The 54,411-nt window shown below is 72.6% G+C and carries 57 protein-coding genes (1 of these 57 only partly in view); 32 read left to right on the forward strand and 25 right to left on the reverse strand.

Annotated elements, in window-relative coordinates; all coding sequences use genetic code 11:
- On the forward strand, positions 1-465 hold a 465-nt coding region (locus ACQKQD_RS13615), incomplete at its 5' end, for a DNA translocase FtsK (protein WP_427508611.1).
- A gap of 267 nt (positions 466-732) precedes the next feature.
- The gene (locus tag ACQKQD_RS13620; RefSeq protein ID WP_427508612.1) at positions 733-1,641 is read left to right on the forward strand and encodes a LolA family protein; all 909 of its coding nucleotides are present in this window, start codon (positions 733-735) and stop codon (positions 1,639-1,641) included.
- A 13-nt stretch (positions 1,642-1,654) separates the two neighbouring features.
- On the opposite strand, the gene ACQKQD_RS13625 is transcribed toward ACQKQD_RS13620, so the two are convergent.
- Positions 1,655-2,389, reverse strand: coding sequence for a lysophospholipid acyltransferase family protein (locus ACQKQD_RS13625; RefSeq protein ID WP_056525732.1), 735 nt, complete (start codon positions 2,387-2,389; stop codon positions 1,655-1,657).
- A 159-nt stretch (positions 2,390-2,548) separates the two neighbouring features.
- Between ACQKQD_RS13625 and xth the strand changes: the two genes are divergently transcribed.
- From xth to ACQKQD_RS13660, 7 genes are all read left to right on the forward strand, one after another.
- Positions 2,549-3,358, forward strand: a complete 810-nt coding sequence (gene xth / locus ACQKQD_RS13630; RefSeq protein ID WP_091679731.1) for an exodeoxyribonuclease III — start codon at positions 2,549-2,551, stop codon at positions 3,356-3,358.
- A 268-nt stretch (positions 3,359-3,626) separates the two neighbouring features.
- Positions 3,627-4,505 (forward strand): SDR family oxidoreductase, encoded by an 879-nt coding sequence (locus ACQKQD_RS13635; protein ID WP_427508613.1) that lies wholly within the window; start codon positions 3,627-3,629, stop codon positions 4,503-4,505.
- Between the two features lie 315 nt (positions 4,506-4,820).
- Positions 4,821-5,603 (forward strand): SDR family NAD(P)-dependent oxidoreductase, encoded by a 783-nt coding sequence (locus ACQKQD_RS13640; protein ID WP_091679793.1) that lies wholly within the window; start codon positions 4,821-4,823, stop codon positions 5,601-5,603.
- Between the two features lie 116 nt (positions 5,604-5,719).
- The gene (locus ACQKQD_RS13645) at positions 5,720-5,986 is read left to right on the forward strand and encodes a hypothetical protein (RefSeq protein ID WP_427508614.1); all 267 of its coding nucleotides are present in this window, start codon (positions 5,720-5,722) and stop codon (positions 5,984-5,986) included.
- A gap of 101 nt (positions 5,987-6,087) precedes the next feature.
- Positions 6,088-6,402 carry a hypothetical protein gene (locus ACQKQD_RS13650; RefSeq protein WP_056525743.1) on the forward strand — a complete coding sequence of 105 codons (315 nt, stop codon included), beginning with the start codon at positions 6,088-6,090 and terminating at the stop codon, positions 6,400-6,402.
- A 135-nt stretch (positions 6,403-6,537) separates the two neighbouring features.
- Positions 6,538-6,849, forward strand: coding sequence for a GCG_CRPN prefix-to-repeats domain-containing protein (locus ACQKQD_RS13655; protein WP_132367129.1), 312 nt, complete (start codon positions 6,538-6,540; stop codon positions 6,847-6,849).
- A gap of 201 nt (positions 6,850-7,050) precedes the next feature.
- Complete coding sequence (locus ACQKQD_RS13660; protein WP_091679723.1) at positions 7,051-7,518, forward strand: hypothetical protein; 468 nt, start codon at positions 7,051-7,053, stop codon at positions 7,516-7,518.
- Positions 7,519-7,711: 193 nt separating this feature from the next.
- On the opposite strand, the gene ssb is transcribed toward ACQKQD_RS13660, so the two are convergent.
- Both ssb and ACQKQD_RS13670 read right to left on the reverse strand, forming a co-directional pair.
- Positions 7,712-8,281 (reverse strand): single-stranded DNA-binding protein, encoded by a 570-nt coding sequence (gene ssb / locus ACQKQD_RS13665; protein WP_020092725.1) that lies wholly within the window; start codon positions 8,279-8,281, stop codon positions 7,712-7,714.
- A gap of 168 nt (positions 8,282-8,449) precedes the next feature.
- Positions 8,450-9,469 carry an NADP-dependent oxidoreductase gene (locus tag ACQKQD_RS13670; protein ID WP_100251347.1) on the reverse strand — a complete coding sequence of 340 codons (1,020 nt, stop codon included), beginning with the start codon at positions 9,467-9,469 and terminating at the stop codon, positions 8,450-8,452.
- A 122-nt stretch (positions 9,470-9,591) separates the two neighbouring features.
- Here ACQKQD_RS13670 and ACQKQD_RS13675 point away from each other — a divergent pair, with 122 nt between their 5' ends.
- A complete protein-coding gene (locus tag ACQKQD_RS13675) occupies positions 9,592-9,990 on the forward strand; it encodes a DUF4174 domain-containing protein (RefSeq protein ID WP_056525756.1) in 399 nt (132 codons plus the stop codon).
- A 137-nt stretch (positions 9,991-10,127) separates the two neighbouring features.
- Positions 10,128-10,304: a hypothetical protein gene (locus ACQKQD_RS13680; RefSeq protein WP_012320668.1), complete on the forward strand. Its 177-nt coding sequence runs from the start codon at positions 10,128-10,130 to the stop codon at positions 10,302-10,304.
- A gap of 14 nt (positions 10,305-10,318) precedes the next feature.
- Here the strand turns inward: ACQKQD_RS13680 and ACQKQD_RS13685 are convergent, their stop codons facing one another.
- From ACQKQD_RS13685 to ACQKQD_RS13695, 3 genes are all read right to left on the reverse strand, one after another.
- Complete coding sequence (locus ACQKQD_RS13685) at positions 10,319-10,717, reverse strand: hypothetical protein (RefSeq protein WP_427508615.1); 399 nt, start codon at positions 10,715-10,717, stop codon at positions 10,319-10,321.
- A 110-nt stretch (positions 10,718-10,827) separates the two neighbouring features.
- Positions 10,828-11,217 (reverse strand): hypothetical protein, encoded by a 390-nt coding sequence (locus ACQKQD_RS13690; RefSeq protein ID WP_427508616.1) that lies wholly within the window; start codon positions 11,215-11,217, stop codon positions 10,828-10,830.
- A 68-nt stretch (positions 11,218-11,285) separates the two neighbouring features.
- Positions 11,286-12,227: a sulfite oxidase heme-binding subunit YedZ gene (locus ACQKQD_RS13695; protein WP_427508617.1), complete on the reverse strand. Its 942-nt coding sequence runs from the start codon at positions 12,225-12,227 to the stop codon at positions 11,286-11,288.
- Between the two features lie 207 nt (positions 12,228-12,434).
- Between ACQKQD_RS13695 and ACQKQD_RS13700 the strand changes: the two genes are divergently transcribed.
- The 12 genes from ACQKQD_RS13700 to gmk all read left to right on the forward strand — a co-directional run bounded on the left by ACQKQD_RS13700 (position 12,435) and on the right by gmk (position 28,080).
- Positions 12,435-13,445, forward strand: coding sequence for an aldo/keto reductase (locus ACQKQD_RS13700; protein ID WP_427508618.1), 1,011 nt, complete (start codon positions 12,435-12,437; stop codon positions 13,443-13,445).
- Between the two features lie 298 nt (positions 13,446-13,743).
- Positions 13,744-14,505 (forward strand): ribosome maturation factor RimP, encoded by a 762-nt coding sequence (gene rimP, locus ACQKQD_RS13705; RefSeq protein ID WP_091679719.1) that lies wholly within the window; start codon positions 13,744-13,746, stop codon positions 14,503-14,505.
- 64 nt (positions 14,506-14,569) lie between these two features.
- Positions 14,570-16,195: a transcription termination factor NusA gene (gene nusA, locus ACQKQD_RS13710; protein WP_091679718.1), complete on the forward strand. Its 1,626-nt coding sequence runs from the start codon at positions 14,570-14,572 to the stop codon at positions 16,193-16,195.
- Positions 16,196-16,220: 25 nt separating this feature from the next.
- Positions 16,221-16,943, forward strand: a complete 723-nt coding sequence (locus tag ACQKQD_RS13715) for an RNA-binding protein (protein ID WP_427508619.1) — start codon at positions 16,221-16,223, stop codon at positions 16,941-16,943.
- Between the two features lie 76 nt (positions 16,944-17,019).
- Complete coding sequence (gene infB / locus ACQKQD_RS13720) at positions 17,020-19,944, forward strand: translation initiation factor IF-2 (RefSeq protein ID WP_427508620.1); 2,925 nt, start codon at positions 17,020-17,022, stop codon at positions 19,942-19,944.
- A 104-nt stretch (positions 19,945-20,048) separates the two neighbouring features.
- Positions 20,049-20,477, forward strand: a complete 429-nt coding sequence (rbfA, locus tag ACQKQD_RS13725; protein ID WP_020092715.1) for a 30S ribosome-binding factor RbfA — start codon at positions 20,049-20,051, stop codon at positions 20,475-20,477.
- 66 nt (positions 20,478-20,543) lie between these two features.
- Positions 20,544-21,560 (forward strand): tRNA pseudouridine(55) synthase TruB, encoded by a 1,017-nt coding sequence (gene truB, locus ACQKQD_RS13730; RefSeq protein WP_056525771.1) that lies wholly within the window; start codon positions 20,544-20,546, stop codon positions 21,558-21,560.
- A 128-nt stretch (positions 21,561-21,688) separates the two neighbouring features.
- Entirely contained in the window at positions 21,689-23,074 is a 1,386-nt protein-coding gene (locus ACQKQD_RS13735; protein WP_100251471.1) for a dihydrolipoyl dehydrogenase, read from the forward strand.
- 84 nt (positions 23,075-23,158) lie between these two features.
- Positions 23,159-25,771, forward strand: a complete 2,613-nt coding sequence (locus tag ACQKQD_RS13740) for a histidine kinase dimerization/phosphoacceptor domain -containing protein (RefSeq protein WP_091679711.1) — start codon at positions 23,159-23,161, stop codon at positions 25,769-25,771.
- A complete protein-coding gene (locus ACQKQD_RS13745; protein WP_056525777.1) occupies positions 25,768-26,361 on the forward strand; it encodes a biliverdin-producing heme oxygenase in 594 nt (197 codons plus the stop codon). The genes ACQKQD_RS13740 and ACQKQD_RS13745 overlap by 4 nt, the downstream gene beginning before the upstream one ends.
- Positions 26,362-26,483: 122 nt before the next feature.
- Positions 26,484-27,341, forward strand: a complete 858-nt coding sequence (locus ACQKQD_RS13750; RefSeq protein ID WP_056526155.1) for a YicC/YloC family endoribonuclease — start codon at positions 26,484-26,486, stop codon at positions 27,339-27,341.
- A gap of 76 nt (positions 27,342-27,417) precedes the next feature.
- Positions 27,418-28,080, forward strand: coding sequence for a guanylate kinase (gene gmk, locus ACQKQD_RS13755; protein ID WP_056525786.1), 663 nt, complete (start codon positions 27,418-27,420; stop codon positions 28,078-28,080).
- A 109-nt stretch (positions 28,081-28,189) separates the two neighbouring features.
- On the opposite strand, the gene ACQKQD_RS13760 is transcribed toward gmk, so the two are convergent.
- Positions 28,190-28,636: a DMT family transporter gene (locus tag ACQKQD_RS13760; RefSeq protein WP_020092709.1), complete on the reverse strand. Its 447-nt coding sequence runs from the start codon at positions 28,634-28,636 to the stop codon at positions 28,190-28,192.
- Between the two features lie 100 nt (positions 28,637-28,736).
- On the opposite strand from ACQKQD_RS13760, the gene ACQKQD_RS13765 reads away from it, so the two are divergent.
- Both ACQKQD_RS13765 and ACQKQD_RS13770 read left to right on the forward strand, forming a co-directional pair.
- On the forward strand, positions 28,737-29,618 hold the full coding sequence (locus ACQKQD_RS13765; RefSeq protein ID WP_427508621.1) for a LysR family transcriptional regulator: 882 nt from the start codon (positions 28,737-28,739) through the stop codon (positions 29,616-29,618).
- A 236-nt stretch (positions 29,619-29,854) separates the two neighbouring features.
- A complete protein-coding gene (locus ACQKQD_RS13770; protein WP_244526920.1) occupies positions 29,855-30,490 on the forward strand; it encodes a PAS domain-containing protein in 636 nt (211 codons plus the stop codon).
- Positions 30,491-30,539: 49 nt separating this feature from the next.
- On the opposite strand, the gene mltG is transcribed toward ACQKQD_RS13770, so the two are convergent.
- From mltG to ACQKQD_RS13795, 5 genes are all read right to left on the reverse strand, one after another.
- Positions 30,540-31,955, reverse strand: coding sequence for an endolytic transglycosylase MltG (gene mltG / locus ACQKQD_RS13775; protein WP_427508622.1), 1,416 nt, complete (start codon positions 31,953-31,955; stop codon positions 30,540-30,542).
- A 150-nt stretch (positions 31,956-32,105) separates the two neighbouring features.
- Entirely contained in the window at positions 32,106-32,996 is an 891-nt protein-coding gene (mutM, locus tag ACQKQD_RS13780; protein ID WP_427508623.1) for a bifunctional DNA-formamidopyrimidine glycosylase/DNA-(apurinic or apyrimidinic site) lyase, read from the reverse strand.
- Between the two features lie 122 nt (positions 32,997-33,118).
- Complete coding sequence (locus tag ACQKQD_RS13785) at positions 33,119-33,751, reverse strand: Smr/MutS family protein (protein ID WP_056525804.1); 633 nt, start codon at positions 33,749-33,751, stop codon at positions 33,119-33,121.
- Positions 33,748-34,932 (reverse strand): murein transglycosylase A, encoded by a 1,185-nt coding sequence (gene mltA / locus ACQKQD_RS13790; RefSeq protein ID WP_427508624.1) that lies wholly within the window; start codon positions 34,930-34,932, stop codon positions 33,748-33,750. The genes ACQKQD_RS13785 and mltA overlap by 4 nt, the downstream gene beginning before the upstream one ends.
- Positions 34,933-34,964: 32 nt before the next feature.
- Positions 34,965-35,678 carry a Tim44/TimA family putative adaptor protein gene (locus tag ACQKQD_RS13795; protein ID WP_020092701.1) on the reverse strand — a complete coding sequence of 238 codons (714 nt, stop codon included), beginning with the start codon at positions 35,676-35,678 and terminating at the stop codon, positions 34,965-34,967.
- 346 nt (positions 35,679-36,024) lie between these two features.
- Between ACQKQD_RS13795 and secB the strand changes: the two genes are divergently transcribed.
- Complete coding sequence (gene secB, locus ACQKQD_RS13800) at positions 36,025-36,525, forward strand: protein-export chaperone SecB (RefSeq protein ID WP_026604852.1); 501 nt, start codon at positions 36,025-36,027, stop codon at positions 36,523-36,525.
- Between the two features lie 22 nt (positions 36,526-36,547).
- Here the strand turns inward: secB and ACQKQD_RS13805 are convergent, their stop codons facing one another.
- Complete coding sequence (locus ACQKQD_RS13805) at positions 36,548-37,426, reverse strand: LysR family transcriptional regulator (RefSeq protein WP_020092699.1); 879 nt, start codon at positions 37,424-37,426, stop codon at positions 36,548-36,550.
- Positions 37,427-37,513: 87 nt separating this feature from the next.
- Here ACQKQD_RS13805 and ACQKQD_RS13810 point away from each other — a divergent pair, with 87 nt between their 5' ends.
- The 3 genes from ACQKQD_RS13810 to ACQKQD_RS13820 all read left to right on the forward strand — a co-directional run bounded on the left by ACQKQD_RS13810 (position 37,514) and on the right by ACQKQD_RS13820 (position 39,840).
- Positions 37,514-38,074, forward strand: coding sequence for a DUF4865 family protein (locus ACQKQD_RS13810; protein ID WP_091926104.1), 561 nt, complete (start codon positions 37,514-37,516; stop codon positions 38,072-38,074).
- A 26-nt stretch (positions 38,075-38,100) separates the two neighbouring features.
- A complete protein-coding gene (locus tag ACQKQD_RS13815; protein WP_427508625.1) occupies positions 38,101-38,493 on the forward strand; it encodes a tautomerase family protein in 393 nt (130 codons plus the stop codon).
- Between the two features lie 114 nt (positions 38,494-38,607).
- The gene (locus tag ACQKQD_RS13820) at positions 38,608-39,840 is read left to right on the forward strand and encodes an MFS transporter (protein ID WP_427508626.1); all 1,233 of its coding nucleotides are present in this window, start codon (positions 38,608-38,610) and stop codon (positions 39,838-39,840) included.
- A gap of 153 nt (positions 39,841-39,993) precedes the next feature.
- Here the strand turns inward: ACQKQD_RS13820 and ACQKQD_RS13825 are convergent, their stop codons facing one another.
- The 8 genes from ACQKQD_RS13825 to ACQKQD_RS13860 form a co-directional block, all read right to left on the reverse strand.
- Complete coding sequence (locus ACQKQD_RS13825; protein ID WP_012320644.1) at positions 39,994-40,869, reverse strand: RNA polymerase factor sigma-32; 876 nt, start codon at positions 40,867-40,869, stop codon at positions 39,994-39,996.
- A 315-nt stretch (positions 40,870-41,184) separates the two neighbouring features.
- Positions 41,185-41,790, reverse strand: coding sequence for a CarD family transcriptional regulator (locus tag ACQKQD_RS13830; RefSeq protein ID WP_020092694.1), 606 nt, complete (start codon positions 41,788-41,790; stop codon positions 41,185-41,187).
- 503 nt (positions 41,791-42,293) lie between these two features.
- The gene (fdxA, locus tag ACQKQD_RS13835; protein WP_020092693.1) at positions 42,294-42,632 is read right to left on the reverse strand and encodes a ferredoxin FdxA; all 339 of its coding nucleotides are present in this window, start codon (positions 42,630-42,632) and stop codon (positions 42,294-42,296) included.
- Between the two features lie 217 nt (positions 42,633-42,849).
- Entirely contained in the window at positions 42,850-43,158 is a 309-nt protein-coding gene (locus tag ACQKQD_RS13840) for an RNA-binding S4 domain-containing protein (protein WP_427508627.1), read from the reverse strand.
- Positions 43,159-43,168: 10 nt separating this feature from the next.
- A complete protein-coding gene (locus ACQKQD_RS13845) occupies positions 43,169-46,522 on the reverse strand; it encodes a helicase-related protein (protein WP_427508726.1) in 3,354 nt (1,117 codons plus the stop codon).
- A 101-nt stretch (positions 46,523-46,623) separates the two neighbouring features.
- Positions 46,624-46,932 (reverse strand): hypothetical protein, encoded by a 309-nt coding sequence (locus ACQKQD_RS13850; protein WP_331297813.1) that lies wholly within the window; start codon positions 46,930-46,932, stop codon positions 46,624-46,626.
- A gap of 200 nt (positions 46,933-47,132) precedes the next feature.
- Positions 47,133-47,423: a DUF1330 domain-containing protein gene (locus tag ACQKQD_RS13855; protein WP_020092689.1), complete on the reverse strand. Its 291-nt coding sequence runs from the start codon at positions 47,421-47,423 to the stop codon at positions 47,133-47,135.
- Positions 47,424-47,517: 94 nt separating this feature from the next.
- Positions 47,518-48,435, reverse strand: a complete 918-nt coding sequence (locus ACQKQD_RS13860; protein WP_427508727.1) for a DUF3108 domain-containing protein — start codon at positions 48,433-48,435, stop codon at positions 47,518-47,520.
- 378 nt (positions 48,436-48,813) lie between these two features.
- On the opposite strand from ACQKQD_RS13860, the gene rpmB reads away from it, so the two are divergent.
- A complete protein-coding gene (rpmB, locus tag ACQKQD_RS13865; RefSeq protein ID WP_012320636.1) occupies positions 48,814-49,116 on the forward strand; it encodes a 50S ribosomal protein L28 in 303 nt (100 codons plus the stop codon).
- A 349-nt stretch (positions 49,117-49,465) separates the two neighbouring features.
- On the opposite strand, the gene cobT is transcribed toward rpmB, so the two are convergent.
- From cobT to ACQKQD_RS13885, 4 genes are all read right to left on the reverse strand, one after another.
- Positions 49,466-51,370, reverse strand: a complete 1,905-nt coding sequence (gene cobT, locus ACQKQD_RS13870) for a cobaltochelatase subunit CobT (RefSeq protein WP_020092686.1) — start codon at positions 51,368-51,370, stop codon at positions 49,466-49,468.
- Positions 51,371-51,375: 5 nt separating this feature from the next.
- Complete coding sequence (locus ACQKQD_RS13875; protein ID WP_427508628.1) at positions 51,376-51,882, reverse strand: DUF29 domain-containing protein; 507 nt, start codon at positions 51,880-51,882, stop codon at positions 51,376-51,378.
- A 5-nt stretch (positions 51,883-51,887) separates the two neighbouring features.
- Entirely contained in the window at positions 51,888-52,871 is a 984-nt protein-coding gene (gene cobS / locus ACQKQD_RS13880) for a cobaltochelatase subunit CobS (RefSeq protein WP_012320633.1), read from the reverse strand.
- A gap of 208 nt (positions 52,872-53,079) precedes the next feature.
- Positions 53,080-53,706, reverse strand: coding sequence for a J domain-containing protein (locus ACQKQD_RS13885; RefSeq protein WP_020092684.1), 627 nt, complete (start codon positions 53,704-53,706; stop codon positions 53,080-53,082).
- Positions 53,707-53,814: 108 nt separating this feature from the next.
- Between ACQKQD_RS13885 and ACQKQD_RS13890 the strand changes: the two genes are divergently transcribed.
- Complete coding sequence (locus ACQKQD_RS13890) at positions 53,815-54,111, forward strand: BolA family protein (RefSeq protein WP_020092683.1); 297 nt, start codon at positions 53,815-53,817, stop codon at positions 54,109-54,111.
- A 168-nt stretch (positions 54,112-54,279) separates the two neighbouring features.
- Positions 54,280-54,411, forward strand: the 5' end (the start) of a protein-coding gene (gene arfB, locus ACQKQD_RS13895) for an alternative ribosome rescue aminoacyl-tRNA hydrolase ArfB (protein ID WP_091926121.1). 300 nt of this gene lie beyond the right edge of the window; the window shows 132 of its 432 coding nt (coding positions 1-132); the start codon lies at positions 54,280-54,282; its stop codon lies beyond the right edge, outside the window.

The raw sequence follows: 54,411 nt of genomic DNA on the forward strand, positions 1-54,411 counted from the left end.
GGGCCGTTCTGCTCGGACAGCGAGGTCGAGAGCGTGGTCGCCCACCTCAAGCGCCAGGGCCGCCCCAGCTACCTCGACGCCGTCACCGCCGACGATTCGCCCGAGGAGCCCGCCAAGGAGGGCGGCCGGTCCGGCCGGGGCAAGGCGGCCGCGGCCGACAAGGCCGAGCGGTCCGACGAGCCCGAGGAGGAGGCCCCCGTCTTCGACATCGGCGCCTTCGCGGCGGCGAGCGGCGGCGACTCCGACGACCTCTACAAGCAGGCGATCGAGGTGGTGCTGCGCGACCAGAAGGCGTCGACGAGCTACATCCAGCGCCGCCTGCAGATCGGCTACAACCGCGCCGCCTCCATCATGGAGCGGATGGAGATCGAGGGCATCGTCGGCCCGGCCAACCACGCCGGCAAGCGCGAGATCCTGGTCGCCGGGGCGACGCACAGCTCGGCCGGGATATACGACGACGAGTGAGACGCTGTCCGGGCCGCCTCGCCACGGGGCGGCCCGGACGTCGCATCTTCGCCACAGGGCGAGGTTCTAAAAGGGGGCTGCGAAACCCGCCCCGTCTCTGCGAGCGGAGCCAAGCAACCCAGAGTAGCGCGACCTCCGGTATCGTGGTGCACCTGGATTGCCTCGCTCCGATCGCGAAGACGAGGGGACGGCAAGGCGTCCGCAGCGGCCCGCCCACCTCTGTTTCGCCGCCGGAGCTTGCCCGCGGCTCCTCAGGAGACTCTGCCGATGATCGGCCGCCGCACCCGCACAGCCGGCTCCGTGATCGCCGCCGGGCTGTGGCTCGCGACAGCCAACCCGGCCCACGCGCAGGTCGGCGCCTTCATCGACAGCCTGTTCGGCCACAAGGAGGAGCCCGCCCCGCAGCCGGAGGCCGCCCCGGCGGCCCCTGCGCCGGCCAAGAAGGCCGCGCCCAAGGCCAAGGAGGCGAGCAAGGAGACGAAGCCCGGCACGGCCAAGTCCGGCAAGGGCGGCGACAAGGCCGCCGACAAGGCCGACCACAGGGCGCCCGAGCCGAAGGTCGCGGCGGTGGGCGCGCCGACGGCGATCGTCACCGCCGACTCGGCCGATCCCGCCGCGCTGCTGGCGCAGGCTAACGCCTACTTCAACGGCATCAACACCCTGACGGGCAATTTCGTGCAGATCGGCGCCGACGGCCGCCGGATCGGCGGCAAGCTGACGCTCGTCAAGCCCGGCCGCCTGCGCTTCGACTACGACCAGCCCTCGCCGCTGGAGGTGGTCGCCGACGGGACCTCGGTGGCGGTGCGCGACCGCAAGCTGAACACCCAGGACCTTTACTTCATCGCCCAGACGCCGCTGAAATTCCTCCTGCGCGAGAAGATCGACCTCGCCCGCGACCTCACCGTCACCGACGTGGCGAGCGATCCGGGCAGCGTCCGCATCAGCCTGGAGGACCGCGCCACCCTCGGCGGCACCTCGAAGATCCAGCTGTTCTTCGACGCCGAGATGAAGACCCTGTCGCAGTGGCGGATCACCGACCCGCAGGGCTACGTCACCACGGTGACGCTCTCGAACCTGCAGAAGGGCAAGAGCGTCGACGGCAGCCTGTTCTTCATCAATTACGGACGGTCCGAGGACAAGGCGATGCAGCAGCAGATCCAGCAATCGCAGAAGTGACGGGGTCGCCCCGTCAGGGGGCGCCGAGCCCGGCCGCGTCGCCGGGCCGCCACCGGTTCAACTCCTGATCGATCGCGCCCTCCGTCCCGTGCAGGAACTCCGCGGTCGACAGGCCGGGGGCCAGGGCCGCGAGGTAGCTCACCACCACCGTGCCGGACCGGGTCGCCGCGCCCCCGGGCCAGAACAGGCCGGAATTGAGCGCCACCGGCACCACCGGCAAGCCGAGACGGCCGTAGAGCAACTCGACGCCGCGCTTGAAGCGGAGCGGCTCGCCGATCGCGCCGCGGGTGCCCTCGGGGAAGATCAGGACCGACCGCCCCGCCGCGACCGCCTCCCGACCGCCGTCGATCATGGTGCGCAGGGCCTGGGTGCCCTTGGCCCGGTCGATGACGATCATCGGCGAGCGTCGGAGGAACCAGCCGACCACCGGGATCGCCAGCAGCTCCCGCTTCGCGACGATCGCCACGTCCGGCACCAGGACCAGGAAGGCCAGCGTCTCCCAGGTCGACTGGTGGTTGGCGACGATCAGGCAGGGCTCGTCCGGCAGGTGCTGGCGGCCCTCCTCGACGTAGCGCAGCCCCACGATGCGCCTGAGCCCGCCCAGGATCCCGCGCGCCCAGAGCCGCGTCGCCCTGCGGATCGGCCGCTGGGGCGATCCGGACAGGAGGAAGATCGCCAGCGGCGCGAGGAACAGGGTCGTCCAGGCGGCCCAGTAGACGGCGAACAGGAGCGAGCGGGCGTGCGCCATGACGGGCCTCGACGAGGGGCCCGGGACAGGGCAGGGCCCGGACATAGCGCCTGCCGGCCGGGCGCGCACGGCCTTTCGCCGGGCGGGCGGTGAGCGGACTGTCGCGGGCCGCGAAATCGGCTATCGGAGCGCAACGCCGTCAGAACCCCAGCGCCGCCCGTGCAATTCACCGTCACCACCTGGAACATCAACTCGGTGCGCCTGCGCATCGACCTCGTGCTGCGCTTCCTCGCCGAGCACAGACCGGACGTGCTCTGCCTCCAGGAGACCAAGTGCCCGGACGACGCCTTCCCGCTGAAGGCCCTGCGCGGTTCGGGCTACGAGCACGTGATGTTCGCCGGCCAGAAGGGCTACAACGGCGTCGCGATCCTCTCCCGCTTCCCCCTGCACACCCGCGCCGTGATGGGCTTCTGCGAGCGTCAGGACGCCCGCCACATCTCGGCGGTGCTGGGGCCGGAGGCCGGGGCGGCCTCGGGGATCGTGCTGCACGATTTCTACGTCCCGGCCGGCGGCGACGTGCCGGACCGCGACCTGAACCCGAAATTCGCCCACAAGCTCGACTTCCTGTCCGAACTGCGCGCCTGGGGCGGCAGGCGCGTCTCCGGGCCGGCGATCCTCGTGGGCGACCTCAACGTCGCGCCCCTGGAGCACGACGTCTGGTCGCACAAGCAGCTCCTCGACGTGGTCAGCCACACGCCGGTGGAGACCGAGGCCCTGGAGGTGCTGCGCGGGGAGGCGGGCTGGATCGACGCGGCGCGCCACCTCACCCCGGAGCCGGAGAAGATCTACACGTGGTGGAGCTACCGCTCCCCCGACTGGTCGGCCGCCAACAAGGGGCGGCGTCTCGACCACGCCTGGGTGTCGCCCGACCTCGCCGGGACCGTCCGCAAGGTCGAGGTGCTGCGCGAGGCCCGCGCCTGGGAGCGCCCCTCCGACCACGCCCCGGTGACCCTCACGCTGGAGCTGTGACCGGGCGCGGAACTGCGGCGCGGTCCGAGCATTGCCCGCTCACGAACCCGTGACGTGAGCGAGCCCCGATGCGCAAGATCCTGATCGCTTTCCTGCTTCCCAAGGTCGTGTCCTACCTGCGCCGCCGCTACGGCGGCCCGCACGCCAACCGCAACCGGGCCTTCTGAGACGGCCCGGTCGCGGCCACCGCCTGTGACCCCCGGGCGCAGGCGGTGGCCGCGGCGACGGCCCTAGATCCTGCGGGTCCCAAGCCGAGGAGCCGCACCCGATGACCCAGGACCCGCGCGAGGCTGGCCCCCGGCCGCCCTTCCCCGGCGACCAGCAGCAGACCCGCCCGGGCCTCACCACGAAGATGACGCCGCGCCCCGACCACGGCGAGGAGAGCTACGTCGGCAAAGGCCTGCTCACGGGTCAGGCGGCGCTGATCACCGGCGGCGATTCCGGCATCGGCCGGGCGGTGGCCATCGCCTACGCCCGCGAGGGCGCCGACGTGGCGATCTCCTATCTCGAAGCCGAGCAGGAGGATGCCGAGGACACGAAGGCCTGGGTCGAGAAGGCCGGCCGCCGCTGCCTGCTTCTCCCCGGCGACATCCGCGACGAGGCCCGGTGCCAGGATCTCGTGGCGCGCACCGTCGCGGCCTTCGGGCGCCTCGACATCCTCGTGAACAACGCCGCCGCCCAGGTGGTGAACGAGGGCCTCGACGATCTGGCGGCGTCCGACATCGAGGGCTCGTTCCGCGCCAACGTCTTCGCCATGTACTACCTCGCCCAGGCGGCGGTGCCGCACATGAAGCCGGGCGGCGCGATCGTGAACAGCACCAGCGTGCAGGCCAAGGTCGCCGGGCCGAACATGCTGATCTACGCCGCCACCAAGGGCGCGATCGCGAGCCTGACCATCGGCCTGTCGAACCTGCTGGCGCCGCAGGGCATCCGGGTGAACTGCGTCGCCCCCGGGCCGGTCTGGACGCCGATCCAGCCGATCGTGAAGAGCCCGGAGCAGATGGAGCAGCTCGGTGCGCAGACGCCGCTCGGCCGCGCCGGCCAGCCCGCGGAACTCGCGCCGGCCTACGTGCTGCTCGCCTCCCGCGAGGGCAGCTACATGTCCGGGGCGCTGGTCCCGGTCACCGGCGGGATGCCGATGCTCTGATCCCGCACCCGTCGCCGCTCTTTGCGGCGGCACCACGCCGTCGTCCCGAGCGCTGCGACGTGCCCCGGACCCGCGGGACATCCGCCGGGCGTGGCGCTCCCGGGCCGCTTCGCTGACGCGGGTCATCGCCGGGCGGATGTTCGGGCAGACCCTCGACGGGGCGCGCGCGATCCATCAGACGTTGAGGGCGGATCGGTTCACAACGGCGGGACGGCCCTGCAGGCCGCCCGGGTCCGGCGCGCGGTGATGGCACCGCCGCGGACCCGAACGCTGACCCGCGCCATCCGGGCGCCGCCGATCCCGACGGAGACGACCATGAGCGACGCCCAGGCCCGGACCGCGTTGGTGACGGGGGCCGCCCGCGGCATCGGCCTCGCCACCGCGACCCGCTTCCTCGCCGACGGCTGGAACGTCGCCCTTCTCGACATCGACGGCCCGGGCGCGGCGGCGGCGGCCGAGCGGCTCGGCCGTCCGGAAGCCACGCTCGCGGTGACGGCCGACGTCTCCGAGCCCGAGGCGGTGGCGGCGGCGATCCAGCAGGTCGCAGACCGGTTCGGCCGCCTCGACGCCCTGGTCAACAATGCCGGCATCGCGATCTTCAAGCCGCTGACCGAGACCACCTTCGCCGACTGGTCGCGGGTGCTCGCCGTCAACCTGTCCGGCCCGTTCCTGTGCACGCAGGCGGCCGTCCCGCTCCTGTCCGAGCGCGGCGGCGCCATCGTGAACATCACCTCGATCTCGGGCCTGCGCGCCTCGACGCTCCGCACCGCCTACGGCACCAGCAAGGCGGGCCTCGCGCAGCTCACCAAGCAGCAGGCCGCCGAGCTGGCGCAGTACGGGATCCGCGTGAACGCCGTCGCCCCCGGTCCGGTGGACACCGCGATGGCCAAGGCGGTGCACAGCCCCGAGATCCGGGCGGATTACCACGATGCCGTCCCGCTCGGCCGTTACGGGCTGGAGACGGAGCTCGCGGAGGCGATCGTGTTCCTCTGCTCGGAGCGCGCCTCCTACATCACCGGTCAGCAGCTCGCCGTCGACGGCGGCTTCGAGTCGACGGGAATCGGCCTGAAGACGCTGCGCGGCGCCCGCAACATCTGAACGCGTCGGCCCGATCCGCCGAGTTCGGACAGGGTTCGGACAGGGTTCGTTAACCCTGCCGCCGTAGCCCGGAGGCTTGGTCAACAGGCGCGGGCACCATGCCGAGACTCGGCTCCATGATCGTCGACGGTCTAGCGTTCGTCCTCGTGGCGATCGCCCTCGCGGCGGTCGTCGCCGGCTACGAGCGGAACCTGCCGGATCCGTCCGCGTCACCCGCGCTGGTCGCCGCGGGCGCCCCCGTCTGGACGGACCCCGAGACGACGGGCTCGATCGCGCCGGCCGCGGACCCGGTCGCCCGCTGGGCGGACGCGCGACCCCCGTTCGCGGCGCCGGAGTCGGATCGCGCCGCCGGCGGAACCTGGGTCAGCCCGCCCCGCCGCTGAGGCGCCGCGGGGCGGCTCACCGGGGCTCCCGCCGCGATCACAACTGATCGTTAACTATGGTTGCCGAACCTTCCACCGCACAGCGAAGCGGAGAGGCACCCATGGCGCGCGACGGCAACCGACCCCACCCGAGCGCCCTGGCGCGGTATCCGGTTCCGATCGAGCTGATCTCGGCCCTGTTCCGCGCCGACGACGCGGAGCGCGACCGGCTGCTCGCGCCGATGCCGGCCTACGGCCGCGCCCGGATCGCCGCCTACTGCGCCGAGCACGCGCGGCTCGAGGCGCTCGGCCTGAAGGTCGCGCGCTCCTGCGACGAGGCCACGCTGGTCAGGGCTGCGGGCGAAACGGTCGGCGCCGACCTCTTCGCGCGCTCGCGGGCGCCCGAACCGGCGCCGATCCAGCTCCAGGCCGCCTGACCGACCCGCCGCGCGGAGGCCCGGCCGAGAGTGTCGGCTTGATGAATGCCCGAGCCTGTCCGGGTTCACAGCGGCCGGCGCATCCTCCTGTCATCGGCCCGGCGCGTCCGGGCCGCAGGTTCAGGAGATCGTGTCATGATGCGCGCCAAGGTGATCGGCCTCGTCGCGGTGGCCGCCGCGGCTCTCGCGACCACCACGACGGCCAACGCGGCGCCGTTCGGCTACGGGCCGCCCGATGCCGGATCGGTGATCGAGCGCGTGGCCGGAGGCTGCGGTCCGGGCTTCCATCCCAATCCCTGGGGCCATTGCCGGCCGAACGATCGTGGCTGGGGCTGGGGCGGACCGCGGGGGCCCTACGGCGGCCGGCCCGGCTACGGCGGCTACGACCGCGGCTACGGCGGCTACGGCGGCTACGAGGGCCCGCGCCGGTCCTACGGCGGCTGGTGATCCGCGTCGGCGACCCGAGTTGGGGTCGCCGCGTCCAGAGCTCGGCCCGCCGCGCGCGATCCGGATCCGCGGCCGGCCGGTGCCGGGTCAGTGCTCGGCCATCGCGTTGTCCCCTGGAACGGACAAACCCATATTCACGACGGCATAGAGCCGTATTAATCTCTTTCGGGACGCAACATAGTGTCCCGGAGATTCTTCGTCATGAGTCGCTATGTATTTGCATCCCTTATGATCGCCGGCCTGGTGGCCGGCGCCGCGCCGGCCGCCGCGCTCTCCGCGAAGGATTGCTCGGTCAAGTATCAGGCCGCCAAGCAGGCCGGCACGCTCAACGGCCAGAAGTGGAACGACTTCCGCAAGGCCGAGTGCGGTGCGGCGGCCGACAACGCCCCGACGACTGCGCCGAACCCTGTCTCGCCGACCGCGACGACCGCTCCGGCCGCGCCGCCGGCCGCCCCGCGCGCCGGGACGACGTCCGCCGCCGCGGCGTCGGCCACGTTCCCCCGCGCCGTCGATCCGAAATACGCCAAGGAATCGGCCGGCAAGGCCCGGATGCACACCTGCCTCGACAGCTACAACGCCGCGAAGGCTGCCGGCACGCTGGGCGGCATGAAGTGGATCGAGAAGGGCGGCGGCTACTACTCGGCCTGCAACCGGCAGCTCAAGGGCTGAGCGGCGGCGCTCCGGGGCGCCGAAGGCGGGCGGCCCGAGATCTGCGCCGGCGGATCTGGATCCCGGGCACCGCCGCGCGGTCCCGGGATGCTGCCTTGAAACGGCTGCGCTAACGCAGCCCAGATGTCCGCGTCACCCGGGTCGGGAAGGCCGACCCGGGTGACGGTACAGGACCTCCGGATCGCGGGCGGTCCTAGAAGGGGATGTCGTCGTCGAGGTCGTAGCCGCCGCGGCTGCCACCGCCACCGCCGCCACCCGAGGAGGCCGGGGCCGGACGCCGCTCGCCGCCCTGGGCGCGACCGCCGCCGAAATCACCGCCGCGATCACCACCCCGGCCACCGCCGAAGTCGCCGCCGCGGCTGATCTGGCCGCCGCCCTCGTCCTCGCCGGCGAAGTCGCCGCCCCCGCCGCCGCGCCCGTCGAGGATCGTCATCTCGCCGCGGAAGCGCTGGAGCACCACCTCGGTCGTGTACTTCTCGACGCCGGAATTGTCGGTCCACTTCCGGGTCTGGAGCTGGCCCTCGATGTAGACCTTCGAGCCCTTGCGCAGGTACTGCTCGGCCACCCGGGCGAGGTTGTCGTTGTAGATCACGACCGAGTGCCACTCGGTCTTCTCCTTGCGCTCGCCGGTCGCCTTGTCCTTCCACGACTCCGACGTCGCGAGCCGCAGGTTGCAGACCGGGTCGCCCGAACCGAGGCGGCGCATCTCGGGATCGCGCCCGAGATTGCCCACCAGAATCACCTTGTTGACGCTGCCCGCCATCGCTCTCTCCTAGTCGTACGGATCTCACAGGGCATCTGCCCGGCGGCGCGCGAACCATGCGCCCGGGCCTCCAGAGCGGCAACCGGTGGGGCGGGCTTGTGCCCGCTTTCCGCAGCGCCGACGGATCGATTTGTTCTATATCCGTTCCGTTTGGGCAGCAAGCCGCTCTCAGGCGACGCGGACGACGAGCTTGCCGAAATTCCGACCTTTCAACAGGCCGATGAACGCGTCCGGGGCGTTCTCCAGCCCCTCGACCACGTCCTCGCGGTAGCGGACGCGCCCGTCCTGGATCCAGCCGGCGACCTCCTTGCGGAACGTGTCCGCCTGCTCGGCGAAGTCCCAGACGATGAAGCCCTGGATGTGCAGCCGGTTGGTCAGGACCGCGCGCATCAGGCCGGGCAGGCGGTCCGGGCCGGGGGGCACCTCGGTGGCGTTGTAGGCGGAGACGAGGCCGCAGACCGGGATCCGCGCGAACGGGTTGAGCAGCGGCAGCACGGCGGCGAAGACCGCGCCGCCGACATTCTCGAAGTAGACGTCGATGCCCTTCGGGCAGGCGGCCGCCAGCGCGCCCGGCAGGTCGGACCCGCGATGGTCGATCGCGGCGTCGAAGCCGAGCTCCTCGGTGAGGTAGCGGCACTTCTCGGGGCCGCCCGCGATCCCGACGGCGCGGGCGCCGTGGATCTTGGCGATCTGGCCGACCAGGGAGCCCACGGGGCCGGCGGCGGCGGCCACCACGACGGTCTCGCCGAATTTCGGCCGGCCGATGTTGAGGAGGCCGGTATAGGCGGTCATGCCCGGCATCCCGAGCACGCCCAGCGCCGTGGAGGGCGGGGCGGCGTCGGGGTCGACCTTGCGCGAGCCCTTGGCGTCGGTGACAAAGTACTCCTGCCAGCCCGCGAAGGCCGTCAGCAGGTCGCCCACGGCGTGATCCGGGTGGTTGGAGGCGACCACCTCGCCCACCGTCTCGGCGGTGATCGGCGCGCCGATCTCGACGGGCGCCGCGTAGGATTTCGCGTCGCTCATCCGGCCGCGCATGTAGGGGTCCAGCGACAGCCAGCGGGTGCGCAGGAGGACCTGGCCGGGTCCGGGCTGCGGCACCGGCACCTCCTCCAGGCGGAAATTCTCGGGCCGCGGCTCGCCGTGCGGGCGCGAGGCCAGGACGATGCGGCGGTTCATGGCGGTGGTCATTCCGGACTCCGGGACACGGGCTTCCGCCCCGATCTGGGGCGCCGGGCCCGCGAGGCAAACGCGCCGCCGCTCCGCGCTCTCGAGTCGCGCGTTGTCCCGACTCGAGAGCGCGGAGCGGTTGCATGCGGGAGACGGCACTGGGACTCGGGCTGGCAGCTATGGCGGCGGGGGCCGCCCTGGCCGGTCCCCTCGACGGCTATCGCGACCGGGCGCGGGTGCTGGTGCTGTCGGCGCCCGAGGCCGGGGACGCGCAGCTCCGGGCGCAGCGGGCGGCGCTGGCCTCGGTCCGCACCGGCGTCGCCGAGCGCGACCTCGTGGTGCTCGAAGCGGTCGGCGCGGGGGCCGAGGCGCGGGCCCTGCGCGAGCGCCTCGGCCTGCCCGCGGACAGCTTCCGCGCGGTCCTGGTCGGCAAGGACGGGGGTGCCAAGATCACCGAAGCGGCGCCGATCGCGCCGCAGAGGCTGTTCGCCACCATCGACGCGATGCCGATGCGCCGCAGCGAGATGCGCGAGCGTCGCTAGGGCCCGATCCCCTGTGAACGGCGGGGCCGCGGACACCATCGGTTAAGCCTACCGGCCTATCACCGAAACGTGTCGACGGCCGCGCACCGGCCGTCCGTTGAGGCCCGCCAGGACGCTCGGACGAGACGCTCGAATCGATGACCCGACAACAAGTCGCCACCGCCATCCGCCGCCTCGTAGACCTGCAGGTCGAGGATATCGAGCGCGCGGTCCGCGACGGCCACAAGACCATCGCGCTGAACGAGCTGGCGGACCTGAACCGCCAGCTCAAGGCCTTCGCGGCCGCCCTCAGGAAGGCGCCGGCCCGCATCTGAGCCGGATTCCCGCGCTACCAGCGCGGCCCGCCCCAGCGACGGGGCGGGATGTCCTCCGGCGGCGGGGGAGGCGGCGGCGGCCCGCGGTCGACGACCGGCTCGTCGCAGACCCGCACCCGTCGCAGCACCGGCTCCCCGTCCGGACCGAAGCGCCGCCGCACGAATTCCCGGCACGCCTCCGGGGACGCTTCTGGGGGCGCCGCTGTGAAGCGGGGACCGCGGACTTCGGATTCGGGCCGCGGTCCCGGAGGGGGCGGGGGCGGCGGTGGCCGGCGCTCCGGCTCGTCGTCCTGGGCGGGCCCGCCGTCGCCGTGCGGCGGGTAGGGGCCGTCGAAATCGGCGGCCAGGGCCGGGCCGGCGGCGAGGAGCAGGGCGCAGAAGCCGGTTCGTAAGAGGAGACGACGTGCGGGCACGGTGGCCTCGGCGTGAGCGGGCGCGCGGGGATCGCGGCCATCATCGCCGGAGGATGCGACCGGGCGCCTGAACCGCCTCCGAGCCGCGGTGTCGGCCGCCGTTCAGCCGGCTACTTCTGCATCGCGTTCACTTCGCACTGGGCGTAGTCCGCGCTCGCCTTCACGTAGGCATTGAGCTTCTGCAGGTAGGCCTCGGCGATCGGCCGGAAGGCCTGCGCCTGCAGGTTATAGGCCTTGATCGCGTCGTTGTAGCTGTAGGCCTCCCAGCCCGGGCAGCCCTCCTTGGCGTCGAGGCAGGCGGGCTTCGGCGGCAGCTCCGGCTTGGCCGGGCGCGCGGAGGCCGGCGGCGGCGCGGGCGGCGTGCAGGCCGCGGCTGCCGGCGCGGCGGCGGCGGCCGGCGGCGGCGCGGCGGGCGCCGCCTTGGCGGCCGGCTTCGCGGGCGTCGCGAAGGCGAGGGTCGGCGCGAGCAAGCCCGCGATCAGGAGAGGCGTGCCGCGCATGGCGTCTCGAAAGCTCCGCTGGGCCCGGGGCCGCCGGCGGCGGAGGACCGGGAGCGGGTTCTGCGGCATCAGGCCGACGGCGACAAGGGCTCCCTGACGGGCTCCCGGACGGGCTCCCGGATAGGCTCCCGGCGGGCCGCCTGGGCCGGTCGCCTGCCCGGTGCCGGGGCCTTCGGGCCGCGCACGAGCGCCACGAGCGGGAGCGACAGGCCGACGGCCAGCACCCACCAGGCCGGCCGGATCGGCCCGGAGAAGTCCAGGTTGGCGGCGAGGACGAGGTTGGCCGGCACACCGCTGGCGAGGCCGTACCACGCGGCCTCCAGGCCGGCGGTCGCGAGCCCGGCGACGATCGCCAGGAGGAGGAGCGACCAGGGCCGCTCCGGCCACTGGAAGCGCCGCATCACCCGCCAGCCCATCAGCAGCAGGAACAGGCCCGCCGAGAAGACCGGGTCGGTGACGTCGATCTTCGACTGCAGGAAGTAGTGGACCAGGGCCACCACGGCGATCGTGTAGGTGAGGCGGTGCAGGCGGTTCCAGTTCGGGCCGAGGTTGCGGATCGCCGCGTCCGTGGAGGTCAACCCTAAGGCGATCAGGCCGATCAGGGCCACGAAGCCGATCGTCAGGTAGAGCCGGAGCGCGATCTCGGAGATCACCTTGGTGAGGATCAGGTTCTGGTCGACGGCGTAGAGGGTCAGATGGGCCACCGCGTAGGCCATCACGGTGACGCCGAGCATGCGCCGCACGACGAGGACCTTCGGCCAGTCCGCGAGGCGGCGCAGCGGCGAGATCGCCAGCGAGAAGAGCAGGAAGCGCACGGCCCACTCGCCGGTGGCGTGGATCAGCGCGGTGATCGGCTTCGCCCCGAGGGCGTCGAGCCGGTAGGCGGCCGCGAGGTAGAGCGCGGGCGCGACGCAGCACGCGAACACCGCGAGCTTCAGCCAGGAGAGGCGGCCGGCCCGGTCGAGCCAGGGGAGGGGGATGCCGAGGGCGGCGGCCGAGCGATCGATCATGGGTCCGAACGGAAGCTTCGCGGTGGACGACGGCGCCGCGCCGATGGCCCGGGCCACCGGCGGGAACGGCTGCCCGGGCCATCGGTGCCGTCACGGGTCGGTTCGCCGCGGGCGTTCGCGGGTTACAGGGCGGCGTTGACCTGTGTTGTGGTTGACCGCGCCGTTCCCGCGGCGAGATAGCGGGACGACGGACGTTGGAGGGATCCCATGCAGTATCGCACGCTCGGCCGCTCGGGCCTCAAGGTCTCGCCGATCTGCCTCGGCACGATGATGTTCGGCGGCCCCACCGACGAGGCCACGGCCGGCCGCGTCGTCGCCAGCGCCCGGGAGGCCGGGATCAACTTCATCGACACGGCTAACGTCTACACGGAGGGCCGCTCGGAGGAGATCACCGGCCGGGCGATCCGGGCCGAGCGCGACGCCTGGGTCCTGGCCACCAAGGTCGCCAACCCGACCGGGCCGGGCGTCAACGACCGCGGCCTCTCGCGGGTCCACGTGATGAAGGCCGCCGAGGACAGCCTGCGCCGCCTCGGCACGGATTTCATCGACATCTACTACGTCCACAAGGAGGACCACGACACGCCGCTGGCCGAGACGGTCCGGGCGATCGCCGACCTCGTGCGGGCGGGCAAGATCCGCCATTTCGGCGTCTCGAATCACCGGTCCTGGCGGGTCGCCGAGATCTGCCGGCTCTGCGACGAGGCCGGGATCGACCGGCCGGTGGTGAGCCAGCCCTACTACAACGCCTTCAACCGGATGCCCGAGACCGAGCACCTGCCCGCCTGCGCGCATTTCGGGCTCGGCGTCGTGCCGTACTCGCCGCTCGCGCGCGGCGTGCTCACCGGCAAGTACGACCCCGACGCGCCGCCGCCGGCCGAGTCGCGCGCCGGCCGCCAGGACGCCCGGATGATGCAGACCGAGTGGCGCCCGGAATCCCTGCGCATCGCCCGGACCCTGAGGGAGCACGCCGAGGCCCGCGGCATCACGGCCGGCCAGTTCGCCACCGCGTGGGTGCTGAACAACCGCCTCGTCACCGGCGTCATCGCCGGGCCGCGGACGGAGGCGCAGTGGCAGGAATATCTCGGCGCCCTCGACTACGCCTTCACCCCGGAGGACGAGGCGCTGGTCGACGGGTTCGTGGCCGCGGGGCATCCGACAACGCCGGGCTACAACGATCCGGCCTATCCGCTGGAGGGGCGGGTGCCGCGCAGCGGCTGAGACGCGGCCGATCTTCGACCGATCCCCTCATCCTGAGGTGGCCGCGAAGCGCGACATCGAAGGATGAGGCGGAGCTGGGGACGAGCGGGCTCGCGCGGCGCGGCGGATCCACCTTGCGCTCCGGGCCGAGGGCCGCTATCTAGCTCCCAACAGTTCTGATGGCAGTCGAGAGGCTGCGGTTCGGGAGTGGGCCCCACCGGGTCCGCTCTTTTTTTTCGCCGCACACCCTCTCGCCGCACGAGGCCCCACGCCGCGGGCGGCCAGGCAGAACGCCGCGAAGGTTGCGCGCTGAACACCCATGTCGTCCGAGATTGAAGCGGATCTGTCCGAGAAGCGCCTCGTCCGCGAGGCCGGAGTCGCCGCGCGCGTCGCGCAGGCGATCGAGGGGCCGCTCGCGGGCCTCGGCTTCCGGCTGGTCCGGGTGCGGATGTCCAACGTCAACGGCTGCACCGTGCAGATCATGGCGGAGCGGCCGGACGGCACCTTCACGATCGACGATTGCGAGGCGGTGAGCCGCGCGATCTCGCCGATCCTCGACGTCGACGACCCGGTGGGCGGCGCCTACAACCTCGAAGTGTCCTCGCCGGGGATCGACCGGCCGCTGGTGCGGGTCTCGGACTTCGCCCGCTGGGCCGGCTACGAGGCCAAGGTCGAGCTGAGCCCGCCGCTGGACGGGCGCAAGCGCTTCCGCGGCATCCTCGGCGCGCCGGACCCGACGGGCGCGACCGTCCCGATCGACCTGCCCGACGTGAAGGAAGGGCTGCCGAGCCGCATCGACCTGCCGCTGAAGGACCTCGCCGAGGCCCATCTCGTCCTCACCGACGAGCTGATCCGCGAGTCGCTGCGCCGCGGCGGGCCGCCCGCCACGGACGAGGCCGACGAGGCCGAGGACGAGGAGGACGCCGCGGAGAGCGCGCCGCCGGCGCGCGCGCCCTTCCAGCCGAAGGGCCCCCGCAAGGCCAGCCCCGCGGCCAAGCCCCAGAAACAGGCCCGGACCGGCCCGAAGAAGCCGGTCGTGACCAAGGCGTCCCGGCTCAAGGACCGCGACTCCCTGCACTGAGACCCCCGCGCCGGCCGCCCGGCGGCCGGCCCGAAGATTTGACGGAAGAGAAGGACCGACACCGATGGCCGTCGTCAGCGCCAACAGGCTCGAACTCCTCCAGATTGCCGACGCGGTCGCCCGCGAGAAGGTGATCGACCGCTCCATCGTGATCGACGCGATGGAGGAGGCGATCGCCAAGGCCGCCCGCTCGCGCTACGGCGCCGAGACCGACGTTCACGCCGAGATCGACCCGAAGACCGGGGCGCTGCGCCTCTCGCGCCACCTCCTGGTCGTCGATCAGGTGGAGAACGACGCCCGCGAGATCACCCTCGACCAGGCCCGCCGCTACAACCCGGGCGCGCTGGTCGGCGACGTCATCTCCGACACCCTGCCGCCCTTCGATTTCGGCCGCGTGGCCGCGCAGTCGGCCAAGCAGGTCATCGTCCAGAAGGTGCGCGACGCCGAGCGCGCCCGCCAGTTCGACGAGTACAAGGACCGCATCGGCGAGATCCTCAACGGCATCGTGAAGCGGGTCGAGTACGGCAACGTCATCGTCGACCTCGGCCGCGGCGAGGGCATCGTGCGCCGGGACGAGATGATCCCGCGCGAGACCTTCCGGCCGGGCGACCGCATCCGCTCCTACCTGTTCGACGTGCGCTCGGAAGTGCGCGGCCCGCAGATCTTCCTGTCGCGCTCGCACCCGCAGTTCATGGCCAAGCTGTTCGGCCAGGAAGTGCCGGAGATCTACGACGGCATCGTCGAGGTGAAGGCGGTGGCCCGCGATCCGGGCTCGCGCGCCAAGATCGCGGTGATCTCGCGCGACGGCAGCATCGATCCCGTGGGCGCCTGCGTGGGTATGCGGGGATCTCGCGTGCAGGCCGTCGTCGGCGAGCTGCAGGGTGAGAAGATCGACATCATCCCGTGGTCCGAGGACGAGGCGACCTTCATCGTCAACGCCCTCCAGCCCGCCGAGGTGGTGAAGGTGGTGCTCGACGAGGAGGCCGACCGCATCGAGGTGGTGGTGCCGGACGACCAGCTGTCGCTGGCGATCGGCCGCCGCGGCCAGAACGTGCGCCTCGCCTCGCAGCTCACCGGCTGGGACATCGACATCCTGACCGAGGCCGAGGAATCGGAGCGCCGCCAGAAGGAGTTCGCCGAGCGGACCCAGGTGTTCATGGAGGCGCTCGACGTCGACGAGACCGTCGGCCAGCTGCTCGCCGCGGAAGGCTTCCGCAACGTCGAGGAGATCGCCTACGTCGACATCCAGGAGCTCTCCGGCATCCAGGGGCTCGACGAGGAGACCGGCACGGAGATCCAGGCCCGCGCCCAGGACCACCTCGCCCGGATCGAGCAGGCGCACGACGCCCGCCGCACCGAGCTCGGCGTCGCCGACGAGCTGCGCGAGATCGAGGGCATCACCACGCCCATGATGGTCGCCCTCGGCGAGAACGACGTGAAGACCGTCGAGGATCTGGCGGGCTGCGCCACCGACGACCTCGTCGGCTACACGGAGGGCCGCGGTCCCGAGGCCGTGCGCCACGCCGGCTACCTCGACGGGTTCGACCTGTCCCGCGCCGAGGCCGAGGCCCTGATCATGGCCGCCCGCCTGAAGGCCGGCTGGATCGAGGCCCTGCCGGAGCCGGAGGCCGAGGAGGGTGCCGAGGCGGCCGAGGGCGACGAGGCCGCCCCCGCGCAGGCCGAGGCCTGAGGCGGGCGCCGGCGGCGGAGGCGCGATGGTCGTGGTCGACACGACCCTGCCCGAGGACGGGCTGGATGCCGGGGGGCTCGATGCCGGCCCCGGCCGCCGCTCGCCCGAGCGGACCTGCATCGTCACGCGCGTCGTCCAGGCGCCGGACGCGATGATCCGGTTCGTGCGCGGGCCGGACGGCAGCGTCGTGCCCGACCTGCGCGCCAAGCTTCCGGGCCGCGGCGCCTGGATCAGCGCCCGGCGCGAGGCGGTCGCGACCGCGGTGCGGAAGAACCTGTTCTCGCGGGCGTTCAAGGGGCCGACCCCGGCCGCCCCCGACCTGCCGGACCGGATCGCCGCCGGGCTGCGGGACGACCTGCGACAGGCCATCGCCATGGCCAACAAGGCGGGCTGCGTGGTCGCGGGCTTCTCGAAGGTCGAGGCCGCGATCGGCGGGCAGCCGGGCGCCATTGCGGTAATTCATGCCGCCGAGGCGAGCCCGGACGGCCGGCGCAAGATCGCGTCGGCCTTGCACAGGCGCCACGGCGGGGCCATGTCAAGGATCCCGATCATCGATGACCTGTCCGAGGACGAATTGGACATGGCCTTAGGTCGGGATCATGTGATACACGCTGCGCTCGTCGCAGGAGCCGGAGCCGCCGGCTGCCTGTCGCGTTGGCGTCGGCTACGCTCCTTCGAGGGCGCCGCCGCGGCGACCGGGGAGCCCGATCCAGCCCGAATCGGCGGGATCGACGAAGCCTCACGTTGACGACGCAGGACTATTTTGACCGGCGCCACCGGGTGTCGGTTCACGGGACGATGGAAACCCTCAGGGTTCAGGCTGAATGAGCGATACGAACAACCCGGGCGACAAGACTCTGAACCGGACTTCCCCGAAGCCGCTCGGCCTCAAGCGGCCGATCGAGGCGGGCACCGTGCGTCAGAGCTTCTCCCATGGCCGCTCCAAGCAGGTCGTGGTCGAGACGGTGAAGCGCCGCGTCATCGGTGCGGCGCCGGCCGCCCCTGCCCGTGAACCCGCGCCGGCCCCACGCCCGGCGGCCCCCGCGCCGACGGCGCCGGCCCCGCGTCCGGCGCAGCGCGCCGCTTCGGGGGTCGTCCTGCGCACCCTGAGCGAGCAGGAGAGTGCGGCCCGCGCCGCCGCCCTCGCCGACGCGCAGCGCCGCGAGGCCGAGGCCCGCCGCAAGGTGGAGGCCGAGGCCGAGGTGCGCCGTCGCGAGGCCGAGGAGCAGGCCCGCCGCGAGCGCGAGGCCGCCGAGGCCCGCCGTCGCGAGGACGAGGAGCGCAAGGCCGCGGCTGCGGCCGCCGCTGCCGCGGCGGCTGACGCTGCCAAGGCCGCCGAAGCTCAGGCCGCCGCCCCTGCACCCGCACCCGCGGCCGATGCCCCCGCCGCGACACCGGCCCGTCCGGCCGAGGCGCCGGCCCAGCCGGCCGCTGCCCGCCCCGCCGCCGCGGCGCCGGCGCGCCCCGCGGCAGCGCCGGCCCGTCAGCCCGAGGCGGCCCGTCCGGCCGCCGCGCGCCCGACGGCCTCCGCGGCGGCTCCGGCCGCTCCGCGCCCGCCGCTGACGCCGCGCCCCTCCACGGGCGAGCCGCGCAAGACCATCACGGCCGACTCGCGCAAGCCGCGCGACCTCAACTTCATGGCCCGTCCGGCTCCGGCGCCCGAGCCCGAGAAGAGCGCGACGCCGGCGACCGCCGCGCGTCCCGCCGGCGCAGGGGCCGCGGCGCGCCCCGCCGGTCGCGGTGCCCAGACCAACGAGGACGAGTCCGAGACCAAGCGGGTGATCCGCCGTCCCGGCATGCCGCTCAAGATCATCGCGCCGCCGAAGACCCCGAAATCCCCGGGCGGCGACCGCAACCGCGGCCGCCTGACCATCGCCAACGCGACCTCGGGCGAGGACGAGCGCACGCGCTCGGTCGCCTCGTTCCGCCGCCGCCAGCAGCGCATGAGCGGCCGCGGCCACGTGGAGCAGAAGGAGAAGCTGTCCCGCGAGGTGACGATCCCCGAGACGATCACCATCCAGGAACTCGCCAACCGCATGTCGGAGCGGGCCGTGGACGTGATCCGTCTGCTGATGAAGCAGGGCCAGATCCACAAGATCACCGACGTGATCGACTCGGACACCGCCCAGCTCATCGCCGAGGAACTCGGCCACACGGTGCGCCGCGTCGCCGAGTCCGACGTCGAGGAGGGCCTCTCCTCCGACGAGCCGGATCTGGAGGAGGATCTCGATCCCCGTCCGCCGGTGGTCACCATCATGGGCCACGTCGATCACGGCAAGACGTCGCTGCTCGACGCGATCCGCAAGGAGAACGTGGTCGAGGGCGAGGCCGGCGGCATCACCCAGCACATCGGCGCCTATCAGGTCGCGTCGCCCTCCGGCGACATGATCACCTTCATCGACACCCCGGGCCACGCGGCGTTCACGTCGATGCGCGCCCGCGGCGCCAAGGTCACCGATATCGTGGTGATCGTGGTAGCGGCCGATGACGGCGTCATGCCCCAGACCATCGAGGCCATCCAGCACGCCAAGGCGGCCGGTGTCCCGATGATCATCGCGGTCAACAAGATCGACAAGCCGGACGCCAAGCCGGAGCGGGTCCGTACGGAGCTGCTGCAGCACGACATCCAGGTCGAGTCGATGGGCGGTGAGACCCTCGAGTTCGAGGTCTCGGCCAAGACCGGCGCCGGCCTGCCGCAGCTCCTGGAGGGCATCCAGATCCAGGCCGAGATCATGAACCTGCGCGCGAACGAGAAGCGCGACGGCGAGGGCACGGTCATCGAGGCCCAGCTCGACCGCGGCCGCGGCCCCGTGGCCACGGTCCTGGTCCAGCGCGGCACCCTGTTCACCGGCGACATCGTCGTCGCGGGCGCCGAGTGGGGCCGCGTGCGCGCCCTGATCGACGATCTCGGCGAGAACGTGCAGTACGCCGGGCCGTCGGTGCCGGTGGAGGTGCTGGGCTTCAACGGCACGCCGGATGCCGGCGACCGCGTGATCGTGGTGCCGAACGAGGCCCGCGCCCGCGAGGTCACCGAGTACCGCGCCCGTCAGAAGCGGGAGCGCCAGAACGCGCGGACCGGCGGTGCCAACCGCTCGCTGGTCGACATGATGCGCGACCTCAAGGAAGGCGCCGGCCGCAAGGAGCTGCCGGTCGTCATCAAGGGCGACGTGCAGGGCTCGGTCGAGGCGATCTCGGGCGCCCTGGAGAAGCTCGGCAACGACGAGGTCGCGGCCCGCATCCTCCTGGCCGGCGTCGGCGGCATCACCGAGTCGGACATCACCCTGGCGCAGGCGTCGAAGGCCGTCGTCATCGGCTTCAACGTGCGCGCCCACAAGGAGGCCCGCGAGGCCGCCGAGCGGGCGGGCATCGAGATCCGCTACTACAACATCATCTACGACCTCGTGGACGACATCAAAGCCACGCTGTCGGGGATGCTGCCGCCGACGCTCCGCGAGGAGCGCCTGGGCGAGGCGACGATCCAGGAGGTCTTCGAGGTCTCCAAGGTCGGCAAGGTCGCGGGTTGCCGCGTCACCGACGGCATCGTGGAGCGCGGCGCGCATGTCCGCCTCATCCGCGACAGCGTCGTGATCCATGAGGGCAAGCTCAAGACGCTCAAGCGCTTCAAGGACGACGCGAAGGAAGTCACCTCCGGTCAGGAGTGCGGCATGGCCTTCGAGAACTTCGAGAACATGCGCGCGGGCGACGTGATCGAGTGCTACCGGGTCGAGGAGATCCGCCGCACCCTCTGACGCTCCGGACTCATCCGGACAGGGCGGCCGCGGCACCTGCCGCGGCCGTCTTTTCTTTTTTCAGGACGTGCGCCGTCCGCTCCGGCGGGCCGGCCCGAGACAGAATGGCCCAGAAACCGACCTCCACCGGCCCCTCGCAGCGCCAGCAGCGCGTGGCCGAACTCGTGCGCCACGCGCTGGCCGAGGTGCTGCAGCGCGGCGATATCCAGGATCCGGTGCTCGGCACGCATGTCGTGACCGTGCCGGAGGTGCGGATGTCGCCGGACCTGAAGCTTGCCACGGCCTACGTGATGCCGCTCGGCGGCCTCGACGAGGCGCCGGTGATCGCCGCCCTGGAGCGCCACCGGAAGGTGCTGCGCCAGGAGGTGGCCCGGCGGGTGAACCTGAAATTCGCGCCGGAACTGCGGTTCCGGCGGGACGAGACCTTCGACGAGGCCGCGCGCATCGACCGGCTGCTGCGGGACGAGCGGGTCCAGCGGGACCTCGAGTCCGGGCCCGAGGACGACGAACCGGAGACCGGGACGGGGCATTGAGTCCCGATACCAAGCAGAAAGGGACGGGGCATCGACCCCGGGGGACACGCGGACATGACGGTTTCCATGGAAGATTTTCCGCCGGCCGAGCGCCAGGCTCCCCCGCCGAGCGCTGAGCGCCGCGGGCCGGAGGGGCGCCGTCCGCAGCGCGGGCCGCGTCCGGACCGGCCGAAGCGCCGGGACGTCTCGGGCTGGGTGATCCTCGACAAGCATGTCGGCATGACCTCGACCCACGCGGTCGCGGTGGTGAAGCGCGCCTTCAACGCCAAGAAGGCCGGCCACGCCGGCACCCTCGACCCGCTGGCCTCCGGCATCCTGCCGATCGCCCTCGGCGAGGCGACCAAGACCGTCCCGTTCGTGATGGACGGCCGCAAGGCCTACCGGTTCACCGTCCAGTGGGGCATCGAGACCGACACCGACGATGCCGAGGGGCGTCCCGTCGCGACGAGCGACGCCCGCCCGGACCGGGCGGCGGTCGAGGCGGCGCTGCCGGCCTTCGTGGGCGCGATCGAGCAGGTGCCGCCGCGCTACTCGGCCATCAAGATCCAGGGCGAGCGCGCCTACGACCTCGCCCGCGAGGGCGAGACCGTGGAGCTGGTCGCCCGGCCGGTGCAGATCGACCGACTCGCCATCGTCGAGCACGACGGCGAGCGCACCGTGATCGAAGCGGAGTGCGGCAAGGGCACCTACGTGCGGGCGCTGGCCCGCGATCTCGGCCGGATGCTCGGCTGCTACGGCCACGTGGCCGCCCTGCGCCGGACCCGCGTCGGACCCTTCTCGGAAGCCGAGGCCTGCCCGGTCTCGGCCCTGACCGACGGCAGCCCCGAGGCGGCCCTCGCCTACCTGCGACCGGTGGAGACGGCCCTCGACGCCATCCCGGAGGTCGCGGTGTCGCGCGATCTGGGCCTGCGCCTGATGCGGGGGCAGTCGGTCATCCTGCGGGGCCGCGACGCCCCGGTGGAGGGCAAGGCCTTCGCGACCTGCGCCGGGATCCTGGTCGCCGTGGGCGACGTGGAGCGCGGCGAGCTGGTCCCGCACCGGGTGTTCCATCTCGGCGGCACGGCCCCTGGCCGCAGCGCCTGACACGCCGGCTCCGCGCCGCCGGAGCGCGCGGAGCCCCGGCCGGTCCAGGCCGGGCTGAGACGAGAGCGCGCAGGCGGAACGAACCTGGGCCGTGACGCTTTGGCCCCGGCGGACGGTCCGGAATGCTGATGCGTGAACTCGACTACGACGTGGCGGTGATCGGTGCCGGGACCGCCGGAATCGCGGCCCATCGCGCCGCGACGGCGGCGGGGGCGCGGTCGGTCCTGATCGAGCGCGGGCCCGGCGGCACGACCTGCGCGCGGGTCGGCTGCATGCCCTCGAAACTCCTGATTGCCGCGGGCACCGCCGCCCACGCGGCCCGCACCGCCGGCCTGTTCGGCATCCGGGTTCCGGACGTCGCGGTGGACGGGCCCGCCGTGCTGCGGCGCCTCCGCGAAGAGCGCGACCGGTTCGTCGGCAGCGTCCTCGAAGGTCTCGACGATCTCCCCGAAGACGAGCGCCTCGGCGGCACGGCGCGGTTCGAGAGCGACCGCACCCTGCTGATCGACGACGCGATCCGGATCCGCTTCCGGGCCGCGGTCATCGCCACGGGCTCGAGCCCGATCGTCCCGGAGCCCCTGCGGGGCCTCGGCGCGGACGTCCTCACCACCGACACGCTCTTCGAGATCCCCGATCTCCCGGCCTCGCTGGCCGTTCTCGGGGCCGGTGCCGTCGGGATCGAGATCGCCCAGGCCATGGCCCGGCTCGGCGTCGCCGTCACGGTCATCGACGCGGGCGACACCGTCGCCGGCCTGACCGAGCCCGATCTCGCCCGGCAGGCCGCCGCGATCTTCGGTTCGGAGATGGATCTTCACCTCGGTGCCGAGGTTCGGGACGCCGTTGCGGACAGCGACGGCGTGCGTCTCGGCTGGGTCGACCGCCACGGTCGCGACCAGGTCACGCGGGCGGCGCGGGTGCTGGCCGCCACCGGCCGTTCTCCGAACCTGGAGCCCCTCGGGCTGGAGGCGACCGGCCTTCGAATCGGCGAGACGGGCGTGCCGGACTTCGACCGGCGCAGCCTCGTCTGCGCCGGGGCACCGATCCTGATCGCCGGCGACGTCGACGGCTGGCGACCGGTGCTGCACGAGGCGAGCCGCCAGGGCACGATCGCGGGCGCCAACGCGGCCGCCCTCGTGGCGGGTCGCCCAGTCGCGACGCCGGAGCCGTGGACGAGCCTCGCGATGGTCTTCACCCATCCCCAGGCGGCGGTGATCGGCGCGCCCTACGACCCGGAGGACGATCGACGGATCGTCGGCGCCCTGGATTTCTCCGACCAGGGGCGCGCCCGCGTGGAGGGACTGAACCGCGGCGGCATGCGGATCTGGGCCGATCGGTCCGGGCGACTGCTCGGGGGCGAGATGCTCGGGCCGGCCGTGGAACACCTCGCACACCTGCTCACGTACGCCGTCGCCGACAAGCAGACGGCCCAGGCCGTGCATGATCGCCCGGTGTACCATCCTACGGTTGAAGAAGGGCTTATCAGTATTATGTCTAAGATCATACAGAGGAGCTGAGGCGTTGATCTTGCTGACATCACTAGCATTGCGCTCGGCCATTTCGGTCGCCATACCGGTCTGAATGAGCCGGTTTCGCTCCTGATGCCGCCCAGCCAGGCCCCCGATACGGACGTCGATCTCGACGTCATCGCGCCGGACGCGCTCGACCGCCTGGACCAGGGCGTGATCGGGCTCGATGCGGCCGGCACCGTCGTGGCCTTCAGCGAGGGCGCGAGCGCGATCTCCGGGCTGTCGCGCGAGGCCGTCCTCGGGCGCGACTATTTCCGCGACGTGATGCCGGGCACCAACGTGCCGAGCTTCCGCGGCCGGTTCCTCGCGGGTGCGCGCCGCGGCGCCCTGGACGAGACCTTCGACTACGTCTTCGGCCGGCTACCGCAGCCGCTCCGGGCTCGGATCCACATGCGACACGGCCAGATCGGCGGCACGCGCCCGGTGACGTGGCTGACCATCGATCCCGTCGAGAGCCTCGGCGCCGACCTGTCGCGCGAGGCCGTGATGGCGGCGATCGGCCGGCGGGTGCGCGCCGAGCCGGTGGATGCCAGCCTCTGCGAGCGCGAGCCGATCCACATCCCGGGCTCGATCCAGCCCAACGCCGTGATGCTCGCGGCCGATGCCGGAACCCTCCTGGTCGCGGCCTACTCGGCCAATGTCGGCGAGATCATCGACCCGATCGAGCCGCCGCTGGCGGGCCGGCCCCTGGCGGACGTGCTTCCGGCGGAGGTCGTCGCGGCGATCCGCGCGCGGCTGGCGAGCGGGACTCTCGAGGATGGCGCCTCCATGCGCCGGACCCTGACCTTCCCGGATCGCGGCGCCTATCACGCCGTCGTCCACGCCCATGCCGGCCGCGTCATCGTCGAGATGGAGCTGGAGCCGGATTCGGCCGACGATTTCGCCACGGCAAGTCAGGTCGATACCGAGCTGGCCGTCGGTCGCCTGCGCGAGGCCGCGACCCTGGCCGAGGCCGCCCGGATCGCGGCTCTCGAGATCCGGGCCCTGACCGGCTTCGAGGCCGTGCTGGTCTACCGCTTCGACCCGGACTGGAACGGCGAGGCCGTGGCCGAGGACAAGGTGCCGGGCTGGTCGCGCAGCCTGCTGGGCCTGCGTTTCCCCGCCTCCGACATTCCCGCCCAGGCCCGGGCCCTCTACACCAAGGCCAAGAGCCGCTTCGTCATCGACCGTGACAGCGTCCCGGTCGGGCTGGTCTCGGCCCCTGGCGCCGGCAACGGCCCGATCGACCTGACTTTCGCCCAGCACCGCACGCTCTCGCCGATCCACCTGGAGTACCAGCGCAACCTCGGCGTGAACGGGTCCATGTCGATCTCGATCATGGTCGAGGGACGGCTGTGGGGCCTGATGATCGGCCACCACCGCCGCCCGCACTACGTCACGCCGGAGACGCGCGCGGCCGCCACGGTGCTCACGGACGCCTTCGCCATGCGGGTGCAGGAGATCGAGTCGCGCCGCCTCTGGGCCGAGCGGCAGGCGCATCTCGACGTCGAGGGGCGCCTCGTGCGCGGCCTGACGCGATCCGACGACTTCGTGGCCGCCCTGACGGCCGGGACGACGACGCTGCTCGACCTGTTCAGCGCCACCGGCGCCGGCATCGTCTCGGGCGAGCGGGTCACGCTGATCGGCCGGACGCCGCCGGCCGAGACGGTGGCGGCGATCGCCAGCTGGCTGCGGGCGCGCGTGCCGGAGGGCGAGGTCGTCTACAGCAGCGACAGCTTCGGCGCCGACTTTCCGGAGGCCGGGCCGCATCGCGAGATCGCCAGCGGCCTGCTCGCGGCCTTCGTGGACGATTCGCGCGAGAACCTGCTGGTGTGGTTCCGGCCCGAGGTGCCCAGCACGGTCACGTGGGGTGGCGACCCGCGCAAGCCCGTGCTTGCCGGAAGCGGTCCCGTGGCGGTGCTGCCCCGCCGCTCGTTCGAGCGCTGGGTCGAGGAGCGCACCGGCTTCGCCGCGCCGTTCGCGGAATGGCAGGTCCAGCTCGCCGGCTCCCTGGCCGAGGCGGTCGAGGGCGTGGTGCTGCGCCAGCGGCGCAAGATCGACGAGCTCACCGGCCTGCTCGCCGAGAAGGAGCGTCTGCTCGAGCAGAAGGACCTGCTCACGCGGGAGATCGACCACCGGGTCAAGAACTCCCTGCAGATCGTCTCGGCCTTCCTGCAGATGCAGCGGCGCCAGATCGCCGACGGCGAGGCCCGGCAGGCCTTCGCCGACACCTCCGCGCGGGTGATGAGCGTCGCGCGGGTGCACGACAGCTTGTACCAGGCGGATCGGTTCGACGAGGTCGATCTCGGCCAGACCATCGAGAGCCTGTGCAACGACCTCGCGGGGCTGGCCGGCGACGGGCACGCGGTCGACCTGTCGGCGGAGCCCGGACTGATGGTGCCCTACCGCAAGGCCGTGGCGCTCTCGCTGATCGCCACGGAACTCGTCACCAACGCCTTCAAATACGCGGCCAACCCGGCGGGCATCGGCCGCGTCGAGGTCAGAGTCTCGGCCTCCGGCCCCGGCGAGATCCAGCTGCGCGTCTGCGACGACGGGGCCGGCCTGCCCGACGACTGGGCGGACGCCAAGGCGCGGAGCAAGGGCTCCGGCCTGGGCATGAAGCTGATCCGGGCGATGCTCGACCAGATCAACGCCAAGCTCACCGTCGCCAACACTCCCGGCGCCTGCTTCACGATCACCGCGTGAGATCCCGCGAAGGCCTGCACGCGCGGCTGCGCGCCGCGACCGATCCGGCCCACCGGGCGCTGGAGGCGTCCCTCGACTGGCAGGCGCGGGTGGCGACGCTCGGCGGCTACCGGGAGCTGCTGGGACGCCTCTACGGCTTCCACGCGGTCTGGGAATCGGCCATCGGGTCCGGGCTCGCCGACGAGCCGTTCCTGGCGCCGCGCCGCCGACTCGCGCTCCTTGCGGCCGACCTCGTCCATCTCGGCCTCCAGCCCGGCGCGGTCGCGGCGCTCCCGAGACCGGCCGCTCCGGTTCTCCGCGGGCCGGCCGCCGCCACGGGCGCGCTCTACGTGCTGGAGGGATCGACCCTCGGCGGGCAGCTGATCGGCCGCCACATCGCCGGCCTGCACGGCTTCTCCGACGCGGGGCTCGCCTATTACCGGGCGCACGGGCCCGCCGCGGGGGCGATGTGGGCCGCCTTCCGCACGCGCCTGGACGCGTTCGGCGACGACCCGGCCGCGGAGGCCGCGCTCACCGGCGCGGCCGTGTCGACCTTCGCGGCGATGCGCGCGTGGCTCTGCCCGGTCCCGGAGCTGCCGGCCGCCGCCTGAGCCGGCCCGACGCGCCTCGCGACGCGGCGACGGCGGCGACCGGCCTCTTCCCACCGGAGTGATCCGTGCTACAGGCCCCGATCTTCACGGGGACGGGGGTCGGCGTGGCCCAGATCGCGAGCATGACCGGTTTCGCCCGGACGGCGGGCAGTGCCGGACCGGTGCACTGGGCCTGGGAGGTCCGCAGCGTCAACGGGCGCGGCCTCGACGTGCGCACCCGCGTGCCGGCCGGCTATGACGGGCTCGGCGAGACCGCGCGCACCGCGCTCCAGAAGACACTCACCCGCGGGCAGTGCCAGCTGACGCTGACCCTCACCAAGCCGGAGACGACCGCGCGGGTGCGGATCAACGAGACGCTCCTGGCGAGCCTCGCCCAGGCGGTGGCCCGGGTGCCGGTCCCCGAGGGCGTTGCCCCCGCCACGATGGACGGGCTGCTCGGCGTGCGCGGCGTGATCGAGGTCGAGGACGAGGCGGCCGACACCGACACCCTCGCCCGGGACCTGGCCGCGGGCGTGGTCCAGCTGGTCGCGGATCTCGTCGAGGCGCGCCGCGCCGAGGGGCGCCAGCTCGAGCAGGTCGTCACCGCCCAGGTCGACCGGATCGCCGCGCTGACCCAGGCGGCCGAGGAGAACCCGGCCCGCCAGCCCGAGGCCGTGCGGGCACGGCTGGAGGCGGCCGTCGCGGCCCTCGGCGGCAGCGGCCTCGACCCGGACCGCCTGCACCAGGAGGCGATGCTGCTCGCCGGCAAGGCAGATGTCCGCGAGGAGCTGGACCGGCTCCGCGCCCACGTGGCGAGCGCCCGGGACCTGCTGGCGGCCGGTGGCGCGATCGGCCGGCGGCTGGACTTCCTGGCCCAGGAATTCGGCCGCGAGGCCAACACCCTGTGCGCCAAGGCCAACGATATCAGCCTGTCGCGGATCGGACTCGACCTGAAGGCCGTGGTCGAGCAGTTCCGCGAGCAGGTGCAGAACATCGAATGATGCCGGGCACGATGCTGGGCACGATGCCGGATCGGGATGTGAGGATACGGATGCGAAACGTCGGGGAGCCACGCGCATGACCGAGCCGGCCGGGAGCGTCTCCGACTCGATCGCGCGGCGCGGGTTGATCCTGATCCTCTCCTCGCCCTCGGGCGCGGGGAAGACCACCCTGACGCGGGCGATCGCGCAGGATCCGAGCTGGGCGCTCGACCTGTCGATCTCGGTGACCACGCGGGGACGGCGTCCCTCGGAGATCGACGGGCGGCACTACCATTTCATCGATCGCGAGGCGTTCGACGACCTGCGCGAGCGCGACGATCTGCTCGAATGGGCCGAGGTGCACGGCAACTTCTACGGCACGCCCCGTCGGCCGGTGGAGAAGGTGCTGGGCTCCGGCCGGGACATGATCTTCGACATCGACTACCAGGGCACGCGGCAGGTGCGCTCCAAGCTCGCCCAGGACGTGGTGACGGTCTTCATCCTGCCGCCCAGCATGGCCGAGCTGCGCCAGCGCCTGGAGCGCCGGGCGGAGGATTCCGCCGAGACGATCGAGAAGCGTCTCGCCAACGCCCGGACCGAGATCCAGCGCTGGGTCGAGTACGACTACGTCATCGTCAACGACGACCTGCAGAACGCCTTCCGGGCCCTCCAGGGGATCCTGGCGGCCGAGCGCCTCCGGCGGGCGCGCCGCACCGGCCTCGCCCCCTTCGTCGAGGGCCTGCTGGCCGAGACGCCGTGATCCGGCCCTGGAGCGCTCTCCGCCGAAGTGGATACCGGTCCGGCGCAAGAGAGCGTGTCAAGACAAAGGCTTGGAGCCGTGCTCGGTTGCAGCGCGATCGCGCACGGCTCTAGCGGCGGATCAGCACGACGCCGCCGATCAGGAGCGCGATCCCCAGGAGGCGCGGCAGGTCGACGGGCCGCTGCGCGAGGCCGAGCAGGCCGGCGTGGTCGAACAGCACCGAGGCGACCATCTGGCCCGTGACGAGGAGCGCGAAGAAGGTCGCGGCGCCGAGCTTCGGGACCAGCAGGATCGCGAGGCCGATGAACACCGCGCCGAACAGGCCGCCGCTCCAGGTCCACCACGGGATGCGCTCCGCCACGCCGGCCGTCGGCACCGGGTCGCGCAGGGCGGCGGCGAGGAGCGCCATGCAGGCGAGCCCGACCGCGTAGCTGGAGACGCCGGCCCAGGACGCGGAGTCGAGGCCCGCGCGGAGATTCGCGTTCAGGATCTGCTGGAGGACGAGGCCGGCGCCCGCCAGCACGGCGAGCAGGGCGGAGAGCGCGAAGGCGAGCATTGCGGGACGGGCCTCGGGGTCGGGACGGCGGGCGGCATTGACAACCGTCCCGGCCGATGCCGTCAAATGCCGCGCTGACCCGCGTCCATGCAGTTTCGGCATGATGAATCCCGCACATCTCGACCTCTTCCGCGCCGTGATGCGCCACGGCGGCATGACGCGGGCCGCCGAGGTCCTGGGCATCGGGCAGCCCCATATCAGCCGCGCCATCGCGCAGCTGGAGGCGGCCCTCGGCTTCGCGCTGTTCGTGCGCGGGCACGGCAACGCGTTCCCGACCCCGGAGGGCGAGGCCTTCGCCCAGGAGGTCGCGCAGACCTACGCGGGCCTCGATCACCTGCAGCAGGCCGCGCGCCGGATCCGCGAGCGCGGCACCGGCGGATTGCGCGTCGCCTGCCAGCCCTCCCTGGCCGCCGGATTGCTGCCGCGCGCCATTCGCCGCCTCGACGCGGAATGCCCGGATCTGCGCATCTCGGTCCACGTCCCCAGCCCAGACACGATCTGGTCGTGGACCGCCTCGGGCCAGTGTGACCTCGGCCTGGCCCGGCCGCGCTCCGGCCATGCCGGGGTGAGCGCCGAGCCGTTCCTGCGGGTCGCGGCCGTGTGCGCGCTGCCCCGCGGGCACGCCCTGGCCCGCCGGCGCGTCGTCACGGCGGCGGATCTCGCCGGGGTGCCGCTGATCGCGGCCGGGTCGAGCCCCGTGCAGGCGGCCACCGAGGCGGCCTTCGCGAGCGCCGGCGCGACGCCGCGCTTCGCCCTGATGGCCGAGTACACGGCGGCCCGCTGCGGCCTCGTCGCCGAGGGACTCGGCGCCGCCATCGTCGATCCGGTCCCGGCACGGGCGCTCGGCGGGCTGCCCATCGTGCTGCGGCCGTTCCGGCCCGAGATTCCCATCGAGACGCTGCTGCTCCGGCCGGCGGGCCGGCCACCGGGGCGGCTCGTCGAGCGGCTGATGCTCCATCTGGCGGCGGAGCGCGCCGCCTGAGGCGCGTCGGGCGCGCCGCGCGCCCGGCCATCTCGGGCGGCGCCGTGCAGTCGAGCGGCACCCGGCACGCTGTTGGGACCGGTAGGGCCGCCCGCCCGCGACGCGGGCCCCGTCCGCCGTCGCCCGCGCGGTCGCGGTGGTCACGTTTTCACTTTCGTGTCGCGCGGCCGACGTTGCATTCCGCAGTGAAGGTGTGCTCGAAATCCCGCTCGTCTGCACATGAACTCGGATGGCGCATGCCGCGATCAGTATTGGGGAGGACCGCGCTCACGCCGTTCGGGATGTCCGCGCTGGGCGTCGGCATCTGGGAGGATGCGCCGCACACGGGATGCGTGCGCGGGGACGCGACGATGGCGCGGATCTTCGGCCTGACCGAGGCCGAGGCGGCGGACGGCATCACCTGGGAGCAGCTCTCCGCGCTCTTCCACCCGGAGGACCTCGCCCGGGACCAGAGCGAGCGCCGTCGCGTCCGCGAGGAGGGCGGTCTCTTCGCCTGGGAGCACCGCATCGTGCCCGCGCCGGGCGTCGTGCGCTGGGTCCTGGCGCGGGGTCGGTTCGAGCGCCGCGCGGACGGGCACATCTACGGTCGGGGCATCGTGATCGACATCACCGACAGCCGGGTCGACGGCCCGTACGAGCCGCCGGTCGGTTTTCTCGGGGCTCCGACCGAGCCGGGGACCGCCGTCGAGCGGATGGCCGATTACGCGATGCGCCTGTGGGAGCTGGTCGGCGATCTCGGGCCCGGCGAGGCGACGCGGGTGCAGCCGCTGCTCGAAGCGCTGCTCTACGAGCTGGGACGGCAGATCGCGGCCTCGCTGTCGGGCGAGCCGCCAGAGGCGCCGCGGCGCCCGCGGAACCCGCGGGCGCATTGAGGGTGGCCCCGACGTCGCCGAAGCCGGCGCCGCGGACCGGCGCGGCTGCCTAGCGGCGGCCGCGCGGCGCCGGTGCCGGCTCGCTCAGGGTCGGGACCGTCTTGGGCGAGCCCAGATCGTAGCTGCGGTTCTTGAGCGGATCGAGGCGAGTGCCCTCGGAGGCATCGAAGGCGCGCGTGCCCGGCGTGCCGGTATCCAGGGCGAAGGCCGCGTTGGTGTTGATCCCGTTCCCCGCGGGGGCGCCGCCCGGCGCGTAGGCCGAGGCGCGGCCCGGCGTCGCCGAGTCCGGGCCCGGCTCGACCTTGTCGACGGCGTCCGGCGGCGCCTGCCGGCTCTTCTCGACCGCCCGCCAGCGGGCGACGTTGCGCTGGTGCGCCTCGAGGGAATCGGCGAAGGCGTGGCCGCCGGTGCCATCCGCGACGAAGTACAGGTCCTTGGTCCGGGACGGGTTGGCCACCGCCTCCAGGGCGGCGCGGCCGGGATTGGCGATCGGCCCCGGCGGCAGGCCCTCGATCACGTAGGTGTTGTAGGGGGTCGGCCGGTCGATCTCGGAGCGCAGGATCCCGCGGCCGAGGGTGCCGCGCCCGCCCACGAGCCCGTAGACGATCGTGGGGTCGGATTGCAGCTTCATCCGCTTGTTGAGGCGGTTGATGAAGACGCCAGCCACCCGGGGCCGCTCGTCGGCGCGGCCGGTCTCCTTCTCGACGATGGAGGCGAGGGTCACCATCTCGGCCGGGGTCCGCACCGGCACGTCGGCGCTGCGCCGCAGCCAGATCTGGTTCAGGACCTCGCGCTGCTTGGCCTTCATCAGGTTGACGATCTGCTGCCGGGTGGCGCCGCGCTCGAACTTGTAGGTATCCGGCAGGAGCGAGCCTTCCGGGGGGATCTCGTTGATCTCGCCGGCGAGCACGTCGTTGTCGTTGAGGCGGGTGACGATCTGCTCGGAGGTCAGGCCCTCCGGGAAGGTGATGGCGTGCTGGACCTGCCGGCCCGTGGCGATCGTGTCGAGCGCGTCGGAGATGCTCGCGTGCGCCTTGAAGACGTACTCGCCCGCCCGCAGCGCCGGCCGGCCGCCGAAGCGGGCGGCGAACTCGAACAGGCCGGTATGGTCGATCACGCCCTCGCGCTTCAGGGTCTCGGCGATCTCGGCCGTTCCGCTGTGGGTCGGGATGACCACGACCTTGTCGGCCGCGAGCGGGCCCGGCTCGCGCACCTGCCGCTGGAACAGCGTGATCCCGATCATCGCCGCGATGGCGATGACGACCGCGAAGGTCAAGGCGCCGCTGATCAGGCCCACGAGGCCGCTCCGCTCGCGCTCGGGCTTCTCCGGCGGCGGGGGCGCGACGGTCGGCTTGATCGCCTCGCCGGGCGAGCGCGGCGACAGCCGCTGCGGCAGGGCGGGCTCGTCCGTCGGATCCTGCGCGGCGGTCTCGGGCGCGGGCGTCTTTGAGCGGCGGAAGAACATCGGGATCCTGTCTGGGCCCGCGCGACCCGTTACGCGTCGCGGGCCGGGATCGGCTGCCCGCAACCGGGTGCGCACGTCGAGGGGCTTAACCCTAGTCGGGTTTGTGGCGAAATTGCCGTTCCGCGGCGCGATAGGCGCCGATCGGCGCGCTCAGCCCGGGGGCTGGCAGGTGGCGCAGTAGAAGGTCGAGCGGTTCGCCTGCACGATGCGGGTGATCGCGCCGGCGCATCCGGGCCGGCTGCAGGGCAGGCCGACCCGGTCGTAGACCCGGAAGGCGTGCTGGAACGCGCCCGCGCTGCCGTCCGTGTGGACGTAGTCGCGCAGGGTCGAGCCGCCGGCCTTCACAGCCTCCTCGAGGACCTGCACGATCGCCTTGGCCAGGGCGTTGGCCTTGGGCATCGGGCGCCCGTCCGGCCGGGCGAGGCTCCCGGCCGGCGCCTCCGGATGCAGGCGCGCCCGGTGCAGCGCCTCGCACACGTAGATGTTGCCGAGGCCCGCGATCAGGCGCTGATCGAGCAGGGCGGCCTTCAGCGGCGCGATCTTGTGGCGGAAGAGCTGCGCGATCACAGCCCCGGTCAGCCCGTCGAGGGGCTCCACGCCCATCCGGGCGAAGTGGCGGCAGGCCGCGAGCTCCGCGCTCGGGACCAGATCCATGAAGCCGAAGCGGCGGGCGTCGTTGTAGGTCACCGTGGCGCCGGTGCTCATCGCCATGACCACGTGGTCGTGCCGGGGCGTGCCCTGGGCGCCTTCGAGGTAGAAGTCTCCCGGCGACAGGTTGCTGCCGTCGGGCAGGGCCACGTCGAACCGCCCGCTCATGCCGAGATGCATGACCAGCGTCTCGCCCGAGTCGAGGGCGGCGGTGAGGTACTTCGCCCGGCGCGCGAGGCCCGTGACGGTCCGCCCCTCGAGGCGGGCGGCGAAGCGCTCGGGGAACGGGAAGCGCAGGTTGGGCCGGCGCAGGGTGACGCGGCTAAACCGCGCGCCGACCAGGGCGGGCGCCAATCCCCGCCGCACGGTCTCGACCTCGGGAAGCTCCGGCATCTCTCTCGCGATTTCTGCGTCCGCGGCGCCCCGTGCGCCGCCCCGGATATCATCGGTATCGGACCTCGCCGCAACCGCGGGGATCCGGACGGGTTGCCGCGCGTCCCGCGCTCGGACCCGCCCTACCGCCGGCGCAGGCGCACGTAGAGGGCGCCGCCGCCGCCATGGTGGCGGGCGGCCTCCTCGAAGCCGAGGACGATGCCGCGCAGGTCCGGCCCCCGCAGCCAGTGCGGCACGCTGCGGCGGAGGACGCCCCGCTCGGAGAAGGCGTCCGCGTGGCCCGGGCCGCCCTTGCCGGTGACGACCAGCACGTAGGAATGCCCGGCGGCCCGGGCGCGGAGCAGGAAGCCCGTCAGCGCGGCGTGGGCCTCGGCCTGCACCATCCCGTGCAGGTCGATCCGAGCCTCGATCGCGAGCCGCCCCCGGCGCAGGCCGAGCTTGGCGTTCCGCTCCAGCCCGGCACTCGGCGCGTGCCGCTGGGGCGGCGCCTGGTAGGGAGCGGCGGTGGCCGGGCGCGCCGGCTCCGGGGCCGGCTTCGGCGGGTGCTTCGCCCGCGGCCTCTTGGCGGCCGGCGGCGCGCTGGGCTTCAGGATCGGCGCCGAGAGGGCCGGCATGGTGGCGGTCGGGCCCGGCGGCGGAGGCGTCTCGGGCACCGGGGCGGCGCGGCCCGGCAGCGGCGTGACCAGCTTGGCGATCGCGTCCCAGAGGCGGGTCTCTCCCGCGGTGAGGCGGCGCCCGCGGCGCGGGGCCCTCACGGCGCGGCTCCGGGCACCGCCGCGCGGCGCGGCAGCAGGACCACGAAGCCGATCGCGTCGCGGAGGTTGCCGGCGGCTACGCCGGCCTCCGCACCGGTACCGACGAAGAGGTCGCCGCGGGCAGGGCCCACGATCGCCGAGCCGGTATCGGCGGCGATGACGAGGCGCCCGGCCTCACCTGGAGTCGCGCCGGGGAGGGGGCCGGCGAGCCAGAACGGCAGGCCGTAGCGCCAGAGGGTCGAATCCACCGCCAGGCTGCGGCCCGGGCTGAGCGGGGCATTCGCGGCGCCCGGCGGCCCGAGGACCGGATCCGCGACCGGAGCGAGGCGGAAGAAGATGTAGGAGGCGTTGGCGCGGATCAGGCGCTTGGCGGTCTCGGGATGGGCGCGCAGCCAGCCGGTCCAGCGGGCGAGCGTCAGGCCCTCCAGGGGCAGGTGGCCCTCCTGGACAATCAGCTTGGCCACCGCCGTGTAGGGGCGGCCGTTGCGGCCGTCGTAGAGCACCCGCACCGCGCGCCCGTCCGGCAGCCGGACGCGCCCGGACCCCTGGACCTGCAGGACCAGCAGGTCGACCGCGTCGCGCAGCCACAGGATCGGCTTCGCCCGCGCGCCGAGGGCGCCGTCGTCGATCGCGGCGCGGTCGGGGTAGGGGGCGAAGCCGTCCGCGGTGGCGCGGGCGGCGCGCAGGCCCGGGTCGAGCCCCGGGCGGGTCTCGCCGGGGCCGAGGGAGATCAGGTCGTCGGGGCGGGCCAGGACAGGCGTCGGGAAGTCCGGGCCTAGTTCGAGGGAACCCGCGAGTTCCGGCTCGAAATAGCCGGTCAGGAAGCCGGGCCGGTCCGCGCCGGGCCGCGCGACGCGGAACGCCTCGAACCGCTCGTGGAAGAAGGCGGCGGCGTCGGGCACGGGGCCGGCGGCGGCCGCGCAGGCCTCGGCGAGGGCGGCCGGATCTCCCACGACGCCGTCGGGCTGGGGCAGAGCGGGCGGCGGGGCCGCGCAGACGCGGCGGAAGGCGTCGAGCGCCGCCTCAGCCCCCGCGCCGGGGAAGCCCGGCAGGTCGGCCGCGGCCACGGGGGTCAGCACCGCGCCGCCGACCGCCGTCGGCGCGGCGGACACGGCCTGACTCAGGAGGGACGCGAGGAGGGCGGCCGGGACTGCTCCGGACCGGGCGCGGGACATCGGCACGGCAAGATCGTCACGGAACGCCGGTCACGGACTCAGGCGCCGGCCTCGGTGGCCACGAGCTGCCAGTTCGGGTCCCGCGAGCCGAGCGTGCGGGCGAAGGTCCAGACATCCGGCACCTCGACCACCGTCTCGGCGCTGCCGTCCACCACCTTGCCGTCGGCGTCGCGGGTGGCGGTGATCAAGTTCGACAGGAAGCGGACGGTGACGTGCGCCACGCGGTTGCGCACCTCGACGGCGACGATCTCGGCCTTGTCGATCGACACGAAGGTGGTCTCGAGCGTCTGCCGGTTGCGCTCGCGCTCCGCGATCGCCCGCTCGAACGCCTCGCCGACCTCTTTCGAGAGGAGGCCGCGCAGGGTCTTCCGGTCGCCCTTGGCGAAGGCGATCATGATGGCTTCGTAGGCCGACTTGGCGCCCTCGATGAAGGCGCGGGGGTCGAAGCTGGGCTCCGCCTGGATGCAGGCCTCCAGGCCGCGCGCGACCTCGGATCCCGGCTCGGCGATCCCGCGCCAGTCCCGCGGGGCGGCGGCGGGCTGCGGCGCGGCCTGGACCCGGTCGGCGCCGGGCAGGCGAACGACGTTGTCGCCGTCGGAGCGCGCCTGGGGCTCAGTCCGGCTGCGGTCGACCGGCTTGAACGGCGAGCGCTCGGCCCCCGTCTTCTGACCGAGCACCGAGCGCAGACGCCAGATCACGAAGACGGCCAGCGCGAGGAAGATGATCGTCGTAACGTCGAAACTGTCCTGCATCACCGATCCGATGGTGGCCGCGGCGAGACCCTGTGCCCCTTGCTCAGGTCGCGCGCGGTGCGGCGCCGGCTAAGCGCGCAGAGGTCTGGCCGACTCATATCCGACCAACGCGTCGGGAGCGAGCCGGTTGTGTCGGCCGGACGATCGAACCCACGCGTCAATTGCGATCCGGTCGATATGGGTCGTGGGGGCCGCCGGCGCCAGCGCCGCGCCCGCTCGCTTGTCCAGGCCCGGCCCGCGTGTTAGCGGCCCTGCCGTTTGGGCAGTTCCGCGGCGTGATCCAGCCGCTCCCGCCGCGACAACAACCCGCGCCGGCCCTGCCGGTCGATCGAGAAGGATGATCCGCATGGCCGATTCCCCGGCAGCGAACGGCAACGGCGGCGGCATGCCGCAGGGCGATGCGCCGACCATCAACGCCCTGGCGCAGTACACGAAGGACCTCTCCTTCGAGAATCCGAACGCACCGCGCTCGCTCCAGCCCAAGGAGGGTCAGGGGCCGCAGATCAACATCCAGGTGAACGTCAACGCGCAGCAGCTCTCCGAGACCGATTTCGAGGTCGAGCTGAAGCTCGAGGGTGACGCCAAGATCCAGAACGAGGTGCTGTTCGCCTTCGAGGTGACCTATGCCGGCGTCTTCCGGCTTCTCAACATCCCGGCCGACCAGATCCATCCGGCTGTGATGATCGAGTGCCCGCGCCTGCTCTTCCCCTTCGCCCGCCAGATCGTGGCCGAGGCGGTGCGCAACGGCGGCTTCCCGCCCCTGTACATCGACCCGATCGACTTCGTCGGCCTCTACCGGCAGAAGGTGATGGAGCAGCAGGGCGCCCAGGGCCCGCTCGCCTCCTGAGGCAGGACGAGCCGGCGGCCGCTCAGCGGCCGCCGGGACCGCGATAGGCCGCCGCCAGGGCGCGCAGCGCCTCGGCGGGGCGCCCGGCCAGGCGGCGGGCGCGCAGCACCACGAAGGTGCGCGGCAGTTCCGGCAGCCCGAACCGGCCGCCGACCTCCACGGCACCGGCCGGGGCCGTGCTCGGCGCCAGGGCCGCCACCGCCAGCCCCGCCATCACGGCCGCCCCCACCGCCAGCACGCCGCCTCCGACGAAGACCTCGGTCCAGGGGAGCCCGGCCGCGTCGAGAACCCGCGTCGCCGCGCCCCGGACCGTGCAGGGGCCCGCGAGCCCCGCCAGACGCAGCGTCTCGCCCGGCCGGGGCGCCGGGAAATCCGGTGCGGCGAACCAGCCCAGCCGCTCCTCCGCCAGGACCGCGCCGCCGTGGCCGGCCTCGTCCTCCGTCCGGAAGATCACCGCGTCGTAGCCGCCCTCGCCGGAGGATCCGAACGCGGCCGCGAGGTCGCGCGACGGGACGATCCGCACCTCCGTGATCAGCCCGGCCCGATCCAGGCCCAGGCGCCGCAGCAGCACCGGCAGGTCGGGGCCGGCGACGTGGTCGCTGATCCCGAGGCTGAGCCGGGCGGGCTGCGCCGTCGCCGCGTCGGCCACGGCGCTGTCATGGGCGTCCAGGAGGCGCCGAGCGGCCGGCAGGAACAGGGCGCCCTGGCGCGTCAGGTCCACGTGCCGCGGGGTCCGGTCCAGGAGGCGCGTGCCGAGCCGGTCCTCGAGCCGCTTCAGCCGCAGGCTGATCGCCGCCTGCGACGTGGCGAGCGCCTCGGCGGCACGGGTGAAGCTGCCGAGATCGACCACGCGCACGAAGGCCAGGACGCCTTCGAGGTCGAGGGGACGATCGGCGACCATAACGCACTCTTATCGTAGATATCGGTGCCGATATGTCGCCGTTATCGACGCGGCGTGCAAGCCTGCGGGCCTCTTCGGGAGTGCCCCATGCTGATCACCCGCTACCGGCATCGTCTGCCGGCCGACTACGCCATGGACAGGATCCGCGCGCGCGTCGCCACCCGCGCACCGGCCTGGGACGCGGTGCCAGGCCTCGTCTTCAAGGCCTTCACGGTCGAGGACCGGGCGCGCGGGGCCGCCGCTAACGCCTACAGCTCTCTCTATCTGTGGCAGGATGCCGGCGCCGCCGCCGCGTTCCTGGCCGGGGCCGGATTCGGCGCCGTGATCGCGAGCTTCGGCCGGCCGCGCATCGAGACGTGGCTGGCGGTCGCAGCCGCGTTCGGGCCGGGCGACGCCGCGGGCGCCCTCTCGGAGGAGACGCGTCTCGTCGGGCCCGCGGAGGATCTCTCCGCCCTGCGCGACGACGAGCGGGGACGCGGGCACGACATCGCGGCCGGGCGCGACGTCCTCGCCACCGTGGCCGGGCTCGATCCCGACGGATGGCGCCTCACCCGCTTCACCCTCCGCGCCGAGCCGGCCGCCGGGCTGTCCGGAACCGCGATCGCCCACCTCGCCGCGCCCGGCCTCGCCGCGGCGCGCGGCCGCTGATCTCGGACCGATCGAGGAGTGAGACCATGCCTCTGACCCGCATCTCCCTGCGTGCCGGGACGACCGAATCCTACAGGGCCGCCCTCGTCGCGGGTGTCTACGACGCCATGCGCGAGACCTTCGCGGTGCCGGAGGGCGACCTGTTCGCCCTGGTGCACCAGCACGACGCGTCGGACTTCGTCTACGGTCCCGACTATCTCGGGATCCGGCGCAGCGACCGCCTCGTGATCGTCCAGATCACCGCCAACGCGACGCGCGGCACCGCGCAGAAGCGCGCCCTCTACGTCGCCGTGACCCGCAACCTCGCCCGCGATCCCGGCGTGGCGCCGGGGGACGTCTTCATCAACCTCGTCGAGGTCAACCCGGAGAACTGGTCATTCGGGGAGGGGCTGATGCAGTACGGCCCGCGGGAGCCGTGAGGCCGGTGCAGCGAGTCCGCCGCGGGAGCGGTGCGGCGATGATGGCGGCGATCCGGGCTTGACCGTTCCGGGGGGGGAGTACAGGTCCGGGGCCCGAAACGGCTCCAGGATCGCATGGCCCCCACCGCAAACCTCGCCCTGATCAACCTGTTCATCGGGGACATCCAGGGCGGCCTCGGACCCTTTCTCGGGACTTGGCTGGCAGAATCGGCCTCGTGGAGCCCCGCGCGGGTCGGGTTCGTCATCACGCTGGTCGGCATCGGCACGCTGTTCCTGAGCGGACCGTTCGGTGCCCTGGTCGATCGGTTCCCGCGCCCGCGCCTGCTGATCGCGCTGGCCTGCGGGGCGATCCTGGTGGGAACGCTGCTGCTCCTGCCGGCCCGCAGCTTCCCGGCGGTGCTGTGCGCGCAGCTGTTCGCGGCGGCCGGCGGCACCCTGCTGCTGCCGGCCGTCGCGGCGCTGACCCTGGGTATCGTCGGCAAGGACCGGTTCCCCGCGCAGCAGGGGCGCAACCAGGCCTTCAATCACGTCGGCATCCTGATCGCCGCGGGCGCCATCAGCCTCGGCACCGGCTATTTCGGCCCGGCGATCGCCTTCTGGGTGCTGGGCGGCATGGCGCTGGCGGCGATCGTCGCGACGGCGACGATGCCGGCCAAGGCGTGGAGCCGCCGCCGCGCCGTCGGCTGGAAGGAGGACGATTCGGACGAGCCGGAGCGCAGCGGCCTCCGCCAGGTCCTGGGGAACCGTCGCCTGCTGGTGCTGACCGTGGCGCTGACCCTGTTCAATCTCGGGAACGGCGGCATGCTCTCGCTGCTCGGCCAGAAGCTGGTCGCGACCGCGGCCGACGCCACGACCTGGACGGCCCGCTACGTCATGGTGGCCCAGCTGGTGATGGTCCCGGTGGCGCTGTTCGCCGGATCGCTCGCCGACAAGCGCGGCCGCCGCCAACTGCTGATGGTCGCCTTCGCGGTCCTGCCGGTGCGGGCGCTGCTGTCCGGCCTCATCGACGATCCGGTCTGGTTGATCGCCGCCGAGGTGCTGGACGGCGTCGCGTCCGGCATCGTCGGGGTGGCGGTGCCGGTCATCGTCGCCGACCTGACCTGGGGCTCCGGCCGGACCCAGACGGCCATCGGCAGCGTCAACGCCATCCAGGGCGTCGGCGGCGCCCTGTCGGGCTGGTACGGCGGCCTGTCCTACGGGATGTTCGGCTGGACCGGCGCCTTCCTGGCCCTCGGCCTGCCGGCGCTCATCGCCCTCGCGCTGGTGATCTGGCTCGACGCGACGCCCGAGCCCGGCCGGCGCAGTCGCCGGCGGGAGCGGCGCAGCACCGCCGCGCAGGGAGCCTGAACCGACCCCGCGACCGAAACCCGCGTCGACCCGCTATAGGACCCGATCGGGGCCGCCCCCGCGCGTTGCGGTGCCGCCGGACGCGGGGCCCTCTGAAACGCGAAAACCCGGCCTCGGGGCCGGGCTTCGCGTCGGTGTCGCTACCGTGTGGGCTCAGCCGATATGCGGGCTGCCGGTGGCGGCGGGGAAGCGGTCGGCCAGGGCGCGACGCAGCTTCTCCAGGGCCCGGTTCTCGATCTGGCGGACGCGCTCCTTGGAGATGCCGAGCCTCTGGCCCAGGGCTTCCAGGGTCGCCTGATCCTCGGCGAGGCGGCGCTCGCGCAGGATGCGCAGCTCGCGCTCCGACAGCACGGTCAGGGCCTGCTGGAGCCAGCTCAAGCGACGCTCGCCGTCGACCGTGGCGCTCACGGTCTCGTCCGGCAGGTCGGCGCCGTCGACGAGGAAGTCCATCCGCTCCGAGGAGGCGTCGCTGTCCTCGCCCACGGGGGCGTTGAGCGACATGTCGGGACCGGAGAGGCGCGCGTCCATCAGGGCGACGTCGTCCCGCGACACGCCGATGGCGCTGGCGATGCGGCGGTGGATCTCGTCGCCGACATGCTCCTCGGTGGATTGCATCAGCCGGGCGCGCAGCCGCCGCAGGTTGAAGAACAGGGCCTTCTGCGCGGAGGACGTGCCGCCGCGCACGATCGACCAGTTGCGCAGGATGTAATCCTGGATCGACGCGCGGATCCACCACGTCGCGTAGGTCGAGAAGCGGACGTCCCGCTCGGGCTCGAACCGGGCGGCGGCCTCCATCAGGCCGACATGCCCTTCCTGGACGAGATCGGCCATGGGTAGGCCGTAGTGACGAAAACGCCCCGCCAGGGCGATGACGAGGCGCATATGGGCGGAGATCAGTCGGTGGAGGGCCCGCTCGTCACGCTCGTCCTTCCAGCGGACGGCGAGGCCGCGCTCTTCTTCCCGGGCCAGGAAGGGTGCCTCCATGGCAGTCCGTATGAACTGCCGTCGAATTCCCGCGATCTCAGCCATCCGCCTGCCTCTTGTTGTCGAGTGCTGTTGCGGCGTCGAGCCGATAGCCCGACGCGCAGGCGCCACCGGGAGGCGACGCCAGGCAACCGACAACGGAAGGCAAAACGCGAAAGTTCCGTCCCGATGCCCCACAATGCGACAACCGGGCGGCCACGAAATCGTGTTCCGTCCCGATCAGATGGGATCCGGCCGCGCGCCGTCCAGCCCGGATGTCCCGAAGCGACCGGGCCGGCGCGCCGGTTCGGACCAGTCCGGGCACAAAAAACCCGGCCACAGGGGCCGGGTTCGATGTCGTCCGCGGGGGGGAAGCGCGCCTCAGGCGGCCTCCTCCTGAATGTCGTCGCCCTCGCTGTCACCGTCGGCCTCGGCCTCGGGCTCCGCCTCGTTCTTCGCCCGGCGGGGCGACTTGGCGAGGCTCTGCTCGATCAGCTTCAGGGCCTCGGTCTCGGTGATGCGGTTCACCGACGAGATCTCGCGCACGATCCGGTCCAGGGCAGCCTCGTAGAGCTGGCGCTCGGAGTAGGACTGCTCCGGCTGAGCCTCGGACCGGAAGAGGTCGCGCACGACCTCGGTGACGGCGAGCAGGTCGCCCGAGTTGATCTTGGCCTCGTATTCCTGCGCGCGGCGCGACCACATGGTGCGCTTGATCCGGGCGCGGCCGGTCAGCAGGTCGAGCGCCTTCTTGACCAGTTCCGGCTCGGCGAGCTTGCGCATGCCCACGCTGTTGGCCTTCGCGGTGGGGACGCGCAGGACCATCTTGTCCTTCTCGAACGATACGACGAACAGCTCAAGCTTGTAGCCGGCGATCTCCTGCTCCTCGATCGCGGTGATGCGACCGACGCCGTGGGCCGGATACACGACAGCCTCGCCGGTCTTGAAGCCCTGCCGGCCTGCGGTCGTCGTCTTCTTGGCTGTGGTCATGCGAGAAGGGCCTCCACTGGCGCGCAGCGTTCGGCGCCGCGCGAAACCGTGTTCTTCCGGGCGGGACACCCGGTCTGCCTCGCCGCTCCCGGACCCGGCGCCGAGCGCACGAATCCGGGCGTTCCCCGGCGCGGCCGTGCAAACGCCTGGCCCGCCCGCCGAAGTCACCTTCAGCGGTCGAGCGCGTACTACTCCTAACCCACGAAAAGCGAAGGCGTTTCAGCCGGAGGGAGCACGTCAGGCGCGAGCGACGGCAGGCGGATTGTCTACCACAATCCGGCGCGCAGATCAAAGCATCCCTGAAGACGCACGCGCGGACCAAGCGCGGCGCCAAAGAGTTTTACACTGGTGCGGCGGGACAGGAATGACCTGGCCGCGTATCAGGCCCTCGTATGACGCAGCCCCGCCGCGGGGTTCAGAGGCGGCACGGGCCCGACAGATCTTCCCGCAATCTGGGAAGCGGGCCGCGGGCCGGCGTCAGAACCTGCGGGGCCGGCGCGGGGTCAGTCGCCCGAGCCGGGGTTGGGCGAGAAATGCGCCTCGAGCTTCCCGCTCTTGCCGTCCCAATCCTTGGCGTCGGCCGGGGCTTCCTTCTTCTGCGTGATGTTGGGCCAGGACTTGGCGTAGTCGGCGTTCAGCTTCAGCCACGTGTCGAGATTCGACTCGGTGTCGGGCTTGATCGCCTCGGCGGGGCATTCCGGCTCGCAGACGCCGCAATCGATGCACTCGTCTGGATGGATGACGAGCATGTTCTCGCCTTCGTAGAAGCAGTCCACCGGACAGACCTCGACGCAGTCCGTGTACTTGCACTTGATGCAATTGTCGGTGACGACGTAGGTCATCGGATGTCTTCGTCCTAAAACTCGACTTGGCCCGGGCGGAGCCTGGGGACGGCCCGCACGCCCGGAGGGTGCTGCGAGGGGAACGCCGGTGAGACCCGACACTGGGACGGATCTCGGAGGCCCACGGCTCTAGACGCTGCCTCCCGGACTGACAAGCGTGCGGGCGCCGCAAGGGTTCGCGTCGGGTCGCTCGCGCGGCCGCTGTGGCGCGACCTCATCACTCGGACGGCCCGTCCGGACCGTCCTCGACCGACAGGGTGCCGCCCGACAGGTCGTCGTAGAGGAGCCGCGCCTCCGACGCCGGGCCGCGGCGCAGGCCGAGACCGAGGACCCGCACGGCCAGGGTCGCGTGGGGCGCCGCCACCGTGACCACGTCACCGATGCTGATGGCCTTCGCGGGGTTCTCGGCCCGGCTGCCGTTCACCCGCACGAAGCCGTCGGAAGCCAGCCGCGCCGCGAGCGACCGGGTCCGCGCGAAGCGCGCGAACCACAGCCACTTGTCGAGGCGCTGCCGGTCCTCGCGCATCCGCCGCGGATCAGCGCTTCCCGCCGTCGCCGGCCTCGAGCTGCGCCTTCAGGGCCGCGAGCTTGGCGAAGGGCGAGTCCGGATCAGGCGCCCGCTCGCGCCGCGGCGGCCGCTGGTCGGGCCGCGGGCCGGAATGGCGCTGCTCGGCGCCGCGCTGGTCGTCGCGGCGTTCCGGACGGCCGCCCTCAAAGCGGTCGCGGCGCGGGCCGCGGTCCCGGCCGGGGCGCGGGCCACCGTCGCCCTCGGCCCGGCGCTGCTCCGGCCGGCCACCGTCGGGACGCCCCTGTCCCGAATGCTGGCCCTGCTGGCCGCCGTCGCGCCCCCGACCAGCCCCGCGGGGACGGTTCTGCGGGCGCTGGTGGGCCGGGCGCTGGTGGCGCTGCAGGCGCCAGACCTCGATCTGCGGGATCTCGGCTGCGCCCTCGCCCTCGGCACCAACGGCCTCGGCCGTCTCGGCCGTCTCGGCCGCGTCGGGCTCCGCCTCGGCGGCCGCGTCGGGCGCGGTCTCCTCGGCGATGGGTTCGGCCGCCGGCGCGGCGTCCGCCTCGGCCGGCTGCTCCGCCTCGGCGTGGGGCGACTCGGTCGCAGATGTCTCGGTCGCGAGCGCCTCGGTCGCGGGCGCCTCGGTGGCCGCGTCGACCGGCGTGCCGGCCGACTCGTCCGCAGTCTCGCCCTCGGCGGGCTCCGCCTCGAGGGCGGCCGGGGCTTCCTCGGCCGCGTCAGCGTGATCGGCGGTGGTCTCGACACCCTCGGCGGCCGGGGCCTCGTCGCCGACCGGCTCGGCGGCATCAGCCTGCGCGGCGACAGCCTCCTCGGAGGACGCCTCGGCGGCGGTCGGCGCCGCCGGCGCGGTGGCGGCAGCGGGGACGAGCGGCACCGTGATGGCCGGGCCGGGGCGCGCCTCGGAATTGTAGCCGAGCGACTTCAGGATCGAGGCGAAATCCTCGCCCGAGCATCCGACCAGCGAGGTCATGCCGACGGTGGCCACGAAGCCGTCGCCGTCGGCGGTGCCGTCCGGCGGGGCGCCCGGGGTGGTACCGGGCCGGTAGGCGATCGCCGGGCGGATCAGGTCGGCGAGCCGCTCCAGGATGTCGACCCGCACCGCCCGCTCGCCGCTGACCCGGAAGCCGGCCGCGCGGTAGAGGCCCTTGGCGATCTCGCGGTCGACCTTGATCGAGGTGCGGCCGGAGCCGGCGAGATGCGCGATCTCGTCGAGGCCGCGCTGGTCGAGGCCGCCGTTGCGCAGGGCCCAGAGCTGGGCCGCGAGCGTGCGGGGCGCCGGCTTCAGCAGCGCCGGCAGGAAGATGTGGTAGGCGCCGAACCGGACGCCGTGGCGGCGCAGGGCGCCGCGGCCCTCCTGGTCGAGGCTGCGCATCTCGTGCGCCACCTTCGAGCGCTCCAGCACGCCGAGCGCCTCGACGACTTGGTAGCCGATTCCCTTGGCGAGGCCAGTCAGGTCTGCCGCGGTCTCGATCTCCATCAGCGGCCCGAGCAGCCGCACGATGTAGGCCTTCAACCACGCGTCGAGGCGCGCCTCGACCTTCTCGCGATGCGCGCCGGTCAGGCTGTCGTCCGCCAGCAGACGGATCTGCGGGGCGAACAGCTTCTCGCCGGGGGTGAGCTTGGCGACGGGCGCGCCGGTCCAGCGGATCGTGCCGTCGTGCGAGAGCACGAGGGTCGAATCGGCCGTTGCCGAAAACCGCTCGGCCCGGGACTCGATCTCCCCGGCGAGCGCCTTCTCGGCGGCGCTCCTCAGGGTTTTGGCCTCGTGCCCCTCGGCGCTGGCATCGGGAACGAACAGGAATCCGTGAAGGTGGCCGACATGCTGACCCTCGACGGTGACGTCACCGTCGGCGGTGATCTGGGCTTCGAGCATCGTGTTCTCTCTCAGGCGCCGCATCAGGACGCTTGTGCGCCGGTCGACGAAGCGGCTCGCGAGGCGTTCGTGCAGGGCGTCGGACAGCCTGTCCTCTACCCGACGCGTCTCGCCCTGCCAATGTTCTGGGTCGCGCAGCCAGTCGGGACGGTTCGCCACGAAGGTCCAGGTGCGTCCCTGGGCAATCCGGCGGGACAGCGTGTCGATGTCGCCGTCGGTCCGGTCGATCATCGCGACCTGCTCGGCGAACCACGTGTCGGGGATGCGGCCCGCCATGCCCTTCATGAGGAACCGGTAGAGCTGCGCCACGAGATCGGCGTGCACCTGCGGGTGGACCTTGCGGTAATCCGGCACGCCGCAGACGTCCCACAGGCGGCGCACCGTGGCGGCGCTCCGCGCCATGTCGCGGATGTCGTCCTCCTTCATGAGGATCTCAAGAGCCTGCTGGTCCTCCCCCATGGGCGCGCGCGTCAGGCCCGATTCGCGCGGGTGCTCGTCGAGGCTCGCCTGCAGGCCTTCGAGGCTGCCGAAGCTGAGATCCGGGTTGCGCCACTGCAGGATGCGCAGGGGATCGAAGTCGTGGCTCTCCAGCCGCTCCACCAGCTCGGCCTCGAAGGGCGGGCAGCGTCCGGTCGAGCCGAAGGTACCGTCCGCGAGGTGGCGGCCGGCGCGCCCCGCGATCTGGCCCATCTCGGCGGGGGTGAGCTTGCGGAAGCGGGTGCCGTCGTACTTCCAGTTGGCCGCGAACGCGACGTGATCGACGTCGAGGTTGAGGCCCATCCCGACCGCGTCGGTGGCCACGAGGTAGTCGACGTCGCCCGCTTGGTACATCTCGACCTGGGCGTTGCGGGTCCGCGGCGACAGGGCGCCGAGTACCACCGCGGCGCCCCCGCGCTGGCGGCGGATCAACTCGGCGATCGCGTAGACCTCCTCGGCCGAGAAGGCGACGATGGCGGTGCGCCGCGGCAGGCGCGACAGCCGCTTCTCCCCCGCGAAGGTGAGTTGCGAGAGCCGCGGCCGGGTCGTCGTGTGGACGTTGGGAATGAGGTCCTGGACCAGCGGCAGCATGGTCGAGGAACCGATCAGCAGAGTCTCCTCCCGGCCGCGGACGTAGAGCAGGCGGTCGGTGAAGACGTGGCCGCGGTCCATGTCGGCGGCGAGCTGGATCTCGTCGATGGCGACGTACGCCACGTCGAGGTCCCGGGGCATCGCCTCGATGGTGCAGATCCAGTAGCGCGGACGGTCCGGCTTGATCTTCTCCTCGCCCGTGACGAGGGCGACCTTCTCGGGGCCGACCTTCGCGACGACGCGCAGGTAGACCTCGCGGGCGAGCAGCCGCAGGGGCAGCCCGATCATGCCGGTCGGGTGGGCGAGCATCCGCTCGATGGCGAGATGCGTCTTGCCGGTGTTGGTCGGCCCGAGGACCGCGGTGACGCCGCGGGCGCGGGCCTCGCGGGACAGCGAGCGGCTGGGCGTGGGGCGGAGCAGCGCGTCGATGGTCGGCGGTTCCTTCGAGCGGGAAGGCCGTCGCGGCGCCGTCGCGGCGCGGGCGGGGAGGCGGGTTCGACCGGCCGACCGCGTCAGGGACGCTAGGGCCGGTACGGTCCTCCCCCATATGGGATGCCGCCGCCGCCAGGTCCAATCTGCGGCGTGATCATCGGGTAGACGTCGATCTGCGTCGTCGTCGCGCCCGGCTGCGGCGCGAGGTCGGCGCAGAGCGTGTCGGGTGTCGCGACGAGGGGGCCGCGGCGGGGCGGCCTGTTCTCGACGACCTCGGCCGACGAGAAGGCGTCACCGCCGCACCCCGGATCGGCGGACCCGGCACTGAGGGACTGCGCCGCGGCCGGCCCCGCGAGCGCGGCCAGGGCGAGGGCGATTCGGAGGGCAGGCGAGCACATCCGGGCATTATCGCCGGGAACGTGAAGATTCCTTCCACCCGCGCAACCGCGGACCACGCCGCGATCGCGCCCGCCGGCACGGAATGCGGGGCACCGCGGGCGCGCGACTCTGTCCGTCCCCGCGCCCTTGCCGGGTCATTTCGCGGCTTGGGCGCGGAAGACGCGGCCCGCGTCAGGTCCGGTTGTGACCGGGCCGGCGATCAGTCGACACCCTCGACGAGCACCACCTCGCCGATGCCCGCGGGCCGGCGCTTGGCTACGGCAGCCTGGTACTCGGGCGAGAAGTAGTAGGTGCGCGCCGCCTCGTAGGACTCGAATTCCAGCACGACGTTGCGCGGACGGCCCTCGCCCTCCAGCGCCTCGCAGCGGCCGCCGCGCACCAGCGGCTTGCAGCCGTACTTGCGCATCGCCTCGGAGGCCATGGCGGCGTAGTCCTTGTAGGTGTCCGGGTCGGTGACCGTCATCCGTACGATGATGTAGCCCTTGGGCACTGCTGACCTCCCCGCGCGGCTGCCGCGCCGCGCCGAGGTGCCGGGAAACCGGCCGCCGGTCAAACGCTCCCTGCGGCAGCTGCCCGCGCAGCCGCTACTGCCCGGGCAGGCTCGCCTGCACGACACTGTTGCCGGCGGCGCCGGCCGTGCCGGTGGTCGTCGGCGTGCCGCTCTGGCTCCAGCGGGTGGCCTCGATGATGTTGGTGCCGATCGTGGTGAGCACCGAGATGCGCAGCGGAATCAGGACGCGCGTCCCCTCGACGGGGGCGAGCCAGACCGACATCTCGCGGTTCTCCTCCATGAACTTGACGCCCGGCCGGTCCGGCCGGTGGCCGGCGACCGCTTGGTAGCGGGCGTTGCATACGAGGACTTGCCCCGCATAGCCGGGCTTCTGCACCGGGCGGGTCTCGGCGTAGCTCAGCACCACGTTGAAGCGGGTGGCGCCGTCGAAGACCGGCAGGGTCCGGTTGCAGTTCTCCGGGTCGAGGGGCTCGCCGCGGCCCTGGGTCGGCATCAGCAGCGCGCTCACCGGGTCGATGATGCCGCGCTTGTTGGCCGGGGTGACCGGCACGCGGTCCTGCATGTCGACGAGCGGCGGCGTGATCTCGGCCTGGACGACGTTGCCGCGCGCCAGGGCCATGCGCACCGCGATGCCGGAACTCGCCGTCTGGGTCGCGATGGCGAAGGCGCCGGGCTGCGGCGCGGCCGAGAAGCTTCCCGAGGCCCGGGCGGAGCCCTTGCCGCCGGTGATCGCGCCGACGAGGCCGGTGAGCACGGCCGACACGTCCATCATGTAGCGGTCGCGGTCGAAGGAGCCGGCCAGGCGGGCCGTGCCGATCGGGAGACCGGCGAGGTTGATGCCGTAATCGACCGCCACGGTCGCGGCGGCGGGCGCGGCCCGCTTGGCCCGCGACGTCCGCGCGCCGGCATCGGTCGGGGCCGCGAAGGCCGCGACCGCGAGGAGGCTGCCCGCGAGGCGCCCGGCAGCGTGCTTCTTCGACGGCTTGATCATTCGACGGATTGGCGTGGCGCTCATGATCCGGATCGCATCCCAGGGCGGGCGGGCCAAGACACTCGCTCGAACGCACCCTCTCGAACACACCCGCTCGCCGACGTCCTCTGCGACGCACGGAGCGGGGAGAGGCGCCTTCCTGCAGGTGGAAGAAGGCTATATCCCGGCATCGTGGTTAACAGACCGTTGGTCGTCCGGCGCGATGCTGAACCCCGCCGGCACCTTGACGCACCGCGCCTTCGTCGCCTATAGGCTCGCGCCTTCAACAGGACTCCGCCGGACCTGGAACACGCAATGGGCGCCGCCCGCTGCGACGATGATCGCGCCGGCCGCGATCGGGTCTTCACCGGGCGGAACGAGACGGGATCGTTTTTTATCATGGCGCGCCGCTGCGAACTCACCGGCAAGGCCGTTCAGGTCGGCCACCTCGTGAGCCACTCGAACCGCAAGACCAAGTGCCGGTTCCTGCCGAACCTGTGCAACGTCACCCTCCAGTCCGACGCGCTGGGCAAGCGCGTCCGCCTGCGGGTCACGGCGCACGCCCTGCGCTCGGTGGAGCACCGCGGCGGCCTCGACGCCTTCCTGATCAAGGCCGGCGAGGGTGACCTGTCGCAGACTGCCCGCCTCCTGAAGCGCGAGATCCATAAGAAGCTCGCCGAGACCCCGGCCGCCGCGGCCTGAGTCGTCGGGCTTCACGCCCCTATCGGACGGTTTGAACCGCCGTGGCCGTCGAGGCCGCGGCGGTTTCCGCTTGTTTGCGGCTGGCATGCCACTTCAAGCAATCCAGAGCTCGGCCGCAGGCTGCCGTCAATGTCCGGCCGATGCCCCTGCGCCGTCGTTGCGAGCGGAGCGAAGCAATCCAGGCGGCGCCACGTGGACAAGCCCCGCGCCGCCCTAGGTCACTTCGCTTCGCTCGTGATGACGGAGGGGGCTTCGCCGTCCAAGTTGCGAACATGAACCGTGTCGAGGTTCGGATCTGCCAGCTTCCTCGACGCGGATCGTCTGTTGCGCGCGGCAGCGCGCGGCGTGATTACCGCCGCCCGCCCGCTGCGCGCAGCATCCGCCCCGTCGGCGCCGCGCCGTCCTCCTCGAACAGCTCGGCGAGCTTCTCGGTCATCGCCCCGCCGAGCTCCTCGGCGTCGATGATCGTCACGGCGCGGCGATAGTACCGGGTCACGTCGTGGCCGATGCCGATGGCCAGCAGTTCCACCGGCGAGCGCGTCTCGATCTCCTCGATCATCCAGCGCAGGTGCCGCTCCAGGTAGTTGCCGGCATTCACCGACAGGGTCGAATCGTCCACCGGCGCGCCGTCGGAGATCACCATCAGGATCTTGCGCTGCTCCGGCCGTCCGAGCAGGCGCTTGTGCGCCCAGTCCAGGGCCTCGCCGTCGATGTTCTCCTTGAGCAGCCCCTCGCGCATCATCAGCCCGAGGTTCTTCCGCGCGCGCCGCCAGGGCGCGTCGGCCGACTTGTAGACGATGTGGCGCAGGTCGTTCAGGCGGCCGGGATTCGGCGGCTTGCCGGCGGCGAGCCACGCCTCGCGGCTCTGGCCGCCCTTCCAGGCGCGGGTGGTGAAGCCCAGGATCTCCACCTTCACGCCGCAGCGCTCCAGTGTCCGCGCCAGGATATCGGCGCAGGTCGCCGCCACGGTGATCGGCCGGCCGCGCATCGAGCCCGAATTGTCGAGGAGCAGCGTGACCACCGTGTCGCGGAAATTGGTGTCCTTCTCCTGCTTGAAGGAGAGCGGCTGGTACGGGTCGATGACCACGCGCACGAGCCGCGCCGGGTCGAGCTGCCCCTCCTCTAGGTCGAACTCCCAGGCGCGGTTCTGCTGGGCGAGGAGGCGGCGCTGGAGCCGGTTGGCGAGGCGGCCGACCACACCCTGCAGGTGCGAGAGCTGCTTGTCGAGGTAGGAGCGCAGGCGCGACAGCTCGTCGGCGTCGCACAGCTCCTCGGCGTGGATGACCTCGTCGAACCGCGGATTGAACACTTTGTACTCGGGCCCGCGCGCCTCGTTGCCCTGCCGCTGCGGCGGGCGCGAGGCCTCCGAGGCCTCCTCCGACTCCGCGTCCTCGGCCTCCTCGGGCAACTCACCAGACGGTGCGTCGGCGGATTCCTGGGCGCCCTCCTCGATCTCGTCGGAGGCCTCCTCGGAGGTCTCGATCTCGGCGCGCTCGCCCTGGCTCTTCTCCTCCGAATCGCCCTCGCTGGGGTTCTGCTCGTCGTCCTGGGCGTCGTTCTCGTCGTCGTTCTCGTCGTCCTCCGCGTCGAACGGCGTCTCGTCCGACATGTCGAGGGAGGTGAGGAGGTCGCGCACCGAGCGGGCGAACTTGCGCTGATCCTCGATCGAGCCGAGCAGCCCGTCGAGGTTCGGGCCGGCCTTGGCCTCGATATGCTCGCGCCACAGCTCGACGATCTTGGTCGCGGCCTCGGGCGGCTTCTGGCCGGTCAGGCGCTCGCGCACCATCAGGGCGACGGCATCCTCCATCGGAGCGTCGGCCCGGTCGGTGATGGACTCGTACTTGCCGCCGCGATGGTAGCGGTCCTCCAGCATCGCCGAGATGTTGCTGGCCACGCCCGCCATCCGGCGCGACCCGATCGCCTCGACCCGGGCCTGCTCGACCGCGTCGTACACGGCGCGCGCGGGTGCGTTCTCGGGGGCGAGACGGCGGTGGACGGCCACGTCGTGGCAGCCCAGCCGCAGCGCCATGGCGTCGGCGTTGCCGCGCAGCACCGCGACGTCCTGCGCCGAGAGCTTGCGCGGGGGCTCAGGGAGGCGGGCCTTGTCGCCGGTGAGCGCCGGCCGGTCGGTCGCGTAGGTGACCTCGACCTCGGAGCGCCGGGCGATGGCGCGCAGGCACCCGGCCACCGAGCGCTTCAGGGGCTCGGCCACGGGTTCGCGGCGCTCGCCGGGCTTGCGGTTGGAGATGGACATCAGCGCTACCGGTCGTCCTCGAACGCGAAGGGGCGGTTCAGGATCTCGTCCCAGCTGTAGGGACAGTCCGCGGGCAGGGTTTCGGGCGATCGCTTCATCTCGCGAGCGGCTCGGATCCGACCGACCCGGTAGCCTTCGCTGGCGGCTTCGGCGATGCGCGGCTTGAGACCTGGATTTTTGCGCACCTGCCTGTCGATCCGCACGCGCTGTTCCGCAATCGTCAGCGACCAGCTTCGGCTGCGCCGCTCGGGCTGGTGATCCCATTTGAGGGCGTGGGCGAGAAGCACCTCGATCGCGCTCTCGAGCTTATCGTACTGCTCCGAACCCACGTCGCTCAGCTCCTCGGCGATGTTGTCGAGGTCGAGCGCGTCCACCCGGCCGGCGCGGAGCAGTGCCACCTGCTCCTGAACCCAGGTGTAGAGATCGTCCGCGTGGCGGGTCCGTCCCCGCGCGTGCGCAGTCGCCGGGGCGTCCTCGCGCGTCGGGGTCGGATGCGCCATCGCGTCCTCCATGCGGGTCAGCTCAGCGCGACGTTCACCGCGCTCTCGGGCAGCTCCTTGCCGAAGGCGCGCTGGTAGAACTCGGCCACCAGCGTCCGCTCCAGCTCGTCGCACTTGTTGAGGAACGTCACCCGGAAAGCGAAGCCGATATCCTTGAAGATGTCGGCGTTCTCGGCCCAGGTGATCACCGTGCGCGGGCTCATGACGGTGGAGAGGTCGCCGTTCATGAAGGCGTTGCGGGTGAGGTCCGCCACGCGCACCATCCGGTTGACGATGTCGCGGCCCTGGTCGCCCCGGTAATGCGTCGCCTTCGACAGCACGATGTCGACCTCGCGGTCGTGCGGCAGGTAGTTCAGCGTGGTGACGATCGACCAGCGGTCCATCTGACCCTGGTTGATCTGCTGCGTGCCGTGATAGAGGCCCGACGTGTCGCCGAGGCCCACCGTGTTGGCGGTGGCGAACAGCCGGAAGGCCGGGTGCGGGCGGATCACGCGCTTCTGGTCGAGGAGCGTCAGCCGGCCCGAGAGCTCCAGCACGCGCTGGATCACGAACATCACGTCCGGGCGGCCGGCGTCATACTCGTCGAACACGAGCGCGACGTTGTTCTGCAGCGCCCAGGGCAGGATCCCGTCCTGGAAGGCGGTGACCTGCTTGCCGTCCTGCAGGACGATGGCGTCCTTGCCGACGAGGTCGATGCGCGAGACGTGGCTGTCGAGGTTGATCCGGATGCACGGCCAGTTCAGCCGGGCGGCGACCTGCTCGATATGGGTCGACTTGCCGGTGCCGTGATAGCCGGTGACCATCACGCGGCGGTTGCGGGCGAAGCCGGCCAGGATCGCGAGCGTCGTCTCCCGGTCGAAGATGTAGTCCGGGTCGACATCCGGCACGTGCTCCTCGGGCTCGGCGAAGGCCGGCACCTTGAGGTCGAGGTCGATGCCGAAGACATCGCGGACGGAGACGGTGCGGTCGGGCAGCGCGGCGGGCGTAGCGTCAGAGAGCATTCGGAACCTCGTGAGGCGCGGGCGCTCCACTTCCAAACAGTGAAGCATCCGCGCGGAAGGACGTCGAGCCGGGCCTCCGCGGCGGGGCGGAGCCATCCTTAGACGGCGGCGCGCTCGCGCGCCACCGACCGGCATGGATCCCATATAGGGCCGCCCCGCGCGGTTTGCCCTATCCTGGGTGCGAACCGGCGTGCATCGTTCGTGCCGCTCAGCAGAGACCGGCCGCGCGGAGCACGTCGTGGGCGCGGATGATGTCGCGCAGGCGCTCCTCGAAGGAGCGGTCGCCGCCGTTGGCGTCCGGGTGGAAGCGCTTCACCAGCACCTTGTACTGCGCCTTGATGGCGGCCGCGTCTGCGCCCTCCTCGAGGCCCATCACGTCGAGGGCGCGGCGCACCGTCGCCGAGTGCTTGGGCTTGCGCGGCTCCTCGGGCTGGCGGGCACGCCGGCGCGCGTCGCCGACGCCCTCGCCGCGCAGGATGCCGAGGGGATCGACGTAGGCCCAGTCCCGAACCGGCTCGTCCGCCGGCTTGGCCTCGCCGGTCCGGTTCACGCCCATCGCCCAGGTTGGGCGATGACCGATGATCGCGTCCTTCTGGTAGGCCTGAACGGCGGCGTCGTTCATGCCATCGAAGTAATTGTAGGTGGCGTTGTAGGCGCGGACATGGTCGATGCAGAAGCGCCAGTACTGGCCCTCCGCCTTCCGCCCCTTCGGCGCCCGGTACAGGCCCGGATGGGTGCAGCCGGGGCTCTCGCAGCCGGCTTCCGCGGCGGGCTTCGGCTCGTCGCAGGTCGGCTTGATCCGGATGCTGTCGAACAGGCGCGAGTTGAGATCCATGACGGGCCGATTATGAGGGGGCGGACCTGAGACACAAGGGCACCGGGCCTGATGACGCATGCGCGGGATCGGGCTTGACGGCGCCCACGGACACGACGCGAGGGCACGATGACGGACGGTGCAGGCGCGGGCGGCACCCTGCGGGACTGGATGGAGGCGCGGCTGCGGGAGCAACTCGCGCCGGCGCGGCTCGACGTAATCGACGAGTCGCATCTGCATGCCGGCCACGCCGGAGCGCGGCCGGGGGGCGAGACCCATTACCGGCTCGACATCGTCGCGTCGGCGTTCGAGGGCAAGAGCCGCGTCGAGCGGCACCGCTTGGTGAACGCGCTGCTCGACGACGCGTTCAAGCGGGGTTTGCACGCCCTCGCGCTCCGCGCCCGCACGCCGGCCGAGGCGGCCTGAATCGGGCTCCCCCTGGGGACGCGGGCGGGATCGCGCCGACGGGGTACGGGACGGGAGGCACGGGACAGATATGGTGACGGAGCCGCCGATCCGCATCCGCCCGCTCGCGGGCTGCGCACCCGACGCGGGGGCGCGGTGCGCCGTCGGCGCCCGGCCGGGGAGGGCGCCATGGCCCTGCGAGTGACACCGCGCATCGCCATCGACGAGGACGAGATCGAGCTGTCCTTCATGCGCGCCTCGGGCGCCGGCGGACAGAACGTCAACAAGGTCGAGACCGCGGTCCAGCTGCGCTGGGCGGCG

This window comes from Methylobacterium sp. NPDC080182, assembly GCF_050281105.1.
Lineage (GTDB): Bacteria > Pseudomonadota > Alphaproteobacteria > Rhizobiales > Beijerinckiaceae > Methylobacterium.

What these genes read in the sequence shown, in the direction of transcription:
- ACQKQD_RS13620 (WP_427508612.1), top strand. Translation starts at nt 733, where the DNA reads ATGATCGGCCGCCGCACCCGCACAGCCGGCTCCGTGATCGCCGCCGGG.
- ACQKQD_RS13625 (WP_056525732.1), bottom strand. Translation starts at nt 2,389, where the DNA reads ATGGCGCACGCCCGCTCGCTCCTGTTCGCCGTCTACTGGGCCGCCTGG.
- ACQKQD_RS13635 (WP_427508613.1), top strand. Translation starts at nt 3,627, where the DNA reads ATGACCCAGGACCCGCGCGAGGCTGGCCCCCGGCCGCCCTTCCCCGGC.
- ACQKQD_RS13640 (WP_091679793.1), top strand. Translation starts at nt 4,821, where the DNA reads ATGAGCGACGCCCAGGCCCGGACCGCGTTGGTGACGGGGGCCGCCCGC.
- ACQKQD_RS13645 (WP_427508614.1), top strand. Translation starts at nt 5,720, where the DNA reads ATGATCGTCGACGGTCTAGCGTTCGTCCTCGTGGCGATCGCCCTCGCG.
- ACQKQD_RS13650 (WP_056525743.1), top strand. Translation starts at nt 6,088, where the DNA reads ATGGCGCGCGACGGCAACCGACCCCACCCGAGCGCCCTGGCGCGGTAT.
- ACQKQD_RS13655 (WP_132367129.1), top strand. Translation starts at nt 6,538, where the DNA reads ATGATGCGCGCCAAGGTGATCGGCCTCGTCGCGGTGGCCGCCGCGGCT.
- ACQKQD_RS13660 (WP_091679723.1), top strand. Translation starts at nt 7,051, where the DNA reads ATGAGTCGCTATGTATTTGCATCCCTTATGATCGCCGGCCTGGTGGCC.
- ssb (WP_020092725.1), bottom strand. Translation starts at nt 8,281, where the DNA reads ATGGCGGGCAGCGTCAACAAGGTGATTCTGGTGGGCAATCTCGGGCGC.
- ACQKQD_RS13670 (WP_100251347.1), bottom strand. Translation starts at nt 9,469, where the DNA reads ATGACCACCGCCATGAACCGCCGCATCGTCCTGGCCTCGCGCCCGCAC.
- ACQKQD_RS13675 (WP_056525756.1), top strand. Translation starts at nt 9,592, where the DNA reads ATGCGGGAGACGGCACTGGGACTCGGGCTGGCAGCTATGGCGGCGGGG.
- ACQKQD_RS13680 (WP_012320668.1), top strand. Translation starts at nt 10,128, where the DNA reads ATGACCCGACAACAAGTCGCCACCGCCATCCGCCGCCTCGTAGACCTG.
- ACQKQD_RS13690 (WP_427508616.1), bottom strand. Translation starts at nt 11,217, where the DNA reads ATGCGCGGCACGCCTCTCCTGATCGCGGGCTTGCTCGCGCCGACCCTC.
- ACQKQD_RS13695 (WP_427508617.1), bottom strand. Translation starts at nt 12,227, where the DNA reads ATGATCGATCGCTCGGCCGCCGCCCTCGGCATCCCCCTCCCCTGGCTC.
- ACQKQD_RS13700 (WP_427508618.1), top strand. Translation starts at nt 12,435, where the DNA reads ATGCAGTATCGCACGCTCGGCCGCTCGGGCCTCAAGGTCTCGCCGATC.
- rimP (WP_091679719.1), top strand. Translation starts at nt 13,744, where the DNA reads ATGTCGTCCGAGATTGAAGCGGATCTGTCCGAGAAGCGCCTCGTCCGC.
- nusA (WP_091679718.1), top strand. Translation starts at nt 14,570, where the DNA reads ATGGCCGTCGTCAGCGCCAACAGGCTCGAACTCCTCCAGATTGCCGAC.
- ACQKQD_RS13715 (WP_427508619.1), top strand. Translation starts at nt 16,221, where the DNA reads ATGGTCGTGGTCGACACGACCCTGCCCGAGGACGGGCTGGATGCCGGG.
- infB (WP_427508620.1), top strand. Translation starts at nt 17,020, where the DNA reads ATGAGCGATACGAACAACCCGGGCGACAAGACTCTGAACCGGACTTCC.
- rbfA (WP_020092715.1), top strand. Translation starts at nt 20,049, where the DNA reads ATGGCCCAGAAACCGACCTCCACCGGCCCCTCGCAGCGCCAGCAGCGC.
- truB (WP_056525771.1), top strand. Translation starts at nt 20,544, where the DNA reads ATGGAAGATTTTCCGCCGGCCGAGCGCCAGGCTCCCCCGCCGAGCGCT.
- ACQKQD_RS13735 (WP_100251471.1), top strand. Translation starts at nt 21,689, where the DNA reads ATGCGTGAACTCGACTACGACGTGGCGGTGATCGGTGCCGGGACCGCC.
- ACQKQD_RS13740 (WP_091679711.1), top strand. Translation starts at nt 23,159, where the DNA reads ATGCCGCCCAGCCAGGCCCCCGATACGGACGTCGATCTCGACGTCATC.
- ACQKQD_RS13750 (WP_056526155.1), top strand. Translation starts at nt 26,484, where the DNA reads ATGACCGGTTTCGCCCGGACGGCGGGCAGTGCCGGACCGGTGCACTGG.
- gmk (WP_056525786.1), top strand. Translation starts at nt 27,418, where the DNA reads ATGACCGAGCCGGCCGGGAGCGTCTCCGACTCGATCGCGCGGCGCGGG.
- ACQKQD_RS13760 (WP_020092709.1), bottom strand. Translation starts at nt 28,636, where the DNA reads ATGCTCGCCTTCGCGCTCTCCGCCCTGCTCGCCGTGCTGGCGGGCGCC.
- ACQKQD_RS13765 (WP_427508621.1), top strand. Translation starts at nt 28,737, where the DNA reads ATGATGAATCCCGCACATCTCGACCTCTTCCGCGCCGTGATGCGCCAC.
- ACQKQD_RS13770 (WP_244526920.1), top strand. Translation starts at nt 29,855, where the DNA reads ATGCCGCGATCAGTATTGGGGAGGACCGCGCTCACGCCGTTCGGGATG.
- mltG (WP_427508622.1), bottom strand. Translation starts at nt 31,955, where the DNA reads ATGTTCTTCCGCCGCTCAAAGACGCCCGCGCCCGAGACCGCCGCGCAG.
- mutM (WP_427508623.1), bottom strand. Translation starts at nt 32,996, where the DNA reads ATGCCGGAGCTTCCCGAGGTCGAGACCGTGCGGCGGGGATTGGCGCCC.
- ACQKQD_RS13795 (WP_020092701.1), bottom strand. Translation starts at nt 35,678, where the DNA reads ATGCAGGACAGTTTCGACGTTACGACGATCATCTTCCTCGCGCTGGCC.
- secB (WP_026604852.1), top strand. Translation starts at nt 36,025, where the DNA reads ATGGCCGATTCCCCGGCAGCGAACGGCAACGGCGGCGGCATGCCGCAG.
- ACQKQD_RS13805 (WP_020092699.1), bottom strand. Translation starts at nt 37,426, where the DNA reads ATGGTCGCCGATCGTCCCCTCGACCTCGAAGGCGTCCTGGCCTTCGTG.
- ACQKQD_RS13810 (WP_091926104.1), top strand. Translation starts at nt 37,514, where the DNA reads ATGCTGATCACCCGCTACCGGCATCGTCTGCCGGCCGACTACGCCATG.
- ACQKQD_RS13815 (WP_427508625.1), top strand. Translation starts at nt 38,101, where the DNA reads ATGCCTCTGACCCGCATCTCCCTGCGTGCCGGGACGACCGAATCCTAC.
- ACQKQD_RS13820 (WP_427508626.1), top strand. Translation starts at nt 38,608, where the DNA reads ATGGCCCCCACCGCAAACCTCGCCCTGATCAACCTGTTCATCGGGGAC.
- ACQKQD_RS13825 (WP_012320644.1), bottom strand. Translation starts at nt 40,869, where the DNA reads ATGGCTGAGATCGCGGGAATTCGACGGCAGTTCATACGGACTGCCATG.
- ACQKQD_RS13830 (WP_020092694.1), bottom strand. Translation starts at nt 41,790, where the DNA reads ATGACCACAGCCAAGAAGACGACGACCGCAGGCCGGCAGGGCTTCAAG.
- fdxA (WP_020092693.1), bottom strand. Translation starts at nt 42,632, where the DNA reads ATGACCTACGTCGTCACCGACAATTGCATCAAGTGCAAGTACACGGAC.
- ACQKQD_RS13840 (WP_427508627.1), bottom strand. Translation starts at nt 43,158, where the DNA reads ATGCGCGAGGACCGGCAGCGCCTCGACAAGTGGCTGTGGTTCGCGCGC.
- ACQKQD_RS13850 (WP_331297813.1), bottom strand. Translation starts at nt 46,932, where the DNA reads ATGTGCTCGCCTGCCCTCCGAATCGCCCTCGCCCTGGCCGCGCTCGCG.
- ACQKQD_RS13860 (WP_427508727.1), bottom strand. Translation starts at nt 48,435, where the DNA reads ATGATCAAGCCGTCGAAGAAGCACGCTGCCGGGCGCCTCGCGGGCAGC.
- rpmB (WP_012320636.1), top strand. Translation starts at nt 48,814, where the DNA reads ATGGCGCGCCGCTGCGAACTCACCGGCAAGGCCGTTCAGGTCGGCCAC.
- cobT (WP_020092686.1), bottom strand. Translation starts at nt 51,370, where the DNA reads ATGTCCATCTCCAACCGCAAGCCCGGCGAGCGCCGCGAACCCGTGGCC.
- ACQKQD_RS13875 (WP_427508628.1), bottom strand. Translation starts at nt 51,882, where the DNA reads ATGGAGGACGCGATGGCGCATCCGACCCCGACGCGCGAGGACGCCCCG.
- cobS (WP_012320633.1), bottom strand. Translation starts at nt 52,871, where the DNA reads ATGCTCTCTGACGCTACGCCCGCCGCGCTGCCCGACCGCACCGTCTCC.
- ACQKQD_RS13885 (WP_020092684.1), bottom strand. Translation starts at nt 53,706, where the DNA reads ATGGATCTCAACTCGCGCCTGTTCGACAGCATCCGGATCAAGCCGACC.
- ACQKQD_RS13890 (WP_020092683.1), top strand. Translation starts at nt 53,815, where the DNA reads ATGACGGACGGTGCAGGCGCGGGCGGCACCCTGCGGGACTGGATGGAG.